The 47,752-nt window shown below is 58.6% G+C and carries 46 protein-coding genes; 15 read left to right on the top strand and 31 right to left on the bottom strand.

Translation table 11 applies throughout. The features are described 5' to 3' along the window. From PROAA_RS05120 to PROAA_RS05130, 3 genes are all read left to right on the top strand, one after another. Positions 1-390: segregation and condensation protein A (locus tag PROAA_RS05120; protein ID WP_186410311.1), on the top strand; the 390-nt coding region annotated here is incomplete at its 5' end. After that, positions 374-982 (top strand): SMC-Scp complex subunit ScpB, encoded by a 609-nt coding sequence (scpB, locus tag PROAA_RS05125; RefSeq protein WP_186410312.1) that lies wholly within the window; start codon positions 374-376, stop codon positions 980-982. The genes PROAA_RS05120 and scpB, both read left to right, overlap by 17 nt. After that, positions 963-1,946, top strand: coding sequence for a pseudouridine synthase (locus tag PROAA_RS05130; RefSeq protein ID WP_186410313.1), 984 nt, complete (start codon positions 963-965; stop codon positions 1,944-1,946). The genes scpB and PROAA_RS05130 overlap by 20 nt, the downstream gene beginning before the upstream one ends. A 20-nt stretch (positions 1,947-1,966) precedes the next feature. Here PROAA_RS05130 and PROAA_RS05135 read toward each other — a convergent pair whose 3' ends face one another. Next, complete coding sequence (locus PROAA_RS05135) at positions 1,967-3,511, bottom strand: toll/interleukin-1 receptor domain-containing protein (RefSeq protein ID WP_186410314.1); 1,545 nt, start codon at positions 3,509-3,511, stop codon at positions 1,967-1,969. A 255-nt stretch (positions 3,512-3,766) separates the two neighbouring features. Here PROAA_RS05135 and PROAA_RS05140 point away from each other — a divergent pair, with 255 nt between their 5' ends. The 5 genes from PROAA_RS05140 (at position 3,767) to PROAA_RS05160 (ending at position 8,809) form a co-directional block, all read left to right on the top strand. Further along, on the top strand, positions 3,767-4,000 hold the full coding sequence (locus PROAA_RS05140; protein ID WP_186410315.1) for an RNA-binding S4 domain-containing protein: 234 nt from the start codon (positions 3,767-3,769) through the stop codon (positions 3,998-4,000). A gap of 66 nt (positions 4,001-4,066) precedes the next feature. Next, positions 4,067-5,146 (top strand): calcium/sodium antiporter, encoded by a 1,080-nt coding sequence (locus PROAA_RS05145; protein ID WP_186410316.1) that lies wholly within the window; start codon positions 4,067-4,069, stop codon positions 5,144-5,146. Between the two features lie 230 nt (positions 5,147-5,376). Further along, positions 5,377-7,974: a bifunctional aconitate hydratase 2/2-methylisocitrate dehydratase gene (locus tag PROAA_RS05150; RefSeq protein ID WP_186410317.1), complete on the top strand. Its 2,598-nt coding sequence runs from the start codon at positions 5,377-5,379 to the stop codon at positions 7,972-7,974. A gap of 340 nt (positions 7,975-8,314) precedes the next feature. Next, positions 8,315-8,521 (top strand): type II toxin-antitoxin system RelE/ParE family toxin, encoded by a 207-nt coding sequence (locus tag PROAA_RS19040; protein WP_281182240.1) that lies wholly within the window; start codon positions 8,315-8,317, stop codon positions 8,519-8,521. 3 nt (positions 8,522-8,524) lie between these two features. Continuing rightward, positions 8,525-8,809 carry a helix-turn-helix domain-containing protein gene (locus PROAA_RS05160; protein WP_186410318.1) on the top strand — a complete coding sequence of 95 codons (285 nt, stop codon included), beginning with the start codon at positions 8,525-8,527 and terminating at the stop codon, positions 8,807-8,809. A 103-nt stretch (positions 8,810-8,912) separates the two neighbouring features. Here the strand turns inward: PROAA_RS05160 and PROAA_RS05165 are convergent, their stop codons facing one another. The 5 genes from PROAA_RS05165 to PROAA_RS19325 form a co-directional block, all read right to left on the bottom strand. Then, positions 8,913-9,704: a caspase family protein gene (locus tag PROAA_RS05165; protein WP_186410319.1), complete on the bottom strand. Its 792-nt coding sequence runs from the start codon at positions 9,702-9,704 to the stop codon at positions 8,913-8,915. 38 nt (positions 9,705-9,742) lie between these two features. Next, positions 9,743-10,798 carry a hypothetical protein gene (locus PROAA_RS05170; RefSeq protein ID WP_186410320.1) on the bottom strand — a complete coding sequence of 352 codons (1,056 nt, stop codon included), beginning with the start codon at positions 10,796-10,798 and terminating at the stop codon, positions 9,743-9,745. 23 nt (positions 10,799-10,821) lie between these two features. After that, the gene (locus PROAA_RS05175) at positions 10,822-12,774 is read right to left on the bottom strand and encodes a bacterial transcriptional activator domain-containing protein (protein ID WP_186410321.1); all 1,953 of its coding nucleotides are present in this window, start codon (positions 12,772-12,774) and stop codon (positions 10,822-10,824) included. A gap of 124 nt (positions 12,775-12,898) precedes the next feature. Next, positions 12,899-13,249, bottom strand: a complete 351-nt coding sequence (locus PROAA_RS05180; RefSeq protein WP_186410322.1) for a hypothetical protein — start codon at positions 13,247-13,249, stop codon at positions 12,899-12,901. Positions 13,250-13,429: 180 nt separating this feature from the next. Further along, on the bottom strand, positions 13,430-13,819 hold the full coding sequence (locus tag PROAA_RS19325) for an oxidoreductase-like domain-containing protein (protein WP_342669209.1): 390 nt from the start codon (positions 13,817-13,819) through the stop codon (positions 13,430-13,432). A 120-nt stretch (positions 13,820-13,939) separates the two neighbouring features. On the opposite strand from PROAA_RS19325, the gene PROAA_RS05190 reads away from it, so the two are divergent. Next, positions 13,940-15,550, top strand: a complete 1,611-nt coding sequence (locus PROAA_RS05190; RefSeq protein ID WP_186410323.1) for a peptide chain release factor 3 — start codon at positions 13,940-13,942, stop codon at positions 15,548-15,550. After that, positions 15,543-15,749 (top strand): hypothetical protein, encoded by a 207-nt coding sequence (locus tag PROAA_RS05195; protein ID WP_245664171.1) that lies wholly within the window; start codon positions 15,543-15,545, stop codon positions 15,747-15,749. The genes PROAA_RS05190 and PROAA_RS05195 overlap by 8 nt, the downstream gene beginning before the upstream one ends. A 184-nt stretch (positions 15,750-15,933) precedes the next feature. On the opposite strand, the gene PROAA_RS05200 is transcribed toward PROAA_RS05195, so the two are convergent. From PROAA_RS05200 to PROAA_RS05230, 7 genes are all read right to left on the bottom strand, one after another. After that, positions 15,934-17,511, bottom strand: coding sequence for an esterase/lipase family protein (locus tag PROAA_RS05200; protein WP_186410324.1), 1,578 nt, complete (start codon positions 17,509-17,511; stop codon positions 15,934-15,936). Positions 17,512-17,535: 24 nt separating this feature from the next. After that, positions 17,536-18,387 (bottom strand): S-formylglutathione hydrolase, encoded by an 852-nt coding sequence (gene fghA / locus PROAA_RS05205; RefSeq protein WP_425393996.1) that lies wholly within the window; start codon positions 18,385-18,387, stop codon positions 17,536-17,538. Then, on the bottom strand, positions 18,387-19,493 hold the full coding sequence (locus tag PROAA_RS05210) for an S-(hydroxymethyl)glutathione dehydrogenase/class III alcohol dehydrogenase (protein ID WP_186410325.1): 1,107 nt from the start codon (positions 19,491-19,493) through the stop codon (positions 18,387-18,389). Before PROAA_RS05210 ends, fghA begins: the two co-directional genes overlap by 1 nt. A gap of 150 nt (positions 19,494-19,643) precedes the next feature. Then, positions 19,644-20,753 (bottom strand): PQQ-dependent sugar dehydrogenase, encoded by a 1,110-nt coding sequence (locus tag PROAA_RS05215; RefSeq protein ID WP_222102110.1) that lies wholly within the window; start codon positions 20,751-20,753, stop codon positions 19,644-19,646. Between the two features lie 45 nt (positions 20,754-20,798). Beyond that, positions 20,799-21,485 carry a haloacid dehalogenase type II gene (locus PROAA_RS05220; protein WP_186410326.1) on the bottom strand — a complete coding sequence of 229 codons (687 nt, stop codon included), beginning with the start codon at positions 21,483-21,485 and terminating at the stop codon, positions 20,799-20,801. A gap of 378 nt (positions 21,486-21,863) precedes the next feature. Beyond that, complete coding sequence (locus tag PROAA_RS18825; protein WP_222102111.1) at positions 21,864-22,427, bottom strand: PEP-CTERM sorting domain-containing protein; 564 nt, start codon at positions 22,425-22,427, stop codon at positions 21,864-21,866. A gap of 287 nt (positions 22,428-22,714) precedes the next feature. Further along, positions 22,715-23,911, bottom strand: coding sequence for a GNAT family N-acetyltransferase (locus PROAA_RS05230; RefSeq protein ID WP_245664172.1), 1,197 nt, complete (start codon positions 23,909-23,911; stop codon positions 22,715-22,717). 139 nt (positions 23,912-24,050) lie between these two features. Here PROAA_RS05230 and PROAA_RS05235 point away from each other — a divergent pair, with 139 nt between their 5' ends. From PROAA_RS05235 to PROAA_RS05245, 3 genes are read left to right on the top strand one after another with little or no spacing between them, the layout of a single operon-like run. Then, positions 24,051-24,710, top strand: a complete 660-nt coding sequence (locus PROAA_RS05235) for a YceH family protein (protein ID WP_186410327.1) — start codon at positions 24,051-24,053, stop codon at positions 24,708-24,710. Next, a complete protein-coding gene (locus tag PROAA_RS05240; protein WP_245664173.1) occupies positions 24,691-25,074 on the top strand; it encodes a 4a-hydroxytetrahydrobiopterin dehydratase in 384 nt (127 codons plus the stop codon). The genes PROAA_RS05235 and PROAA_RS05240 overlap by 20 nt, the downstream gene beginning before the upstream one ends. Before the next feature lie 5 nt (positions 25,075-25,079). Beyond that, a complete protein-coding gene (locus PROAA_RS05245; protein WP_186410328.1) occupies positions 25,080-25,709 on the top strand; it encodes a class I SAM-dependent methyltransferase in 630 nt (209 codons plus the stop codon). 25 nt (positions 25,710-25,734) lie between these two features. Here the strand turns inward: PROAA_RS05245 and PROAA_RS05250 are convergent, their stop codons facing one another. The 9 genes from PROAA_RS05250 to PROAA_RS19045 all read right to left on the bottom strand — a co-directional run bounded on the left by PROAA_RS05250 (position 25,735) and on the right by PROAA_RS19045 (position 37,359). Continuing rightward, entirely contained in the window at positions 25,735-26,223 is a 489-nt protein-coding gene (locus tag PROAA_RS05250; RefSeq protein ID WP_222102113.1) for an oxidoreductase, read from the bottom strand. 569 nt (positions 26,224-26,792) lie between these two features. Beyond that, positions 26,793-27,725 carry a cysteine synthase A gene (gene cysK / locus PROAA_RS05255; RefSeq protein ID WP_186410330.1) on the bottom strand — a complete coding sequence of 311 codons (933 nt, stop codon included), beginning with the start codon at positions 27,723-27,725 and terminating at the stop codon, positions 26,793-26,795. A 164-nt stretch (positions 27,726-27,889) separates the two neighbouring features. Next, complete coding sequence (locus tag PROAA_RS05260) at positions 27,890-28,876, bottom strand: UPF0149 family protein (protein ID WP_186410331.1); 987 nt, start codon at positions 28,874-28,876, stop codon at positions 27,890-27,892. Continuing rightward, on the bottom strand, positions 28,869-29,402 hold the full coding sequence (locus PROAA_RS05265; RefSeq protein WP_186410332.1) for a DUF6398 domain-containing protein: 534 nt from the start codon (positions 29,400-29,402) through the stop codon (positions 28,869-28,871). Before PROAA_RS05265 ends, PROAA_RS05260 begins: the two co-directional genes overlap by 8 nt. Before the next feature lie 11 nt (positions 29,403-29,413). Beyond that, positions 29,414-31,123, bottom strand: coding sequence for a DUF262 domain-containing protein (locus PROAA_RS05270; RefSeq protein WP_186410333.1), 1,710 nt, complete (start codon positions 31,121-31,123; stop codon positions 29,414-29,416). Between the two features lie 13 nt (positions 31,124-31,136). Next, positions 31,137-33,656 carry a DEAD/DEAH box helicase gene (locus PROAA_RS05275; RefSeq protein WP_186410334.1) on the bottom strand — a complete coding sequence of 840 codons (2,520 nt, stop codon included), beginning with the start codon at positions 33,654-33,656 and terminating at the stop codon, positions 31,137-31,139. Then, the gene (gene dinD, locus PROAA_RS05280) at positions 33,653-34,504 is read right to left on the bottom strand and encodes a DNA damage-inducible protein D (protein WP_186410335.1); all 852 of its coding nucleotides are present in this window, start codon (positions 34,502-34,504) and stop codon (positions 33,653-33,655) included. The genes PROAA_RS05275 and dinD overlap by 4 nt, the downstream gene beginning before the upstream one ends. Positions 34,505-34,508: 4 nt before the next feature. Next, complete coding sequence (locus PROAA_RS05285) at positions 34,509-37,019, bottom strand: site-specific DNA-methyltransferase (protein WP_186410336.1); 2,511 nt, start codon at positions 37,017-37,019, stop codon at positions 34,509-34,511. Between the two features lie 55 nt (positions 37,020-37,074). Further along, positions 37,075-37,359 carry a hypothetical protein gene (locus PROAA_RS19045; RefSeq protein WP_186410337.1) on the bottom strand — a complete coding sequence of 95 codons (285 nt, stop codon included), beginning with the start codon at positions 37,357-37,359 and terminating at the stop codon, positions 37,075-37,077. 272 nt (positions 37,360-37,631) lie between these two features. Here PROAA_RS19045 and PROAA_RS05295 point away from each other — a divergent pair, with 272 nt between their 5' ends. Both PROAA_RS05295 and PROAA_RS05300 read left to right on the top strand, forming a co-directional pair. After that, positions 37,632-39,071, top strand: a complete 1,440-nt coding sequence (locus PROAA_RS05295; protein ID WP_186410338.1) for a DUF2868 domain-containing protein — start codon at positions 37,632-37,634, stop codon at positions 39,069-39,071. Continuing rightward, positions 39,055-40,443, top strand: coding sequence for a GTPase/DUF3482 domain-containing protein (locus tag PROAA_RS05300; protein ID WP_186410339.1), 1,389 nt, complete (start codon positions 39,055-39,057; stop codon positions 40,441-40,443). The genes PROAA_RS05295 and PROAA_RS05300 overlap by 17 nt, the downstream gene beginning before the upstream one ends. Positions 40,444-40,467: 24 nt before the next feature. On the opposite strand, the gene PROAA_RS05305 is transcribed toward PROAA_RS05300, so the two are convergent. From PROAA_RS05305 to PROAA_RS05345, 9 genes are all read right to left on the bottom strand, one after another. Continuing rightward, the gene (locus PROAA_RS05305) at positions 40,468-40,989 is read right to left on the bottom strand and encodes a GDYXXLXY domain-containing protein (RefSeq protein ID WP_186410340.1); all 522 of its coding nucleotides are present in this window, start codon (positions 40,987-40,989) and stop codon (positions 40,468-40,470) included. After that, the gene (locus PROAA_RS05310) at positions 40,986-42,023 is read right to left on the bottom strand and encodes a DUF4401 domain-containing protein (RefSeq protein ID WP_186410341.1); all 1,038 of its coding nucleotides are present in this window, start codon (positions 42,021-42,023) and stop codon (positions 40,986-40,988) included. Before PROAA_RS05310 ends, PROAA_RS05305 begins: the two co-directional genes overlap by 4 nt. Continuing rightward, on the bottom strand, positions 42,016-43,029 hold the full coding sequence (locus PROAA_RS05315; RefSeq protein ID WP_186410342.1) for a DUF2157 domain-containing protein: 1,014 nt from the start codon (positions 43,027-43,029) through the stop codon (positions 42,016-42,018). The genes PROAA_RS05310 and PROAA_RS05315 overlap by 8 nt, the downstream gene beginning before the upstream one ends. A 99-nt stretch (positions 43,030-43,128) precedes the next feature. Beyond that, a complete protein-coding gene (locus tag PROAA_RS05320) occupies positions 43,129-43,794 on the bottom strand; it encodes a DsbA family oxidoreductase (RefSeq protein WP_186410343.1) in 666 nt (221 codons plus the stop codon). A gap of 49 nt (positions 43,795-43,843) precedes the next feature. After that, positions 43,844-44,305: a YccF domain-containing protein gene (locus PROAA_RS05325; protein ID WP_186410344.1), complete on the bottom strand. Its 462-nt coding sequence runs from the start codon at positions 44,303-44,305 to the stop codon at positions 43,844-43,846. Position 44,306: 1 nt separating this feature from the next. Next, on the bottom strand, positions 44,307-44,708 hold the full coding sequence (locus tag PROAA_RS05330) for an acyl-CoA thioesterase (RefSeq protein ID WP_245664174.1): 402 nt from the start codon (positions 44,706-44,708) through the stop codon (positions 44,307-44,309). A 196-nt stretch (positions 44,709-44,904) separates the two neighbouring features. Then, entirely contained in the window at positions 44,905-45,120 is a 216-nt protein-coding gene (locus PROAA_RS05335; RefSeq protein ID WP_186410346.1) for a hypothetical protein, read from the bottom strand. A 36-nt stretch (positions 45,121-45,156) separates the two neighbouring features. Next, entirely contained in the window at positions 45,157-46,014 is an 858-nt protein-coding gene (locus PROAA_RS05340; protein WP_186410347.1) for an HDOD domain-containing protein, read from the bottom strand. Between the two features lie 192 nt (positions 46,015-46,206). Beyond that, positions 46,207-47,752, bottom strand: a 1,546-nt coding sequence (locus PROAA_RS05345) for an acyl-CoA dehydrogenase family protein (RefSeq protein WP_186410348.1), incomplete at its 5' end; no start/stop codon positions are given.

Consider the following 47,752-nt stretch of genomic DNA (forward strand, 5'->3'; position numbering starts at 1 on the left):
GACGAAATGCCGCAGGCCGAGCGCGATTTCGACTGGGTACAGGTCTGGGTTGAAAAAACCATTGCGCAACGCCTGCCCGAGGTCAATGCCGATGACTTGAAAAATGCCTGGACCACGATCCTGCGCCAGGCCAAACTGCACACACACCATCTGATCCAGCGCGAGGAGCTCTCGGTTCGCGAACATATGGGGCTGATTCTCCGCCAGTTGCGTGACAGCGGAGGATTTGTCGAATTCATCGCCATGTTCGACCCCTTGTCCGGCGTTCAGGTACTAGTGGTGCACTTTCTGGCGATGCTTGAGCTGGCACGCGAACATCTGCTTGAAATGACGCAGGCCGAGGCCTTTGCGCCGATTTATGTGAGGTTGGCCGATGGACGAGTTGAATAATGCAATAGGTTCGGACTCGATTACCGAACCGGCGCCGCAGAACAATCCCGGCGAGTTGAAACGTGTCCTGGAAGCCGTGTTGCTCGCGGCACAACAGCCCTTGTCTATGGCCGATCTGAGAAAGGTCTTCGTCCCGGAAGTCGGCACGGACACCTTGCGCGTGCTGCTCGACGAGCTACGCCTGGAGTGGGCCGAACGGCCGCTCGAACTCATTCAATTGGCCAGCGGGTGGCGCTTTCGCACGCGTGCCGAATTCTTGCCCTATCTGGAACGGCTCAACCCCGAAAAGCCGCCAAAATACTCACGTGCCGTGCTGGAAACTCTCGCCATCATTGCCTATCGACAGCCGGTTACGCGCGGCGATATTGAGGATATTCGCGGCGTCACGGTGGCTACCCAGATTATCAAGGTGCTCGAAGAGCGCGGCTGGGTCGATGTCGTTGGCCATCGCGATACGCCAGGGCGACCGGCGCTATTGGCGACGACAAAGAAATTCCTCGACGACCTCGGCTTGCGCAGTGTGACCGAGTTGCCCCCGCTCGAGATGATGAATCAAGCGCTGGAACTGGCCGATGCCCAACAAAACCCGTAAGACCCCATTTCGAGCCCCTGCCGATGCCGCGCCTCGTTTGCGCGGCGCGCCCGGCCGTGATCCCGGAAATACCCCCCGGGAAACGGAAGAAAGCGCATCCGCTCCAAAGCCTCGCCGCAAGCCTTTTGTTGCGCCGTCGGACCCGTCGAAGCGTGGACGCCACAAGGAACAGCCCGGAAAACCCGAGCGTCTGCACAAACTGCTCGCGCAAAGCGGAATCGGGTCGCGGCGCGAGATGGAGGAGCTGATTTCCGCCGGACGCATCAATATCAATGGTGAAATCGCGCGAATCGGCCAGTCGGCCAGTCCGGGCGACCGGATCAAGGTCAACGGCAAGCTGGTTCATCTGAAGTTCTCGAACCGCCTGCCACGCGTGATCATCTATCACAAACCGGAAGGCGAGATCGTTTCACGCGATGATCCCGAACACCGGCCGAACGTCTTTACCGCACTGCCCAGGATGTCCGGCGGGCGATGGGTTGCCGTCGGTCGTCTCGATTTCAATACCAGCGGCCTGCTGCTATTTACTACCTCGGGCGATCTGGCCAATCGCCTGATGCACCCGCGCTACAACCTCGTCCGCGAGTACGCCGTGCGCATCCTCGGTGCGTTGTCCGACGAGGCGCGCCAGCGATTGCTCGACGGCATCGAACTGGGCGACGGCCCGGCCCAGTTTGATACCCTCCAGGAAGCGGGTGGCGAAGGCGCCAATCACTGGTATCGCGTTTCGCTTTTCGAAGGCCGGAATCGCGAAGTTCGGCGCATGTTTGAAGCGGTTGGCGTCGTCGTCAGTCGACTGATGCGCGTGCGCTACGGCCCCTTCATCCTGCCGCCGAACCTCAAGCGCGCTCAGGTACTGGAATTGGGCGAGGGCGAAGTCAAGAAGCTGCTGAGCGACTTCGGTATGGACGATCCTGCACCGGGCCGACCCCTGCACAAGCCGCGCGAGCGCTACGCGGGATAACCGGTTGTCCGCAGACGGTGCTACGGTAACCGGTGAGAAACCAGCTCAAACACGTCCTTTTCGCTTTCGCTGTTGTCCGCAGTCGTAACGCGGCGTTCCATCCGCACATAGCGTTTTGCCTGTGGTGCGTACCAAATGAGGTAGTTCACGCGCAACGGCTCGATTGATGCCTCGGCACGCGAGCCAGTTTGATGGCGACTGCTCCAGACCTCCACCTTGAAGGCGTCGAAAGTACCGGCTGGCACTTGCACGGACTCCCTGCCCAGCACCTTGGCCTGTGAGTACCAGTTTCTCCATTGCGGCTCAAGATCGGGCGCGGGCAGGTCGCTGAACGATTTCTGATTCGCGAGATCGAGATAGGCACCCAGATAAGGGCTAAATTCCGGTCCGATGATATTCCATGCGATGAAGTCAGGCCCATTGCCGCGAACTCGACGCACCTCGGTGCGACTGGTCGGCTCGCTGGCCTGCAGTTCGTCGGTAACGACGCCGTCAGCGACCGACTGTGCGACGATTTCAAAGCGTCTTTTCGGGCTGGTGGCCCACTTGCCCGAAGAGCGGTAGGTCCAACGCTCTCCCTTTACCGGCAGTGGTGAAGGAGCAAGGTCCGCCGGGGCGGCGGCCTTTGCAGATTCCTTGTCCGGGCGGGTCGCGATGACTGGTTTGGGCGCACTTGCCGGGCGAACGACAGGTGGGGGCACCGCCGCTGGCGTGACGGGTGTCGGGGTCGGCGCGGGTCGAGCGGTGGGGGTTGGATCGACTTTTGGCGCCGTCACGGGTTTGGTCTCAACGACTGTGGGCGTTGTGGGTGGCGCTGTGGACGGGCTCGTGGCCTGTGTTCCGGATGCAGTTGGGACCGGCGATTTGGCAGCGCTGCTGAAGGGTTGCTTTTCAGTCTTGGCACCTGATTTCTTGTCGCCCGTAGCCATCCACACGCCGATGGCGACGACCGCGGCAGCGGCAATGGCAGCGGGCAGAATCCATGGCCTGGATTTGCCCTGGTTCGCATATCCATTGCTTGCCTTGCCGCGCGGTGCTGCATCAACAGTCACAGCGTCTCCGTCATTCGGTGGCCGCGATGCCGCTGCCGGATCGGCACGCGGCGTCTTGAGGATGTTTTCCAGAGTGCGGATCAGCTCGCCCGTGGAGGCTTCCCATTGTTTGTGATTGATTTCAATGGCTTGGCGTCGGGTGAGCGATCTCAGATCTTCAGGCAGTTCCGTGCTTAGCGGCATGACAGCGCCACCGACCAGCACCGGAACCACGCGTATTCCGCGTTGCAGTGCGGAGCTGGTTTCCAGCCGGATGAAGTCGTTGGGATCGTCCAGCCGGCGTCGGCCAGCGGCGTCGGTACCGGTGGTCCACTCGTCGCCGATAACGGCGATCAATACACGGCATGAGCTCACGGCCTCTTCGATGGCCACCACGAAATCGAGACCGGGCTCAATCTCTTCGACATCCATGAAAACCTGGTTGGGGCCAAAATGGGCAACCAGGCGGTCGTACAAACGACCGGCGTATCCTGCCGAATCGTCGCGCCGATAGCTGATGAAAATACCGTCCATACCGAACTACCTCCTCGCATCACAGGACTGTCGGCAGGCCGCTACAGTCTGCGTGATGGTTTTCAGTCGGGGCCATGATGAAGCAACAGCAGTCGGTGCGCAACCACCGCCAAACGGTTGGCTGGTGTCAAAATCGTCTTCGGGCCTACATATTCCGGGGGGCATCGCGACTCATCCGAAACCGTGGGCACCAAATCTGCGAGAATTGGGACTGCGGCGCCAACTCTGCGCCATTCCCGCTCGTCAAGGATACTCATGCCCATCGCTTTTCTGGTCCGTGGTGACTACATTCAGCTTGACCAGTTGCTCAAGGCAACCGGTCTGTGCCCTTCTGGCGGACATGCGCACGCGGAAATCGGGGCAGGGCAGGTTCTCGTCGATGGGAGCATCGAGGTGCGCAAGCGCGCCAAGCTGCGCGCGGGTCAGCAGGTCCGTTATGGTGGCGAGACCGTTGATCTGATGACAGAAAGTATTCCCGGAGGCGCTTAGGAGTCCGGGTTAGCGAAATGTCCGGGCAGCTCGCAGGGTGTGATCGATCTTTATGGAAGCGTTGAAATGTTTTGGTTTGTGCTCGGGTTGATTGCCCTCGTTTTGGGGGCGGAGCTGCTGGTACGTGGCGCGTCCAAACTTGCGCTATCGATCGGCATCTCGCCGCTAGTGGTCGGCCTTACGGTGGTTGCATTCGGCACCAGCGCACCTGAACTCGCGGTGTCGGTACAATCGGCCTGGTCCGGCCAGGTCGATATTGCGCTCGGCAATGTGGTGGGCAGCAATATGTTCAACATATTGGTCGTCCTTGGCTCCTCCGCCTTGATCGTGCCTCTGGTCGTACATCAGCAGATCATCCGCCAGGAGGTGCCGGTGATGATCGGCGCTTCACTGCTGCTCTGGGCGATGGCCGCCGACGGCGGCATCAGTCGCCTGGATGGCCTGCTGTTGGCATCTCTGGTCGTGGCCTACACGATCCTCGTCATACACCAGAGCCGACGCGAGACGGCCGCCATCAAGGCCGAGTACAAGGAAGCCTTCGAATCAGCACCTACGGGGTGGGATGCGCACTGGGGCGTACAGGTTCTCATGCTGCTTGCCGGATTGGCTCTGCTGGTGCTGGGCGCTCACTGGCTGGTCGATGCAGCGGTAGCCTTCGCCCATTACCTGGGGGTCAGCGAGCTGATCATCGGCCTGACCATCGTCGCCGTCGGTACTTCGCTGCCGGAAGGGGCGACTTCGGTCATGGCGGCCTTGCGTGGTGAGCGTGATATCGCCGTTGGCAACGCAGTGGGGAGCAACATCTTCAATCTGTTGTCGGTGGTGGGCTTCTCCGCCAGCGTGGCGCCCTCCGATCTCGTCGTGGCGCCGGCGATGATCTCATTCGATCTGCCGATCATGGTGGCGGTCGCCGTGGCCTGTCTGCCCGTATTTTTCAACGGTGCCTGCATTTCTCGCGGTGAAGGATTCTTGTTCCTGGCCCTCTATGTGGCTTACACGCTGTATCTGTACTTGCATGCCAGCAGCCATGCAGCACTCGATGGTTACAGTATGGTGATGGGCCTCTTCGTCCTGCCTCTTGTGGCCGTCGCCTTGCTGGTGCTGGCCTGGCGGCACTGGCACCGCCGGCGGGTCGGCAAGGACTGATCAATGCAAAACCCAAAAGATTGACTTCACAGCAGAACGCTTATCTTATATCATATATAAGAGTCGCCATTTGGTGGTCTGCCATTCCCCCAAATAGTTCGCAATTTCGGAGACGACAGCAACCAGAGCGCTGTTGCCGTTTCTGCCTTGAAGTACAATGATCGTCTAATCCTTGCCTTTCGATTTTCATATTTCTGCCCTTAGACCAACCTTTGTGAAAGGACAATCCCATGCTGGAATCCTATCGTGCCCACGTCGCCGAGCGCGCTGCTCTTGGTATCCCGCCCCTCCCGCTGACCGCCAAGCAGACCACCGAGCTTGTTGAATTATTGAAGAACCCTCCGAAGGGTGAAGAAAAGGCACTGGTCGAGCTGATTGCCCACCGCGTTCCCGCCGGTGTCGATGATGCTGCCAAGGTCAAGGCCGAATATCTCGCCAAGGTCGCCAAGGGCGAAGAAAGTTGTACGCTGATTTCGAAGGCCAAGGCGGTCGAACTGCTCGGTACCATGCTCGGCGGCTACAACGTCAAGCCGATGATCGATGTGCTGGGCGACGCCGAAGTCGGCGCCGTTGCGGCCGAAGGACTCAAGAAGACCCTGCTGGTATTCGATTTCTTTCACGACGTGAAGGAGCTCGCCGACAAGGGTAATGCCAACGCCAAGGCTGTAATGCAATCCTGGGCCGACGCCGAGTGGTTTACCTCGCGTCCCGAAGTGCCGGCATCGCAGAAACTGACCGTCTTCAAGGTCACTGGCGAGACCAATACCGATGATCTATCGCCAGCGCCCGATGCCTGGTCGCGACCCGATATTCCACTGCACGCACTGGCCATGCTCAAGAACCCGCGTCCGGGTATCGAAGCGGATGAACCGGGCACCCGTGGCCCGATGAAGCAGCTTGAGACACTCGCCGCCAAGGGCAACCTGATCGCCTATGTCGGCGACGTGGTCGGCACCGGCTCCTCGCGCAAGTCAGCGACCAACTCGGTCCTCTGGTGGACGGGTGAGGACATCCCCTTTGTGCCGAACAAGCGTTTCGGCGGCGTCTGTCTCGGTTCCAAGATCGCGCCGATCTTCTTCAACACCATGGAAGACGCCGGTGCACTGCCCATCGAGTTGAATGTTGACGACATGCACATGGGCGACGAGATCGAGCTGGCGATCAATACGAAGACCACCAAGGTAACCGCACTCAAGAATGGCAAAGTCATCGCCGAAGCGCAGCTCAAGACGCCGGTTATTCTCGACGAAGTGCGCGCCGGTGGGCGCATTCCGCTGATCATTGGACGAGGCCTCACGACCAAGGCACGCGAGGCGCTGGGGCTTCCCGTTTCCACGCTGTTCCGTTTGCCGGAGAACCCGGCCGATCCCGGCAAGGGCTACTCGCTGGCACAGAAGATGGTTGGCCGCGCCTGCGGTTTGCCGGAGGGGAAGGGCGTTCTGCCCGGCACTTATTGCGAGCCGCGCATGGCGACGGTGGGATCGCAAGACACCACCGGCCCGATGACGCGCGACGAGCTCAAGGATCTCGCCTGTCTGGGTTTCTCCGCCGACATGGTGATGCAGTCCTTCTGCCACACGGCGGCGTATCCGAAACTGGTCGACGTGCAGACGCATCGCACGCTGCCAAGCTTCATCAGCACCCGCGGCGGCGTCGCGCTGCGTCCGGGTGACGGCATCATCCACTCCTGGCTGAACCGTCTGCTGCTGCCCGATACCGTCGGCACCGGCGGCGATTCGCACACGCGTTTCCCGATCGGCATCTCGTTCCCGGCCGGCTCCGGTCTGGTCGCCTTTGCCGCCGCCACCGGCGTCATGCCGCTGGACATGCCGGAATCGGTTCTGATCCGTTTCAAAGGCAAGATGCAGGATGGTGTCACGCTGCGCGACCTGGTCAACGCCATTCCCTACTACGCCATCAAGCAGGGCTTGCTGACCGTCGCCAAACAGGGCAAGAAGAACATCTTCTCCGGCCGTATCCTCGAAATCGAAGGCTTGCCGGACCTTAAGGTCGAGCAGGCGTTCGAACTCTCCGATGCCTCCGCCGAACGTTCCGCCGCCGGCTGTACCGTGCATCTCGACAAGGCGCCGATCATCGAATACATGAACTCGAACATCACGCTGATGAAGTGGATGATCGCCAATGGCTACGAAGACAAGCGCACCCTGGGTCGCCGCGTCAAGGCCATGGAAGCTTGGATCGCCGATCCGCAACTGCTCAAGGCCGACGCCGATGCCCAGTATGCCGCCGTGATCGAAATCGATCTGGCCGACGTCAAGGAGCCGATCGTCGCCTGCCCGAACGACCCGGACGATGTGAAGCTGCTCTCCGAAGTCGCCGGCACCAAGATCGACGAAGTCTTCATCGGTTCGTGCATGACCAACATCGGTCACTTCCGCGCCGCGGGCAAGGTGCTCGAAGGCAAGAGCGACATCCCGACGCGCCTGTGGATTGCTCCACCGACCAAGATGGACGCCATGATCCTCAACGAAGAGGGCTATTACGCCATTCTCGGCAAGAGCGGGGCGCGCATGGAAATGCCTGGCTGTTCGCTGTGCATGGGCAACCAGGCACAGATCAAGAAGGGCAGCACGGCGATCTCGACCTCGACGCGCAACTTCCCCAACCGTCTCGGTATCGACACCTTTGTCTACCTCGGCTCCGCCGAACTCGCTGCGATCTGCGCGCTGATGGGCAAGATTCCGACCGTCGCCGAGTACATGAACGGCGTCAAGGCGGTGAACGCCAAGGCCGCCGACGTCTATCGCTACATGAACTTCGACAAGATCGACGAGTTCAGGGAAGTGGCGGAGACTGTAACGGTTTGATCGTCGCTGTAAGCTGAAGCAAAAACGCCCCGGTCGGCTCAGTGGCAACTGAGTGACCGGGGCGTTTTGTCTTTTGGCGGCTCATCTCATTCGCTGTTTCTGTGTTGTCACGCACGCAGCTAAGCTATGCCGGATAGCCTGCAACGAGAGATGCTCAATGCTCGCCCCGTTAGCAACGTAAGAAAATCAAACTACTTTGATAATTTATTAAAGTATCGATATAATCAGTTTTATGAAAACTCTGCGTTTCATCGGCTCCAGTATCGACGATCTGCGCGACTTTCCGTTGGAAGCGCGGCGTGAAGCAGGCTTTGAACTGGACGCCGTGTAGCGCGGTTTGATGCCGTCGGATTTCAAGCCCATGCTCAACGTGGGTGCCGGTGCCTATGAGATTCGCCTGCATGTGCTGGGTGAGTGGCGCGTGATCTATGTCGCCAAGTTCGACAACGCGGTGTATGTGCTGCATGCTTTTCAGAAAAAGACGCAGAAGACCCGCAAGGAAGACATCGAATTGGCGGCTCGACGTTATCGACAGATTGGAGACTGAGTCATGAATAAGGAACCCGTGGTTGAGAGCAGCGGCAATGTTTTTGCTGACCTTGGTTTTTCGCCAGAGGAGGCGACGATTCTGGCGATGCGTGCCGAACTGATGGCACGCATTCGCGAGACCATTTTGGACAAGGGCTGGACGCAGGCCGAAGCAGCCGGGCAACTGGGTGTCGGCCAGTCACGTATTTCCGATCTGGTGCGCGGCAAACGCGATAAGTTTAGTCTCGATATGCTGGTGACACTGGCTACACGGGCCGGACGGCATGTCGAACTGGCATTGAGCTGACCGTTAAGTACTGCGATTCCGGATTCTAACTGGCCTGCAAGTCGATATATACGAAGATCAAAGTGCTGTTCTACTTACTTCTGGCCGGCTCTTCCGGACGAAATCAGGCAAACACCTTGAATCGTCGCGCCGTGGCGGAACCGAGAATCTGCGGGTCCTGCGGCAGCTTGGTCGACGGCAGGTAGGTGCGAATGGCTTTGAACCACGCTTCGTAGTTGGCCGGCTTGTTCTCGTGCAGGGTTTTCAGGGCGTAATAGGTGAAGGCGCCATTGGGTCGCCCTTTGAAGCTGGTGTCCCACGAATACTGTGTGTCGAGGCATCCGGAGAGGAGCAGGTCGCCACCGCTGCGTTTCAGGCCGCCGACCAGATGGGGCGGGCGGGTGCTGGCTTGCGGTAGCTCATTGGCCGGCATCCAGGCTTCCAGCGGCATGAAGCGGGCGCGGGGCTGTCCGGGGTCGAGGTCGTCCTCCCTGCCGCGAGTGACCGAGCCCGAATGGCAACTGTCGGAGAGGAGCAGGATGCGCACCCCGGCCGCCCGGGCATCAAACATCTGGTGGATCTGATCATCCAGCAGCGGACCGACGCTGCCGATGTCCCAGGGGCAGAGCCCCTCGTCGCGGCCATCCGGCTCGTCGCCCGAACTGTCGGGCACCCAGGTACCGTGGCCGGAATAGGTAATCACCAGCGTGTCTCCGTTGACGGCGCTTTTGATCAGACTGCCGATCGCCGCTGTCATGGCGGCATGCGTCGCCTGTCCATCCAGCATCTTTGTGACGGTGTAACCGTGGCTGCCCAGTTCGGCGGCCCAGTCGTTGGCGTCGTTGACGCACCCCGAGAGGTCATTCTGGGTGCCGGGATAGTCGTTGATACCGATACATAGTGCCTTCTTGCTCATGATGTGATCTCCATTGTTGGTGAGAGAAACGTTTGGATTCAACCCAGCACGGCTTTCAGCATCAGTGCCGCGCCGCATTGTTTGCTGACGGCTTCCAGGTCGAAGTGGCCGTCGGCGACGAACTTGCCTTTCTCGAACAGATTGGAAAAGCTCCAGAGGTAGGGAGTGGGTACGCCCCGGCGCCGATAACCCATGCCGTTGTAGCGCTCGAACAGGTGCAGCATGTGCGGCACCGACCAGTCGGTGACCTGATGGTAGCCTTTGTAGATCAGCGCGTCGCGGGCGCTCTGGCTCCAGGTGAAGGGCGGATTGCCGGTCGCCGGCCGGCCTTTGGGCACCTGCACCGTACGCGCGGTCAAGGGGTCACCGTTATGCAGGTGTCCCTTGAAGTTGAAGCCGCACTCCATTCCATGGGTGATGCCGATGAATACCCAGGGAATGTTGAGTTCGGCTCCTACCTGCTGGTAGGTGGGCTGGCCTTGGGTCAAACGCTTGAGATAATAGGCCAGTTCGCCCTTGCGTTCCGGCCGAACCTTGCAGGCGGCGTACCACGCCGCGTATTCGTCCTTCAGGGTGGCAAAATCGGTGGCGTTGGCGGGAGGCTTGAGGCTGGCGGGCAGTGCTACAGCAAGCGCCATTCCCTGCGCCTTTTCCAGTGCCTCTTCCGGAATCATTCCACGTGCTTTCTTGCCGCGGCTTTTTGCTTTGGGCAGGGTACTTACGGGCTTCGGTTCGGCAGAATCGGCTGCGAGCTCATCCGCAGCTGGCGTGGGCACCAGCGCATCCAGGCCGTGCAGGGCGGCGGACAGGCTGGAGAGGTCGTCAAAATGACCTTCAAGCGCGCTCAGGTAGCCGTCGAACGGCCCGCGCTTGACTGCCGCTACGGCGTCGTCCAGTGCGTCGATGCCATCCGCCAGTGCCTTGGCAACGGTGAGCAGGTCGGCCCGGTCCAGCGCCGCAAGCTGCTTGTCGAGGCGCTGAATTATCCTGCTCAGGGCCTTCTTTTCAGTCGTATCGCTGGTACTGGCGCTTCGCCGCCGCAGCGTACCGACTGCGCGACCAAGTTCATACTGAAGTTCCGCGCCTGGATTCATGGCGTATCTCCCTGTCTGAATCGTCAAAGTCCGAACAACTGCCGGGTATCGATGATGCTGACCCGTCCGGCATACCGCCTGACTGTTTCAACCATGTTCTGCGTGCCGCCGGGCCCGGAACCGCCCTCGCCATTCCACAGGCCGACGAAGCGCACCTTGTCGACGCCGTGTGCCAGCGCCGTGTAAAGCTGCCAAAGGTTATTGCGCACATAGGGGTTGCTGTCTTTGGGGGGAGGGCCCAACTCGTCCAGTTGCAGGCGTATCCGGGTAAGGGCATGTTCCTTGACTGCATAATAGCGATCGATCCAGGATTCGCCAGCGAACGCAACGGAAGCCTGCAAAAAGTCCGCTTCATTGAACTGCAGGTGCAGGTGAACCCGGCAACCGCGGCGAAGTGCGGCTTCGGCAAACAGGGTGTCGCCCCCACACGCGCCGCCGCAGATGGCGAGGTCCTGCTCGCCTCCTTCACCCATTCCGAGTTCATCGAGTTTGGCGGCGATGGCCGCCGCCGCTGTGTTTTCCTGCAATGCGGGAAAGCGGGGTTCGGCTCGATCAAGGGTATCGATCATATGCCCGCTGAAAAGGAAAACCCGGCGCGCCTGCCACGGTGCTTCGAGGCTGGCGATTTCCTCATCCAGCACCGCCAGTGCGGTTTCCACGTTTTGTGTGCGGAATTCCAGGTCGCGCAGAATGAGCAGTTGCTGCCGGCTCGTTTCCAGTGCATGCCAGTCCTTGTTGGCGACAGCTACCGCCTCGCGCCAGGCTTTCTCCGCCGCGCCGGGTGGATTGAACAGGATTGTCAGTTCGGCCCAGGCAGCGCGAGTCGCATAGTCGTCCGGCTGGCGTTCCAGGGCGGCCAGGCAGGACCAGATTACGCCGCCTTCAAGGTTGGGCAGGCTGGCCGGATTGGCCAGCACGTATCCGAGGTGGATCTGCAAATGGCGAAGAGTGCAGGCGTTGATACCCGAAATGAAATGCGCTGGATCACTGATGAAGGCGTTCATGCAGGGCTCGATGGCTTGAATGAGCTGCGGCAGCTCGCGGCCTGCCTCCTCGCGCCTGCTTTCCGGGCTGCTGTCGGGCAAGCGCCAGCGTTGTACCCAGTCTTCCGTTTCGAGGCGGCCAAGCAGTCGCCAGTTTTCCGGGCTATTGCCGTGTTGGCGGATGAGGGCGTTGACTACTTCGCGGGCTTCGTCATGGCGTTCGAGGCGGCCGAGAAGAATGGATTTCGCGCGCTGGTTATGCTCGTCGGCGGGGTCGAGCTCGATAGCCGCATCGAACTGATCCAGTGCCAGCTGATATTGATTGAGCTTCATCAACGCCGTGCCGGCTATTCGCCGTGCTTCAAGGCGCAGAGCCCAGGTCGGCGTTTCTTCAGCCAGCACCATGATGTCACCTGGACGGTTGCCTTTGCGCGCGATCTCGATGCCCCGGTGCCAGGACTCGTAGACTTGGCGAAATTCATTGTTGCCGGTCACTAGCAGTTTGCGCCAGGCCGGCTCGCTGAGCCCGTCCAGCAACCGGAAGACCGGGCTGATCGGTCGTTCATTCCGGGACTGCATGGTGGTCAGTGCCATGTTGGTCAGCGACTTGCGATCAGCCTCCAGATGATCCGGGTCGGGTCGTCCCTGCTTGAGGTGATAGTGCAGCTTGCGGTCGGTGTAGATGTCGAAAGGCTGATACGCGCGCTCGCTTTGCACCAGCAGTACGCCGTGTGCCCGCAGCGCATGGCGTACGCCGAGCTCGTACCAGACATTGGGGTTGTCCAGCGTCAGATCAACAACCACCAGATCGGCCAGCAGCAACTCCTGGAACATGTCCGTGCGGATGTCGCCAGCGCGCTCCTCTTCGTCGGCGCGAAACACCTCGAAGCCTGCAGTTTCCAGCGCCGGTTTGAGATACTCGGCGTAGACCGCATCAAAATCGATGTTCTGACTGCGACCGTAAGGCATGGCCACGAAAACGTGTAACGCCATATGGCCTCTCCTGAATGCTTGTCAATCCTTGCCGAACCGTGTCCGGATTGCCGCACTTATCGCGAGGGAACCCGCCAGGCAAATGCGACAAAGCCCGCATCTGCGCAGGCTTTTGTTGTGCTTCCTATTCGTCCTTGGCGAAAGCCTTTTTATCAAGGACCGCTTCGTCGACTCCGGCCCAGCCTGTGACTTTAGCTTGCTTGACAAGATTGAGGGCGGCGTGAGCGGTGGACAGGCGGAATACTTCCACCGCGACCTCCGGCGGAAACCCCTGCCGGTCACTGCGATCCGTAAACATCAGGACGTCGAGATATTGATCAAGGGCAGGTTTGCCCCAGAGATCGGCTATTTTGGCGAGAATGCGCGGGAAACGCTGCTCAATCAGCTTTGGGTAAGCACCAGGGTCGTCCTTCATCTTCTCCAGCAGCTTCGCCCTGATGGCCGGAACATCGTAGACTTCCGATTTGTCGTCCATGTCCACCTCCTGATATGGCCAGAATTCATGCAGATCGTCTTGGCGCTGACCGTTGCCAGTGCTCAATTAGACGATCAGTACCGGTAAGAAGTCTACACCACATCGCCTACTGTACAAAAACATTAGCAATCCGGGAAAAATGGCAGACAAGTTCGGCGCTCGCTGCGGAAACGGGGTCAGTCACTGAGATGCACATGGACGCAAGAGCCCTCTGGCTTGATCCCGCCAGTACTGCAGCGCATCGAAGTACCCCTGCCATACGCAGCCATTACAGCCCCGCCCACAGCAGGTGGTCGGCACAGGTGGCGGTGGGCGCAGACTAAGGCTCCGCGCGCTGAGCAAGGCTTCGATTTCGCTCACTACCGTTTCTGCATCTGCGAGGTCATGCATTGGCAGAGCAAAGGGATCTGGGAGTGCGTGTGTATTGGGCGTCATCGTTTCACGTAGATTCGGCGCAAGGGGATAGCCATAGTTTCGCACGGCCGACGGGTGTCCATCCAGTGGATCGGTAGTCAGTCGGTTTCGAGCCGGGATCATGGTTCGTGAGGGCCGGGATAGAGGTGTGGACATCCAGTACGCGATTCCGGCAATCGCCGAGTCTTGCTATAGTTCGGCCTGCGTGCCGCCAGCAAGGTTGTTTGTCAACTTCAAAGCTGCGGCTTTTTGTTTTTGCTGCAGAGAGAATTGTTGATGAGCAACGCCCCCTTTCCTCCCGAAATATTGCGTGACGTTGCCAAACGGCGCACCTTCGCGATCATTTCCCACCCCGACGCGGGCAAGACGACACTGACTGAAAAGCTGCTGCTGTTTGGTGGCGCGATCCAGTTGGCGGGAACGGTCAAGGGCCGCAAGAGTGCGCGTCATGCGACATCCGACTGGATGGAGGTGGAAAAGCAGCGCGGCATTTCGGTCACCAGTTCGGTGATGCAGTTCGAATATCGGGATCACACCGTCAATCTACTCGACACGCCAGGCCACGAGGACTTTTCGGAAGACACCTACCGCGTGCTGACCGCCGTCGACGCCGCGGTGATGGTAATCGACGCCGCGAAAGGCGTCGAGGCGCAGACGATCAAGCTGCTCAACGTTTGCCGCATGCGCAACACGCCGATCATCACCTTCGTCAACAAGTTCGACCGCGAGGTGCGCGAGCCTTTCGAGCTGCTCGAAGAAATCGAATCGGTGCTTGGCATCGAGTGCGCGCCGATTACCTGGCCGATCGGCATGGGAAAGACCTTCCGCGGCGTGTATCACCTGCTTGAAGACAGTTTACTGCGTTTCGCGCCGGGCGAAGAACGGCGTAGCGAAGCGGAAAAACTCGACGGAATCGGCAATCCGGTGCTCGACGCTCAATTCCCGCAAGAGGTCGGCAAGCTGCGTGAAGACGTCGACCTGATCCAGAGTGCGAGCGGCCCGTTCAATCTGGTCGATTTTCTCGCCGGGCTGCAGTCACCGGTCTTCTTCGGCTCCGGTATCAACAACTTCGGCGTGCAGGAAATCCTGCAGGCACTGCTCGACTGGGCGCCGCCGCCACAGGAGCGCGATGCCGGCATTCGCACCGTGCAGCCGGCTGAACCGCCATTTACCGGTTTTGTGTTCAAAATCCAGGCCAACATGGACCCGAAGCACCGCGACCGCATCGCCTTTTTCCGCGTCTGTTCGGGTCGCTACAGTTCGGGCATGAAGGTGCGGCACGTGCGCATGAACCGCGAGATGAAGCTCGCCAATGCGCTGACCTTCATGGCCAACGAGCGCGTGCTGATGGAGGATGCGGTGGCCGGCGACATCATCGGCATTCACAACCACGGCCAGTTGCATATCGGCGATACGCTTACCGAAGGCGAAACGCTGGCGTTCAAGGGCATTCCCTATTTCTCGCCGGAGCTTTTCCGCGCTGCGCGTCTTCGGGACCCATTAAAAAGCAAACAGTTACAGAAAGGTCTTCAGGAACTAGGTGAAGAAGGTGCAATCCAGGTTTTTGAGAATCTCGCCACCGGCGCACTCCTCCTGGGCGCCGTCGGCACCTTGCAGTTCGAGGTTGTTGCCCAGCGCCTGCAAACCGAATACAAGGTTGACGCCATCTTCGAGGCAGCAGACATTCATACCGCCCGCTGGCTGACATTTCCGGATGAACTCACGCGCCGCAATTTCGAACGCGAGCAGCAGCACCGCATGGCGAAGGACGTCGACGGCAACCTGGTGTATCTGGCCAGCACGCGCTACAACCTCGACGTCACGAGCGAGAAGTGGAGCAAGGTCGGCTTCCACGATTCCCGCGAACACGGGCAGGTGCTTGCCTGAGCCAAGCGATGCTTCTGTGATCACGCCGGAAACCGACGCCTGCTACCTCATTGCGCTATGCAGCGGCGAAGAACGCCGCTGGCGCTATCTCGGTCAGGATGCTCGCGGCGCGACGTGGTGGCGTGACCTTGAAACCGAGCTGGAATTCAGTGAAAGCAGTTTGATGTACGCGTGGACCGTTGTCGAACGCCTTGGGTGACATCGCTCGGCATGGCTTCGTAGTGGCTGGCCGGACTGGTAGTCAGTCAACGAGAAAGGCGAACCACCAAGTCGCCAAGTTCACCAAGAAGCACCAAGTTAACACTGGGATTCTATTGGTGAAACTCTGTTTACTTTGTGTCTTGGTGGTGGGTTTTGTCCTTGTTTCGTGGCATGACTGACCACTAACTCCATGTCCGCGCCTCAAGGCGTAGCGTCCCTTTCACGCCTGGTCGGGTTCGTTGCGCAATCGGGATATCGAAGGCGATACCCTCTTCACCGTCGAGTTCGCGCGTTTCGGCGGAAATGCCCGGCTTGCCCGGATTGTCGTCCTGGAAACCGTACTTGATTCGCCAGCCCCCGAGTGCCGACTTGTCGGGGAAGGCTTCGACCAGGATCAGCTCGCGCATGATGTAGCCGCCCTCGTAGTGCCGTTTCATGAACAGGAGGCCGTCCACCTCGTAGTCGGGTACGAGCACCTTGAGGTCGAAGGCAAAGCTCACCGAGCCCGATGCCTTGACGCTCTTGTTCGGGTCGAGGAAAACGGAAAACAGACGGGGGCTCCTGGTACGATCAGGTGGGCGAACGGTTCCGGCCGCGCCGGGGAACAGCTCTTCATACGTGCGGAAAATCGCGGAATGCTCGCGTACCTCGCGGCGCGTCATTTGCCATTGGCAGCCGCGTATGCTGGCCGCTACCTCGAACTGGTAAGAGGAATGCACGGCCTTGCCGGCCTGCAACTCCTTTTGTACTTCAATCGGCAGGGTAATGTCGTCGATGTCGAGAATGCCGTCCACGCGTAGCGCACCAAACAGGAAGCGGGTGAGGTTCTGAAAACCTTCCTCGGAATTCACGATCCCGTAGTGCCCCGAGTGGCTGCGGTTGACGAAGGCGCGCGGCGAGCTCACATCGTTGCCTTTGGCATCCGGCCCGTGCGTGGTGGCATTCTCGATGCGCACCAGTCCGTCGCTAGCGTCTCCCGCTCCCCAGGCCGAGAGCCCGCCGGCCACCGTGTAATCGCGCGGGTTGGTGCCGACCAGATTGAAGATGCGTTCAGGCGGGAAATTGAATACGACCGAAACGTCGTCGACCGGGGGCACAGCGAGATAAGCGGCCATCCGCTCGCGGTTGAAGTTGTTGGCATCGCCGAAGGACAGCCAGCCCGGCACATTGCGCACGATGCGCATGTCGATGCCGTTGTGCGGCGTCGCGTAGGTGAATAATTTGTCAACCGCATGGCGCGCTTCTTCGCTGCGCAACGCCGTGTTTTGCAGGAAGGCGCGGCAGATCAGTCCGCCCATCGAGTGCGCCACCAGGTGCACGCGAAAATCCTCGGGCGTCATCGCGTTCTTCGGGTTGGCGCAGACCTTGTCGCGCAGGCGCAGGATCAGCGTGCCCAGACCCTTGGCGAAGTGCTCGATGGGTGGCGTCTCGCCGGTGCCGAAGTCCTTGCTGGCTTCATCGTAATAGCGGTAGATGATAATGCTGCGGTACGGGATCACGCAGTCGGGGCGGTCGGCAGTGACCAGATCCTCCCCATCAACGAACACGTCGCCGTATTCATGATCGCTCATCAGGCGGACCAGCGGCGATTCGAAGAAGTAGCGCTTCACATCGCCGGTCCAGGCCATGCGCGCCTTGGTCGAGCCAATGTTGAAGCCCATGTACGGATCGGCAACGGTCTCCTCGATCTCGCCCTGCGTGCCTGCGAAACCGCGTACGTAGATGATCGGATGGTAGGGATGCTGCGCTGAAGTCGGCATGACATTCTCCTTTTGGTGCGGTGCTCAGAGCAGTATCCGGGCGTGGTGTGCCAGATGGTCTGCCATGAAGGTCGAGATGAAATAATACCCATGGTCATACGCCTCGTGGCGACGCAGGGTAAGCGGTTGCCCAACCCTGGCGCAGGCCTGCTCGAACAGATGCGGATGCAGTTGATCGGGTAGAAACCTGTCGGCCAGCCCCTGGTCGATCAGGATGCCTTCGGCGTAGGGTACTTCGGTGCATGTGCTCATCAGAGCGCTGGCATCATGCGCCGACCAGAGCGCGGTGTCGGGGCCAAGGTAGCCGGCAAACGCTTTTTGACCCCAGGGGCATTGCTTTGGAGCGCAGACGGGTGCAAACGCCGAGACTGACTTGAATAGTCCGGGATGTCTGAGCGACAGGGTCAGTGCGCCATGGCCGCCCATCGAGTGGCCGAACACTCCCAGCCGCCGGGCTTTGATCGGTAGCGCTTGCGCAAGCAGCGGAATCAATTCGGCGACGAGGTAGGATTCCATGCGGTAGTGCGTTGACCACGGCGACTCGGTGGCATCCAGATAGAATCCTGCGCCGACGCCGAAGTCCCAGCTCTCGGTTTCGCCCGTGACGCCGGCCCCGCGCGGGCTGGTATCCGGCGCAATCAACGCCAGACCCAGCTCGGCGGCAATGCGTTGCGCACCGGCCTTGATCATGAAGGTTTCCTCGGTGCATGTCAGACCGGCCAGATACATTACGGCCGGCACGCTGTCCTGTGCGGCGCGGGGTGGAAGGTACACCGAAAAGCGCATCGGCAGACCGATCTCGGTCGACTGATGCTGATAGAAGCGCTGTATGCCGCCAAAGCAGGCATGCTCGCTCAACAACTCCAGCATAGCCATCAGTACAACACGACGCCGCGAATGGAATCGCCGCTCTTCATCAGATCAAACCCCTTGTTGATGTCCTCCAGCGGCATGGTATGGGTGATCAGGTCATCGATGTTGATCTTGCCCTCCATGTACCAGTCAACGATTCTGGGGACGTCGGTGCGGCCGCGAGCGCCGCCGAATGCCGTACCTTCCCACTTGCGTCCGGTGACCAGCTGGAAGGGCCGGGTGCTGATCTCCGCGCCAGCCTCGGCGACGCCGATGATGATGCTGCGTCCCCAGCCCTTGTGCGTGCATTCCAGCGCCTGGCGCATTACCTGGGTGTTGCCGATGCATTCGAAGCTGTAGTCGGCACCGCCATCGGTCAGTTGCACGATGGCGTCCACGACGTTTTCGGTGTCCTTGGGGTTGATGAAGTGCGTCATGCCGAACTTGCGCGCGATGGCCTGGCGGGCCGGATTGATGTCGATACCGATGATCTTGTCCGCCCCGACCATCCTTGCGCCCTGAATCACGTTGAGGCCAATGCCGCCCAGGCCAAATACCGCCACGTTGGCACCGGCTTCTACCCTGGCGGTGAACAGCACTGCGCCTATTCCGGTGGTCACGCCGCAACCGATGTAGCAGACCTTGTCGAACGGGGCGTCCTTGCGGATCTTGGCCAGTGAAATTTCCGGGGCGACGGTGTAATTGCTGAAGGTAGAAGTGCCCATATAGTGGAAGATGGGTTTGCCGTCCAGGCTGAAACGGCTGGTGCCGTCGGGCATCAAGCCCTTGCCCTGCGTGCCGCGGATGCTTTGGCACAGGTTCGTTTTGCGGCTGAGACAGAATTTGCACTGGCGGCATTCCGGCGTGTACAAAGGAATGACATGGTCGCCTTTTTGCAGCGTGGTGACGCCTGGCCCCACCTCGACAACGACCCCTGCGCCCTCGTGCCCCAGAATCGCCGGGAAAATGCCTTCCGGGTCGGCACCCGAGAGCGTGTAATAGTCGGTGTGGCAAATGCCCGTGGCCTTGATCTCGACCAGCACTTCGCCGGACTGGGGGCCTTGAAGGTCGACGGTTTCAATGGTCAGCGGGGAGCCCGATTTCCAGGCAATTGCAGCTTTGGTTTTCATGGTGAGGTTAGCGCCAGTAGGGTTTCGGGAAACGATTGACCTCGATTCGAAAAAGAGAGTTCATTCATCCGAGGCTCAACTTTTCCGATCTCGAAATTTCGTTGATGATTGGACTGAACAAACTGCAACGATTCAACGGTCATGCCCGGTTCAGCCGCGATAGGTGATGCGATAAATTGCTCCGGCATAGTCGTCGGAAACCAGCAGCGAGCCATCAGGTAAAACCAGCACGTCGGCGGGCCGACCCCACGTCGTCTCGCCCTGCAGCCAGCCACTGGCGAAAGTTTCGTAGGCCACTGCCTTGCTCCCCTGCAGACGAACCAGCGTCACCCGGTAGCCGCTCTTTTTGGAGCGGTTCCACGAGCCGTGTTCGGCAATGAATATCTGGTTCCGATATTCCGGTGGAAACATCGTTCCCGTATAGAAGCGCATACCCAACGCAGCGACATGCGCGCCCAGTTCTTGCGCCGGGGCGGCAAACCGTGCGCACTGTTGTCCCGCACCGAAGTCCGGGTCGGGCAGGTCGCTGCCGTGGCAATACGGATAACCGAAATCCATTCCCGCGCGTGGCGCATGATTCAGTTCGTCGGGTGGCAGATCGTCACCGAGCATGTCGCGGCCATTGTCTGTAAACCAGAGTTCCTTGCTCTGCGGCTGCCAGTCGAATCCAACGCTGTTACGCACACCCTTGGCATAGACTTCCAGAGCGCTGCCATCCGTATTCATACGCATGATATTCGCGTAGCGCTGCGGATCGGGTTCGCAGATATTGCACGGCGCGCCGATCGGAACGTAGAGTTTTCCGTCTGGTCCGAAAGCAATGAATTTCCAACCGTGGTGTGTTTCCGAAGGCAGCTTGTCCGTGACCACGACGGCAGCAGGCGGATGGTCCAGGCGACGTTCGATACCGTCGTATCGCAGAATGCGGCTTACCGCCGACACATAAAGATTGCCGTCCTTGTATGCTACGCCGACCGGGCGTTGCAGGCCGCTGGCTACTACGGTTACACCCCGCGCTTCGTAGTCCGGGCCGAAGCCAACCGCATACACCTTCCCGGCTTGCATCGATCCGACGAAAAGCGTGCCGCCAGTTGCATCGTGACGCCCCAGCGCCATCTGCCGGGCATTATCTACGCGCGCCCAAAGCTCGATAGTGAAACCCGGCGGCAACTTGATTTTCTCCAGCGGCAGCGCTGCCGCCGTCGAAGTCATCGAAATCAGCGCAAAGCCCAAGCCAATGAGGAAACGGATTATGCGCACGGTGACCGCGTTACGGCTCGAAGCATTACCTGAAAGAGGCTGCTTTCAGTCAATCACGAATTCCGGCAAGACGCCCAGATCGGAAATCTCGGCGTCGGGTTGCGAGGGGATGCGTTCGGGCACCTGCGCGAATCGATTGCACCACAGCACATGCAATCCAAATGCTTTGGCGGAATACGCATCCCAGCCATTCGACGACAGAAAACAGACCTGTTCGGCCTCAACGCCCAGACGTTCGACGGCCAGACGATAGACCGACGGATGCGGTTTGTAGACGCCAACTTCCTCGACGGAAAACACCGCGTCGAACAGTCCTTCCAGACCGGCATTGGAAACGGCGGATTGCAGCATGCGCGGCGTCCCGTTGGACAGAATGGCCAGGCGCATTCCGCCATCCTTGAGTCGGCGCAAGACTTGTGGAACTTCCGGATAGGCGCTCAGGCCGAGATAAAGATCCATCAGCCGATCACGCAACGCCGGGTCGTTGATCTTCAGGGTTTCGAGGGCAAAATCAAGCGCGTCGCCCGTTACCTGCCAGAAATCGGCATGGCGCCCGCCGAGGCCGCGCAACCAGGTGTATTGCAGTTGCTTGCTGCGCCAGATGTCTGAAAGCGCCTGCCAGCGGTCACCCAGGGCATCCTGGGCGCTGCGGGAAGCGCTCGATACATCGAACAAGGTGCCGTAGGCGTCGAAAACACATGCCCGGATGCCGTTCAGCTTGACTGGCTTCATTTGCGTTCTCCCAAGGTGCAAGGCGGTTCAAAGTATAGGAGATTATCACCGGCACCAACAGGGAAGACTACGCGGCACAGGCGCTATCCTTCGCGCCGGAACGGCAGATGATCCGCCCCCTCGTCGCGGTACGACTCGACCACTACGTCCTGGCTGCTAAGCGCGGACAATGATGCGCAGGAATACCCAAACCATGGCCGGTCGGGCGCACCGCAGTGGATTTTCAATCGATAGCGCTGTGCCGCATCTGGAGCACGGCCGATCGCGCTGGTCTGGAGCACCTGCTTCGGGTACGGTGCGCGCCCGACCTCCGCACTGGAACGACCATGCTAAATCGACGCCGGGTGTCCGGCTTACGAGCGCGTCATCAGCAGCGGCTCAATGCGCCTTGTTTCGACGACCCAGGCCAAGACCGGCCAGGCCGAGACCGATCAATAGCAGGGTACCCGGTTCCGGTACTGCTTCCGGGCCCAACTTGAACGTGCCCGTGCCGGATAACCCGTCGTCTCCGCCGGACAATCCGAAGGCAAAGCTCAGGCGCAACCTGCTGCACTCTACAAGCGCGGTGCAGTCAAACAGCCCGGAGGCAGTGAAATCAAACGGACCGGCACCGCTGAGAGGCACAGTTCCACCGATATCGTCGACGATGCTCCAAGTCGTTCCATTGCCCGCTTCCAGCCGCCAGAATTCCGGTGAGATTGCGGATAATAATGGAGATGCCGTAACCCCGTCCCTGCCAGCATCCGTCATCGTGATCGATCCGGTGAAGGAATAGCTGTTGAGGCCGCTGAGCGGCGTAATTGGTGATATAAATGTGAAAGCGAACTGGGTCGGCGTCTCAAAGTCGACCACGCTGACCGCAGCGGAAATAACTCCCGCGTTTACACTCGGCGTCGCTGCCAGAAGCCCTGCCGCCATCATTCCCAGAATCGTCGTCTTCATTGCATCACCCTCTTGGTAAGTATCTTTGGCGGGTTCGCCGAGTGCTCCGGTTCAAATAGCAGGCTTTCCATCAGAACTGCACCCGCAAACGGGGCCAATGAATCCGACCGTAGGCTTGTATCGCTGTTTGAGCAAGCAGATTTCGTGCTAGCAGTCGGTTGTCTGGCTAACGCATTGATTATCAGAACAATTAAATACTTCGCTGAAGTCTGGCTCATCTCCAGTGTAAAAAATTTCGACAAGAGCGGCACATCTTTCCGGGTAGACAATCGATCGCGGGGAGGCTGCTAGCCTTCGCGCCGGAACGGCAGATGATCCGCCGCCTCGTCGCGGTATGACTCGACCATCACGCCCTGGCGCTGCAGATGGTGTCCGATCAGCTCGCGCATTGCCGGGTCGGCGATCCAGTGCGACGAATGCACGACGGTCGGCGTGAAGCCACGGGCAAGCTTGTGCTCGCCGCCGGCGCCGGGCTCGAAACGCCGCAGTCCTTCGCGCAGACAGTAGGCGATTCCCTGGTAGAAACACAGCTCGAAATGCAGGCTGTGATAGTTGCCGCTGCATCCCCAGTAGCGGCCATACAAGGTCTCGTCGCTGCGGAAACAGAGCGACATGGCAACCAAGCGGCCGCGGTCAAAGGCCATGAAGACGACCATGTGCCGGCGCAATGCCAGTGCCAGATCGGCCAGGCACGCCGATGACAACACCGCGATGTTGTTGAACTTCTCGAACGTTGAAGCGTAGAGAGCGTGCAGGGCAGGCCACTCTTCCGGATCGATTTCGTCGCCGTGGCGGACTTCGATGCGCAACCCGCTTTCACTGACGCGCCGGCGTTCGGCCCTGACCTTGCGCCGTTTCTCCGCCGAAAAAGTCGCCAGATAGCCATCGAAGTCGTCGTAAGTGCCGTCGCCTTCGTTCCCCCAGTGGAACTGGACATTGTGGCTGGTCAGCAGCCCTGTGTCTTGCAACGCTGTGTAGTCTTGTTCACCTGGAAACGCCACGTGCCACGACGAGGCGTTGTAGTCCACCGCCAGGGCCATCGCGCCGTCGATCAGCGCCCGACGGATCGCGGATGCTGAGGATGCATCGAGGCTGCCGTCAACCAGCATCCGCGGCCCGCTGGCCGGCGTATGCGGCAGCCCGCTCAGCAGCTTGGGGTAATACGCCCGCCCGAGCTGCTCGTAGGCCGACGCCCACGACCAGTCGTGGATGAAATCGCCGTGCGAATTGAACCTGACGTAGAGCGGCAGCACGCCGACCACGATACCCTGTTCGTCGCTGGCCTCCAGATGGCGGGCCACCCAACCCCACTTGCGTCCCGCCGCGCCGTGCCGTTCGAGGATCTCCAGAAAATCGGCGTTGAGGAAGGGATGGCACGGCGGACAGAGGCGAGCCCATACGTCGCGCGGGATGGCTTCGGCGGAATGGCGGGGGGTTATGGTGAGATCGGACATCGGACAGGCAGAATACTGCGGATCGGCCATCTGTGCCGCATCGCGCGGCCCAAGGCGCAATGTATGACGATAAGCCAGTTAGGTTTGTCTTGTATGACGAGCACGCGCTTGGGAGAATGGAGAATGCGACCATCGACAGAACCGCGAACACGAGAAATGAGAATCCGACATGAGCCACGAACTGCCTTTGCTGACCCCGCTCGAAGCCCGCATCCTTGGGGTGCTGGTCGAAAAGGAAAAGACCACTCCCGATGCCTATCCACTGACCTTGAACAGTCTGACCTCGGGCTGCAACCAGAAAACCTCACGCGATCCGGTGATGAATGTTGGCGAAAGCGAGATACAAGCCGCGCTGGAGGAACTGCGCAGCCGCGTGCTGGTGCTCGAAACCTATGGTGCTTCGGGCCGGGTGTTGCGCTACGCGCAAAACTTCGGCAAATGCTATGGCTTGCCGGCCGCCAGCGTAGCGTTGTTGACCGCCCTGATGTTGCGTGGCGCGCAAACCGTCAGCGAGTTGCGCGCAAATTGCGAGCGGCTGTATCGCTTCAACGATGCCTCCTCCGTTGAAGCGTATCTTGACGAACTTGCGGCACTTGCTAGTGGCGCGCTGGTTACGCGCCTGCCGAAGCAGCCCGGATCGCGCGAACATCGCTGGGCGCATCTGCTCTGCGGGCCGCCAAGCCTGCCCGACCACCAGACTATCGGTAACGATAGCGGCGTGAACAACACTGCCGACCTGGAGGAAAGGGTGAGTCGCCTTGAAATCGAGGTCGGCGAACTTCGAAACCTCATTGGCCGGATTGGTGTCGATGCAACAGGTCAATCCTGATAGGGAAATTACCATGAATACCTCGAACCATGACTTGAAGACAAAACACTGCAAACCCTGCGAAGGCGGTGTTCCGCCACTGGATCGGCAGGAGATTGATCACCTATTGAAGGATTTGGCTGGCTGGATACTGGTTGGAAATGAACTGGTTAAAGCGTTCGACTTCAGTAACTACTACGAAACCATGGCTTTCGTGAATGCAACGGCCTGGGTTTCCCACCAGGAAGATCATCATCCCGACCTGGAGGTCGGCTACAGACAATGCCGTGTCCGCTACTCGACGCATGCCATCGGTGGCTTGTCGGAAAACGACTTCATTTGTGCCGCGAAAATAGACGCCTTGCAAACTTCTCAAGGTGCATGAGGCCCATGGCAGCGCCGCTGGATCTCGAAAAGATCGCCAAGCTGACATTGACGCACTACAACCAGCGTGCCGACGAATTCCGTGAAGGCACGCGTGACCATGATGTGAGTCAGAACGTCAGCGCCTTGTTACGGCATATCGTCGGCGTGCCACCGTTCACGATTCTGGATTTTGGTTGCGGTCCGGGCCGCGACCTCAAAGTGTTCGCCGGACATGGTCACCGGGTCATCGGGCTTGATGGCGCCGAGCGTTTTGTCCAGATGGCGGGTGCCGAAACCGGCTGCGAAGTGTGGCACCAGGATTTTCTGGGGCTGGATCTGCCAGGAAGATTCTTCGATGGCGTATTTGCCAATGCGTCGCTGTTTCATGTGCCAACGCAGGAATTGCCGCGCGTGCTGATTCAACTGCGTGACGCACTCAAAATCGGTGGCGTTCTGTTCGCCTCAAATCCGCATGGTCAGAATGTCGAAGGTTGGAACGGCGGACGCTACGGCGCCTTTCACGACCCGGAACGATGGAGCTTCTTCATGACACGGGCCGGTTTTGTCGAGCTTGAGCACTACTACCGACCTGCCGGTGTGCCGCGTGCACAGCAACCGTGGCTGGCCAGCGTGTGGCGCAGGCTGGCGCCATGACCATCGTCCTTCCACAACAACGTCGCTACGGGGCCAGATCGATATCGTTTTTTACTTGGCCAAGGAAGGGCGCCAGCACCTGGCTTGCCTCGCCACGCAAGATCTTGCGCAGTTCAAGTCGCGCCAATTCTTGAGCAACACCGAGGTCTGCCAGCCGTTTCAATAAGGCATCGAATTTCTCGCGTCGCTTCTCGCCGTTTTCAGAGTAATCACGGCGTTCGGCATAGAGGCCATGTAGGGTCGACCCACAGACGCAATTGCGGAAGAACTCCAGTACGCGGGTGTCATCGTCATCGAAACTCGTCTTGACCCCTTTCTTCGGGCCGATGCCAACCGTGCGCTCGATGAAATCACGCGAGTTCTGATACACATTGCCACAGGTCCGGCATTGCTTGGGAAAGGTGGTTTCCGCCATCTCGCGCAAGCCGCGCAAGAACTCGGGGTCGATCAACTGCGCCGGTTGTTTCGCGGGCTCGGTCGATGCAGGCAATGAAGAGGGGTGATCGTCAGCCATGGCCGGATTGTCCTGCGTTTTTGGCATTGTGCATAGCAGTGTTTAGCCCGATCAACGCTGGAGAATTACTGCCCGTTAAAGCCCCGCAAGGTCGACAGCCCAGAGTGGGCAAATGAGTCAGAAGAAACAGATGAATAAGTTGAGCGCTCCATGGGTGAAATATTCTCAGGCGTTGGATGAGATTTGACCATTTGCCGGCCAGGTATTGACGAAATATAGTCAGTTCCGACCTGCCGGATACCCGTTGTCTCCTATCAGCAACGGCCGTTTGTAAGTACCGGGCGGGTTGGGTACAAGTATGTAATTTTCACGGTTTTTAGGAGAAGGAAAGTGGGAACGGAAATCTCGGTTTGGGGCGCAGGTTTTGCCATCGTGTTCATGGTTGCCTGTTTATCGTCGCCATGCATCGGTTTGCTGGTTGATTGGGTTGCTCGCCATCGGCAACACGCCGCAGGTGCAAAGCACGCCGGGGTTTAGTCCGCTTCTTTTATTGCTCTTCAAGTTCCCCTGCCATCATCCCATCGAGGGCAGGGAAGCATCGTGCACGAACCCCGGCCCTGCTGTCGTCGTTAATCCACCAGACCCGCAAAAAGCGGTGTGCTGAGGTAGCGTTCCCCGAACGAGGGAATGATGACGACGATCAGCTTGCCCGCGTTTTCAGGCCGCTTGGCGACCTCTATGGCCGCCCACAGGGCAGCGCCCGATGAAATTCCGACGAGCAGGCCTTCCTCGCGCGCAGCGCGGCGGGCAAAATCGAATGCATCGTCGCTCTTGACGCGGATCACTTCGTCGTAAATCTTGGTATTGAGAACATTCGGAACGAAGCCAGCGCCGATACCCTGGATCGGGTGCGGTCCCTTGGCGCCGCCCGAGAGTATCGGCGAGGCATCCGGTTCTACAGCAATGGCCTTGAACGAGGGTTTGCGTTCCTTGAGCACCTCGCCGACGCCGGTAATCGTGCCGCCGGTGCCGATGCCGGAAATCAGGATGTCTACCTTGCCCTCCGTATCGCGCCAGATTTCTTCGGCTGTGGTGCGACGATGGACTTCGGGGTTGGCCGGGTTATTGAACTGTTGCAGCAGCAGGTAGCGCGGATCGGCGGCCGCCAGTTCCTCGGCCTTCTTGATCGCACCGCCCATGCCGTCCGGGCCTGGGGTCAGGATCAATTCGGCACCAAAGGCGCGCAGCAGGGCGCGGCGTTCCTTGCTCATGGTTTCCGGCATGGTCAGCACAATCTTGTAGCCGCGTGCGGCAGCGACCATGGCCAGCGCGATGCCGGTATTGCCGCTGGTGGGCTCGACGAGAATGGTGTCCGGCTTGATCTGGCCTGCCTTTTCGGCGGCGGTGATCATCGACTCGCCGATGCGATCCTTGACGCTGTGCGCCGGATTAAAGAACTCAAGCTTGGCGGCAATCGTTGCGCCGGCGCCTTCAGCCAGTCGATTGATACGGACAAGCGGCGTATTGCCGATCAGTTCGGTGACGCTGTTGGCGATGCGCATAGTGGTTCTCCTGTCAGGTTCGTGAGGGGTGCTTGGATTCGGTTGTGGCTCGTACGCGCCGAAGGTCATTTTCCGTCGAGGCCCGAGACGGTAGTGGTAATGATACTCCGGAGATCGCTGCTATCTGAAGTTTAGCCGCGCACCTCCTCTTCATCGCACGATCCTCAATGGAAAGTGTGCGGAGCCTCGTTCGCCCCGCAACACCTTTTGAATTTCTTGCCACTGCCGCAGGGGCACGGATCGTTGCGGCCGATCTTCGGCCCGCCGCGAATCACCTGCCCAACGCTCTGCTGCCCGCCGAAATGAAAATCGTCGTCAACCAATCCGCCCGGCTGACTGGCTCGCCTGTCTTTCCAGAAAGCATGCATTTTCACCAGCGACAATTCGATTTCGTTCATCCACTTCTCGGCATCGCCGGCCCTCTTGGTGATATCGATGCCATCGTCGGTGCCCAAACGCAGGAATGGCGTAAACCAGGTGGGTTGACCAGCGGCCAATAGGCCCCAAGCCTCGTCGCTGAACTGAAAGCCGAGCAGGAAACCCTCGCACCATTCGGCGGCACCCCATTGGTCGCCAGACCAGAAAACCGGTTCGAAGGATGCCGGGGCATCGATGAACGTATGCACCACGGTGTTGTAGTGCCGCATGATGAGCGACATGATCCGATTGGCATGTTCCACACTCTCGAATCCCGCTTCGGACTCGCCGGTTTCTCTATCCCACACCCACGGCAGCCATTCAGACGGCATCACGGTGCGCGGGCCAATGGCAATCGCCGTCAGAAAGCCTTCCAGCGTCGAGACATCCATCGACGTCTCTTCAATGGTTTCGTTGGCAAGAAAGTCGTCCAGCTCGTTGAGCTCGGCCTCCGAAAGCGCCTGGTCCAGTTCTCTCATTCCGCGTTCTTCGGATGACGTTCCGATCAGCGAGTCGATCCCCTCTTCATCAATCGTTTTCAGCGCTTCGTCGAGTGCTTCCCGGTCGCTCGCAAACGAATCATCCCAAACGGTGGAGTTCCCGTGTTCATCAACCACTTCCAGCAGCCAGCCGCCTTCGCCATCTTCATAGATATCGATTTGAACCGTCTTGCCATCCCGGGTGACGGATTGCGCCAGCGGTGACACGCGTGGGGTTGGGTCGAGTTCAGCCATTGCTTGACTCACTCACATCTCGCTCGGCAGGAACAAAAGGAATCAGCCCTTTCTCAAAGGCCATCTGCTGCACTTCGGCGGGCATTTCGCGAATGTCGACCATGAAGCCGTTGACCTGCAACAGCCACACCATCGGGTTGTCAGCGAGACGGCTGGGCAAGGTCCATTCGGGAGACATCGGCCCCATTTTCAGCAGGTCGCGGATTTCCTTCGACTTGTTCTGCCCGGTGCTTTCGGCGATGCCAAAGAACTCGTAGATCACCTTGGGCTTACAGTGCGGTTTTTGTGACGGGTCATCCAGAAAATTGACCCGCCCGACCGCGTGCACCGCCGCTGCCGCCCAGACATTTTCCTTGCCCCTTAACAACGGCGAGGGCCGCTTTCTGGCAAGTGCGCCGACGACATGGTGAATCAGCTGCCGATATTCTTCGTTGAGGTGCTTGGTACAGAATGCATCGACAAGTGCTGCAATGGCGACGTATTTTTCGGTAATGGGTTTGGGGATTTTCTGGGGCAGGTCGGTCATGTTGGCGATCCTCAGTACGAAGCCCGAATACGCTGCAGCAAATCGTTGTGCCGGTTTTCCAGGTCGACCAGTGCGAACGATGTGAGTGTCAGAAGCCGCTGCGAATTGGGCAGGCTCTCGACACGGTCCTCAAAATAGCGTACCCGCTTGTCGGCAAAATCCAGATTGCCCAAAGAGGTGTTCTTGCGTCGAGACAGCAACATCAGGTTACCCAGACGGTGCAGCCATTCCTCGCGCTGTTCTTCGGTAAAACCCTTGACCCACTGGCTGGCCTTGGCCGGTGTTTGCGGCAGGATGTGCTCGACACTGATCTCGTCAGGCAGATTCAGCGGTGCGGCGTGGCTCGCGAGTAGGTATTCCAATCGCAGCAGCACGTACTTGGCGAAACGTCGGCCATAAATGGCACCGTCGAGCAAGCTCATCAGTAGCACTCGATCGAAGTCGAATATTTTGCTCGACAACACGTCGTCCGGGTTGGCAGTAGATTCGATGGCCTTGAGCACATCGTTCATGTTGCTGATGCGCTGGGTCGGCGTGAATTGCACGATCCAATCGGCAGAGAATTTGTTGTCAATACGCTCGATCAAATCGATCAGTTTCTGCGCCTTGAATTTGCGATACCACGCCAGCACCGGTGGAATCCAGTCGGTCGAGGGCAACCCCCGTCGCATCACGTTGATGCGATTACGGTAAGCGTTGCCCAGGCTTGCCGGCAAGCCATCGAACAAAATCGTCTCATTAAACGCATCCTTGTAGGCTTTTACTGCCTCGAACGTAGCTGCGCCAAGTTCGAGTAGCGGTGGCTTGGCACCGTAAATGCGCTCGTCGAACTCCTTGAGCAGGCCTTCGCGGGCTTTGTCCTTTACGTAGATGGTGCGCACCAGCGACAGGAAACGATCAAACTCGTCGCGGCCCATCTCGCCCTCGACTTCTTCCCAATACTCGGCCCATTTGCCGCGATCCTTCTCGCCCGTAATCGCGCCTAGATTTTTTGCCTTGATGATGTCGCTGTTCGACAGCGGAATTCCACGGTCGTTGAGGATGGTGAAAAGACGGAAGGCATCGTCCAGTTCCTCGGTTGCCACGTAGATGAACAGTGCGTTGTTCAGCAAGAAGCTAACGAAGCGGTCGAATTCGCCAGCACTAGAAAAGCGTTCGCCATCGTTGAAACTGCTATGGATGGTCTGCATACCGGCCGCCATATTGGCAAGCGACAGATTCTTGCTGGCGGCAATGCCAGCAAGATCGGGGCTGCGGGAGCCACTATCGTTCTTGACGTAGCGTTCGATGAACTCGCCCACGTTGTCGCGAATGTCATAGACAAGGCGGTTACGGCCAGGGGTGTTTTTCCACCTGTTCTCTTTCTGGTAGAGCATCTCGCGGCAGGCGCCCTTGAGATCTACATCGGCCACCCGGTCCCGGATGCAGGCCAGCGTGAGCATCAGAGTAGTCAAGCGTTGCTGACCATCGAGCAGCTCGTGTTCTTCGAAGCTCACGCCGTCTTCGGTACGCGTTGCTTTGCGAAGCACCATCGAGCCGAGGAAATACTGCCCATCCGGGTTGTGCTCGCTGGCGTAGTTCACATCGTCGATCAACTCCGAAATCTCGTCCTTACCCCAGACGTAAGCACGTTGGTAGTCCGGAATGCGGAACCAGAAGCGCGAAAACACTTCGCGGATAACGACCTTGGCGCTGTCGATCTGACCCTTCTTATTTGTCATTATGTATCCCTGATTACTTGGCCAATTTGGCAAACAAATTATCCAACTGCGAGTTGCTGGTAATCAGCAGCAGTTGCTTGATCGTCGCCTCCTTGTTGATTTCCAGTCGTGCGTAGTGATCACCACCCGCTGGCGATGCCTGTTTGCGAATCAACTGAATGCGTCCAAACAGTGCGCCGTGGCGTTCAGCGAAACGCGCCAGACCGACAGCCTTCTCGAAGTTATCGCCGAGACTCGGATCGTGGGGCTCCAGGATGTCGATAGTGAAGTCATCGTCATCCTGCTGCACGATCACCAAATCCGGGAACATAGGGCGCACGTCGCCGCCCGTCTCGTAGGGAATTTCCAGAGACCACTGCTTGCGATCCACATTGCGCAGCCAGCCGACGACCTCTGGCCTTACCAGTTCATCTTGCAAGACGCCTGCCTCCCACGTGCCAAGGTCGGCACGGAACTGTCCGTCGCTTTCCACGTACAGATGGTGCTGCCAAAAGTCGGCGCTGGCGGTACGGCGAAAATCAATGGATTCGGGTAATCTCCACGGTACCGCGTTCGGCTTGGCAGTGGCGAGGCGCAATTTCTCATAGTTGGCCCGGCGCTGTTCCTTGAGTTTGGCGATAGTCTTCTTGTGAGTGTCGTACAAGGCGTCAAACGTTTTTTCAGAAGCCGACTCCATCGTCGACATAGCCGAATGGTTACGGGCTAAGACGATGGCTTCGACTTTCACATCCAGCGCATCCCGGTCGGCGTGCGTTTGCCAGTAGGTCATGTGCAGGCCGTGGCTCAGCGCCCGGCCGGCTTCCTCGAACAATCGATCAATGTCCACGCCGGAGGCGTCGATGTGATAGTCCGTTTCTGGCTCGGCAACTCTCGTGCCGTTTTTAACTGCGAGAGTCTTCAGGCCGACACGCGTGATGGACTGCGCTACGGCATCAAACTGGCCCGCCGATTTCATGATTTTGATCTGCTCTGCCATCCACTCGACGATTTGATTCTTGGCTTTATCCCAAGCTTCATCATCGATCTCATCCATCGTCAGGTCGCGCGAAATAGCCATGAAGCGCCGCAAATGACTTTGTGCCCGGGCGGCATTGACGCGGTAAGTGACCCGATCATCCAATGCGGCGAAAATCTTCTCTGTACCGATACGGCGACCGAGCACCACCAGATTGCGGCTGGAACCGGTTTCCGATGGTGGTACGTCTTCGACGTTGTGCAGAGACTCGACCACACTGGTGACGGCCTGTGTATCGAAGTAGGGCAGAAACAAATGCACGTCGTTCAAGGCCGCATCGCGCTCGATGCGCCGCGCCAGAGGTGTGCGCACCATCCGGCCGAGCAACTGAGCAATGTAGGTGTGATCTTCGGCTCGACGGAACGACATCATTACTTCTGCCCGCGGGCAATCCCATCCTGTCGACAGGCTGGTTTTGAAGAACACGATACCGATGCTCTTGTCGGCATCGATGCGTGAGGCATCCACCTTGCGCATCCGTCGACCACCCACGTCGATGTCGCCGGTATCGTGCATGGCATGTGCAACTTCACCTTCGCTGAGGCGGCGGCCAATGGCACTCTCGATGACGTTCAAGGCATCGGTGAGGCTGGTTCTTGTCACGGCATTCGCTGTCGCATTGTCCACTTGCACCACCAGCACCGGCCAGATGGGCTGCTCGCCCTCCGCCTCGCAATAGGCCGCCCAAGCTGTCGTCATTTGCCCCCAACGGCGAGCAGCCTCCTCAAGGAGTGCCATCTCGGCGGTGGTCGCCGATTCCGGATGATGAATCAGGATGCGGTCTTTCAGCAGGCCAGATTGCCTGACCTCATCGGGCGGAATGGCCACCTTGTGAACCGTGTGTGGTGCGTGTTCCAGCAAGTCCATGAATCGCCTGGGCGTGGCCGATACACCAATGACCAACGGCATCTTGGTGAGGCCTGCTTCCGGGTGGCCGAGCAAAAACCGCTGCATCAGCGTTTGTGCCTCCTTCTCACCCCTCCCGCCTGCCATACCTCGGTGCGCCTCATCGATCACCACATAAAATCGATCTGGAATCGCCTTGGCCGTATTGGTCAGCGTGCTCCAGATCGAATACTGGCGACCATCACCCACCTTCGTCAAAAGCTTGTCATTGCCCAGCTTCTGCGTGTTGATGAAATACACGCGGCCGCCCTGCAAGCGTTCGGCGTCAAAGGTCGAATCAATCGGAATGAGCTGATTGACCCGATAAATACGATCCGACTGGCTCTCGATCTTGAGCTTGGTCTGCTCGTTGAGTTCGGGCATGTCCGAAACCCACAGGATCACTGCATCCGGCTGTGGTTGCCAGTCCAGCGGCCAGGCCAGTTGGTCGTCAGGCTCGTCGAGAATGGCCTCGAATAGCGCCGTCATCACGATGGTCTTGCCGCTGCCGGTCGGCGCGGAAAAGGCAATGGCCTGTGGGTTGTCACTGCTGGCGAAATTGCGCGCAGCGGCAAGCTTGTCGCGCAGCAGATGAAGCGCATCCTTCTGGAAGTCGAACAGGGTGACTTTCATTTTTTTCTCTTGCCTTCCAGTTTCTTCTGCGCACTCTCGATCTGCTGAATGCTCTTTTCTGGTGTGGGCAGCGCCTCGGGCATGGTGCCGCCCAACTCATCGATAGTTTGGCGTACTTTCTTGCCAACTTCGAAGTGGGTCTGGTTTGCTTTCTGTTTGCCGCGTACCTGGTCGCGGCGCAGTTTCTCTTCCGTTTGTGTGGCGCGGAACAGATTGGCGGCCAGTTCGGTGCTGCCCATGTGGTCGAGAATTTTCTGGCTCTTCTTTAGCCCCTTGATGGCGTGAATGTCTTTCGCGCCCCGCCCGCCGTAGAGACCCTTGTAGCCGTGATCCTGAAAAATGGCATAGTCGAGAGGCGTGTCGACGCCGGCCTCTTTGGCGGCAGCGGCGAGATGCTTGTTGTGCTCGGCAAGTTCGTTGCGGATGGCTAAGCGCTTGTCGTTTTCGGACAGACGGGCAAAGTCCTCGTTATCGCGCAATTCCTGGCGGCGGGTCTGCAGGGCGAAGTAGCTCTGGCCGTTGGCGATGACCGGCTTGGACGGATCACCGTTCTGGACGATCAGGTAACACGCGTAGCGGGAGAGGCGAAAATCCTCGACCTGCCGCTTCGCTCCGGAGCCGATGTCGACCATTGTGAGGACATCCTCAATATGGTTCTCCACCGCCTGAGCGCTGTTACGACAAGCTTCCTTGGCCCGTTCGACGACCGGCAGAAAGTGCCGGTACTGCGAATAGTCCAGCACGGTAGCCAACTGTCGAGCCAGCCAGAATTCGTTGCCTTCGGCATCGAACAGGCGAATGCTCTCGAAGGTTTCGTGGTGCTGCTCAACAACGCGTTTTTCGGTCATGCGCTTATGTCCGTGGTTTATTGATCATGAAGTTAACGAGGTAATCGCGGTAGAGTTGTACGACCTGCAGATCGGGATTGGCCCGTCTCATCGTTTCGCGAACCTCGGCTGCCATCGCCCTGAACGACTCGTCGGCATCGGTGACGATAAAGACATGCGACATGCCAGTGCGACCCTTGATGGCCTTCATCAACCGGGCCAAACGGGATTCATCGAGTAACACGACGAAATTGCTATCCTCCGGAACAAACACCACAGGTTCGGATTCGCCCTTATTTGCCAGCAAATGCAACTCCGGACGCGGCCCGACCGCACCCGCCTTGAGCCACAGCAGGGGAAGAATTTCCCGGAAAGCGCGCTTCAGCGTCACGCGATCCTTGTCGAGAAAATCCAGCTTGAAATACGCCAGATTGGCCGGGAAGCCCGCGCTCATCGGGCGCTTTTCTTCCTCCGGCACCAGGGTGGGGCCGAGCAGATCGTTGATCTGCACCTTCAAACCGTCGAACACCCGCCTGGTTGGCGTGACGATGTAGAAGTCAGTGATGTGCTCCTGTTCCTCCAGTGCCGCCAACCACTCCCCTGCGGCAGCCGGGTCAAACAGGATGCTGGCCTTGTGTTCTTCGGAAATGATGAATGGGCACGGGTCTTTCACCAGCGTCTGCGGCAGGCCATCGATCAGTGCGACTACCTGCTTCTTCTTCGTGGACGTGTCGAGCACGGCGGGATCGACAAAACCGATTTGGGTGAAACTGCGAGCCTTTTCCCGCTCGACCGTCTTGCCGGTGAGATACTCGCCTGTCAGCGCCGATCCATCATCGCGCCGACCGAGGAGGGTGAATTTGGAGCGCGGCCAGGTCACAGAGCGGCAAATTCCTTGCGCTTCCCATTCGGCGTCGCCGGGTTGCAAGCTGCGGGCGCGCAGGGCTTCCGCATCTTCGGAGGAAACCTCGTTGTTGGTCACCAGAATGCACCGACGCTGCCCGCCGTCGGTCGCGTTGAGCAGGTTGACGGCATTGAGTGTGGTGCCACTGCCGGCAAAGAAATCGACGATCAGAGCTTTTGGACGGTCGCGCACCACGGTGGCAACCGCATCGCGGGTGGCGTAGAGGGATTTCGGGAAGGAGAATTTGCCCCCTTCCCCGAGGATGCCACGCAACAAACTCGAACCGTAGTTGCCGGCATCATGGGTTGCGCGGTGCCAAACTGTTTTGATTGAGCGCTGCTGTGCCTCCGTATAGCGCACGGCCACTTCGCCGGTGATGTCATCGCGGTCGACGATTTCGATCACGCCTGCTTCAATCTGTTTCTGCGCTTTTTCTCCAAGGTAGAGGACAGTCCATGTGCCGCGGGCTTCGTCGAAGCCGCCCAATTTTACGTAGCCCTTGGCCAGCAACAGTCGCAAGGTGGGCGGGCTGACACGCCAGTTGCCGAATGCGCCGTCAGTGCGCAGCGGCCATGCTGTCTGACGATTGCTGATGCTTGTCAGGTCAGGTTGTTGGTCCAACGGCAACGGGGCACCAATAGAGACGATTCTTCGCTGCGCAGGATCAACGGTGATGGGGAAGAATAAACCCGGACGGTCTTCCCGGCGCGAGTTGGTGCCTCCTCGCAACAACCACTCCCAGCGCGGCGTCTGAAAGCGCTTGGCTTCGCCGCGGTCGGGAGATAGCAAATCATCGTCGTGGGCTGCCAGTGTGACGCCGGGGTTGAAGCAATACAGCGCATATTCTTCCGCCCGCGACAAGCGGCCCTGCGCAACGCCTTTCTGGTTGATGACGATGGTCACCAATTGTCGCCACGCTTCCGGAAATTCCCGCTCCAACAACATCCCGAGGTGATGCACCTCATGCTCGTCAATTGTGACGATCAGTACGCCGGTATCGGGTTTGAGCAGCGTTTTGGCGAGCTTCAACCGCTTTGCCATGAAGGCCAGCCACTTGCTGTGCCGCCAGCCATCGTTACCATCTACGTAGTCGTTGTTGTACTTCCAGTCGCGTGCGCCGGTGTTGTAGGGCGGGTCGATGTAGATGCAATCCACTTTGCCGGCATACAGGTAGTCCAGCAGTTGCAGCGCGTGGTAGTTGTCGGCCTCGATCAGCGTATGCCACGGCGTGTCGGCCGGTCCGTTGGCCACCGCATCGACCGGCACCAGGGACGGGAAGATCGGTTCCCCGAATTCTCGTACAACCAGCACCTCTTCCACTGCGAAGCTCACGGGCTCCGCTGCGGATCGGGTCGGCTCTGATGGATGGGCGTCATCTTTCGGTTTGACACAGGTGACGACACCGTCCTTCACGCTCTTTACTTGCCAGACTTCCTTCAACGCCCCCTGGCGGCGGCAGACCAGATCGCCCTTGCGCGGCCTGGCCTGATGGAGCGGCAGTAGTTCCGGCAAGTGGTCTTCAAATACCAGTCCGAATTTCTTGCTCTGCAAGGCTTGCCCCCACTCTGTCGCCAGTCGCTCGCGCAGACGTGGATCACCGATTTGGCTGATCAGATCATGAATGGCTGACAACGGGTTCTCCCTGTTCTTTTCTGGTGATGGGTTCAGTGTTCAATGGCCATCCCATTCATGTCGCGATTTCCGGCGTGATCAGTCGCACATCGGCAAAATAGGCACTGTAGCGGCGCGTATCGCGGGTCAGCAGCGGATAGCGCGACACAGCGGCATGCGCACCGATGGAGAAGTCGGCGAGCACGTTGTCCTTGCTGCCACCCTGTCGGCAGTAACGCACCAACGCCTTGCCGGCCAAAAACAGGGCAGGGCGCGGCACCTCGATTAGGGCCAGATCCAGTGCATCGCGAATCTGCTTGGGGATAGTGACCTGACCCTTGCTGGTAAGTGTCGTCGACATGGGCCGGTTCCTCTTGTATTACGAACTCGTCGATTGTAATGCCCGAAGTAATGCTATGCAATCTGCACAAACACTCGCCACAGGCGGGTATCAGGCTGTGTATTTCCCGTGTGAATTCGCTTCGGTTCGGCGCGCGTTGTCGCGACTCGCTTACAATTCCAACAATCGCAACCACATCAACGGTGTTTCAGATCTGCAATGCCGCCTGTTCGTTGTCATCACACGTTTTACCAGCAACGGATAAGCGCTGTTCGCCGGAACAAGATACGAGAATGACATCTTCCAAACTTTCTCATTTTGAAAAGCTATGGCTCGCTGAATCCTTGCGTCAGTTGGAGGCCGACGCCTGGCTGGACGACAAAGCAATTCTGTTGCGCCTGGCGACGGAAAATGCCGACGAGGAGTACGGCACCGAGGCGTTGATTCTTGAGCGGACCCAGCTCCTGGCTGACAAGCACACGACCGTTACCGCGATGGCAACTGAGATTCACGGAGTCAAGTCGGGTGCCAGCGTTTTGGCCACTGTGTTCGGTATCGTTGCCGTACTGGGTGGGATCGCGACGGCTTCCGTAGTTCTCGGCAACCCCAACGTCAATGTGATTCTGGCGTGGTTTGCGCTTCTCGGCCCTCACTTCATCAGCCTGATCGCTTGGGCGGCTGGCCTCTTCCTTGGCATGCATTCCGCACGATTCTCTCTTGGTAGCCTGTGGAGCGCTGCAACTCGGCGGTTTTCAAAAGGCGGGCACACGCCGCTGATTTTCCAGGCAATGACCGACATGTGCGCGAGAACCAGACTTCTGTACTGGACCTATTCTCTGATCAGCCACGCACTGTGGAGTCTGTTTTTCATTGGGGCAATTCTTGGTCTCTCCTATCTTCTGATGATACGGGAGTACAACTTTCGCTGGGAAACGACGATCCTGCCTTCCGAATTCTTTGCCGGTTTCGTGGCTTTCTTCGGCTGGTTGCCGAAACTGATCGGTTTTCAGATACCGGAACCGGATATCGTTATCAGCCTTCCTGTCGGAGAAACGTCCCGCAGGGCATGGTCGGTCTGGTTGCTGTGCGGTGTCGTTTTCTACGGCTTCATCCCTCGCGTCGTTCTTGCGATAGACAGCGTACGACGTTTGAACAGAAGCAGGCGCGGCCTCACGCTCGACCTCGAACTGCCGTACTACGTCAAGCTCAGGCAGCGCCTTGACGCTTTGCTTCGCCCCCCTTCTGTAATTACCGATCCGGATTTGGGCGTCCCTGATCTGGGGTTACAAAGGGGGCACGTTTCTTCCGCGGACATAATCGACAAGGATGACGGCTCTTCGTCGCCTTTCCTGTTCGCCCTTGAGCTTCATGATGATGTGGTTTGGCCGCCATCTCATCTTCCAGACAGGATTGCGGTAGCCGGGAATATTTCCACCCTGGATAGCCGTGATGCTCTACTGAACAGGATCGCAAGAATCAAACCGTGCCGGGTCGTCGCTGCCTGCGAAGCCAGAGCTACTCCGGATCGAGGTACGCTTTATCTGTTGAACGATGTATCCAATGTCGCGGAAGCGGTGGGCGTGCTTCTCCTGAATCAGACCTCGGCACGTGCAGACCGGGCGCGTTACTGGCGCGAGGAGCTTGCAGCAGTCGGCATCAAGGCTGAATTGATCTTTTCGGAGCTCTCTGATTCGTTGGTTTGGCTGAAGGGATGCGATGATGAAGTCAAGTAGCAGACCCATTTCGGTCGCCGTTGTCGGACATACCAATGCGGGAAAAACGTCGCTTCTCAGAACGCTCAGCAGAGACAAGAACTTCGGAAGTGTCTCGGGGCAACGTGGAAACACCAAGCACGTAGAAACTACAAGCGTATCGATTGACGGACGCCCGGTTCTGCAGCTTTTCGATACGCCTGGATTCGAGGACTCGATCGCACTTCAAGAGTATTTAAGACAATTTGAGAATCTCGATAGCCGACGTTCCTCGCTCACTGCTTTTCTGGGTAGCCCGGAAGCCAAAGGCAGGTTTATTCAGGAGGCAAAGATCCTGGGGGCGCTGCTTGGCGAAATCGATGCAGCGTTCTATGTCATTGACACCACCGAGACGCCGCATACCAAATTCAGGTCCGAGCTGGATATTCTCGCTTCCTGCGCGATTCCCGTCATGCCGGTGCTCAATTTCACCGGCCATCCGGACAGCCGGCTTGGTGAGTGGAAGAATGTTCTCGCCGATCGGGGATTGCACGTTCAGGTTACCTTCGACGTCATTGCCCCTCTTGCCGGCAGCGAACGGCTCCTGTATGAGCAGCTCGCATCGCTGCTCGGGGCTCACAAGACGAAATTGCATAATCTGGTTATCGCGCTGGAGAATGAATCAAAGGCTCGTTCCCATGCAAGCCTTCGATCGATCAGTGACTTGCTCGTCGATGTTGCCGCGTACAGAACCCAGGTTATTGAAAATCACGACGATGAAATCGTGCGAAAAGTATCCGAGTTGCAGTCCACTATTCGTCAGCGAGAACAGCGGTGCGCCGACGCATTGTTGTCGATCTATCGCTTTGACCGGAAGGATCTTGAAGTTCGAGACTTGCCTTTGTTAAGCAAACGTATCGAGGATGATCTGTTTAACCCGGAAGTGCTAAAACAAACCGCTCAACGTCTTGGTACGGGGGCAGCAATTGGTGCATTGGTCGGCCTCGTCGCAGACATTGGCGTTGCCGGAATTTCGCTGGGTGCCGGCGCCGTCATCGGTGGGGCCGTTGGCGGCATGGTCGTCAGCTCCTGGAAAAAATCATCGCGCTGGATCAAAGGAAAGATCAACGGATATGTTGACCTGACGGTGGATGATGCGACCTTGCTGGTTTTGCTGGGAAGGCAGTTGCAGTTGCTGACCTCGTTGCAAGGTCGAACGCACGCGGCGAACGAAATGTTGGTACTTGACGGCAATCCAGCGCTAACCAAGGCGCTGGAACCGGTCATCAAGAAGACGATTACTGCCCGTGCTCACCCTGACTGGTCACGGCTCTCGGATGGTTTCACGGACGAGAGTGATCGCGTCGAAGTCATGGAGACAATTGCCGACAGCATTCGAGAGCTGTTTGTTTAGGCTGGTGGCAATCTGCGCCAGATTTCAGTAGCGGTTCTCGCCGAGCTGTTTCAAATTGCCATCCAGCATTGCCGTCAGGCGTGGTTCACCGTTGCTGCCCACACGAAACTCTCCAAATCGCGCATCGGCAAATCGGGCTGCGTCACCTTCCTGAAAAAAGAAGGCATTTGTGGCAATCATCGGGCGATGATTGCGTATGCGGTAACGGATGGCAATTTCGTCGGCGGTCGGCGGCTCCGTATTCGATTGCTTTGGGAGTGGCTGCAATGGTTCGGGCTGAACTCGCAGCAGCGTTGCCACACCGCGTGTGTCAAGGCGAACCACGGCATACCCATCCTCGTGCGCCAGTTTGCGCCGTAGCTCGTTGCCGAGTGCGTAGTTGAGCGACATGAAATCTCCCTGCATCAGCGAGCGAGGATCTATCGGCGCCAGTTCCAGCAACACGACTCGCCCATCGGCAAGGATGCGCTCGTTCGACCAGATGCTCCATCCGGCACCGACCAATACAAAGAAGAGACCAAACCATATCCCTGTCGTCCGTTTCATGCGGGTTTCTCCTGCTTGCGGATCAATGCCCTTACAGTGAGCAACAGAATTCCCCCAAGAAACATCAGACTGGCTTTGTGCAAAAGGATCAGCTGCAGGTCGTAGTAAAAGCGGCCAACGCCGAATACCAGCATGGCGCCGCCCAGCCACATCAGCCAGCGATGTCCGCGCGCAAAGCCGAATACCAGGGTCAGTGCTCCCATGCCGACAGCCGGCGCCTGCCAGGTCATACCCAATGCAATGGCCAGCAGGACGGCGGCAAACATGTTGCGGACGCTTTTCAGTTGCGGGCGGGCAATTATCAGCACAAACGCGATATTCACTGCGCTGCACAATACCGCGTCGAAATGGAAGGCTTTGTGCAGGCCGAAAAGATTGTGCGAGAAATAGCCACTCAGCGCGTAGGCAAAGCACAGCAAAGTCAGGGCACAGGCCAGGGCATAAACGGATTCGCCGAAACGATGCGCCTGCCAGCGCGTTTCGTGATACCAGAGCAGGCAAACTGCGAACCAGTAAATGCCTACCCAGTAGCGCACAAGTTCCCATGAGATGGACATGTCTACTGCCATCACCAAGGCCGCAGAACCGACCAGTGCGGCAACGAGCCGGTGCGGCATCCATGCCACCCATAACAGCATGACGGCTTCGTAGAGGGCGATCATGAAGAATGAAGTGCTGCCTTCCCCCCTGCCGAACATGGTTGCGCCAACAATCAGGGCACCGTGCCCAGCCATACTGGCAACCAGCAGGAACTGGCGCAGAACCGTGCTCCCGGTATCTACGACACGTCCCATCAACAACCCGGTCAATGCGGTCACGATCAGCCCGATGACGATCCAGTTCGACGCGCCTTTGACCAGTGGCACGGCCCCCATGCCGAGAAACAGCAGCATGAAAACGGCAGCGAGCCAGCCGCCGATTACTTGCAGCGCGAGAATCCAGTGCGAACCACCGGCCTCGAACGAGGGGGGTGGCAAGGACTCGCCGCGCAGGTAGCCGTCAGCCCGTAATTCATTCAGCACGGGTTCAAGCATCGCCTACACCCCTGGCTTTCGCCCATTTGCTTGATGTATGCCTCAGCCAGATAGCGGCGGCAGCGGTCATCGCGGCCACAACCGCACCGATGACAAAGAAGGAAGTCACGTCGAGATACTTCTTTCCGAACATGCCTGAGATCAAACCGGCGGTAAGAACGGCGATGCAGGAAAGTGCGGACGCGACGAGCGGAACGATGTCCTTGCGGCGTGTGCGGTAATACCAGACCGTCAGGAAGAGCCATGGCAGGTATGCGATAGGCGCATAGTGCATCAGTTGCCAACCAGTTCGTTTGACGAGGAACCACCAGCTCACGCCGAGTCCGGTTGCTGCTACTGCGGCCAGAAATACGATGAAACGCGGCGCATATCTCGCCCGCATCCAGGCGATGCGCGGCCAGTAGAATTCCCAGAGGAATAGCGCCAATGCATTGAGCAACAGCGGCCCCCAGAATATCGCGTCGGAATAAATCAGAACCATCCAGATATCGAAACGCCCGACCAGAAACAGGGCCAGCGAGGTGTTAAGCAGAACCAGCCAGAACAACCAGACCCAGGGCGCACGTGCGATTACCACCCAGGGCAGGGCGAGCAACGCCCAGCCCGCGAAAAGCAATTCGCTATCGGCACCGGTCTGGTAGATTTGTCCGATTACGGCCAGCAGCACCCCGGTCAGTACGACTCCCGCGCCAAGCCAGGCTTTTCCAACCGCACGCTCAATGCCGGTATACGCCATCATGCTTGACGAAATCACCAGCGGTAGCACTACAAGCGATATCTTCGTGAAGCGGTGAAGTTCATTCCAGTTGAAGGCAAAGAAAAACACCACACTGGCCAGTAGCAGCAAGATACCTGCCCAGAGAAGCAGGCGATCTGCAAAGCGTTTCCAGTTGGCCGCATCCGGAAACACGCCAATACGGTGCAGGGCGAAATCCAGCCCTTTCGCCGTCAATTGGCCGTTGCGTGCGAGGGACTCAAGATAGCGTCTGGCAGTGAGCGGCGTCATGAGGTCAGCAGGGCTGGAAAATGGTCATCTTATTATGTATTGCGTAGCTGACAAATAGCCCGGTTGTCTTGCGCAAGACATTGCCGGTCAAGACATTGATCAAGACGAAGGGGCCTCCATTGCCTGCAGAATGGCCGCGGCCAGCACCGCACTGGATTGTGCTCCCGGTACGGCCAGACGATCCTGAATGACAAAGAGTGGCACCCCGCTTATTCCCTGTCCGCTGATACCGTCAAAAAGCGATCTGACCTGATCAACGTCCATGGTACTTTCGAGGTATTCGGTCACGTCGTCCATCCGATCGCCGCATTCAGCAGCGATTTCTGCCAGCGTCGCGATGTCGCCGATATCTTCACCGCGCTGAAAGTGTGCGACGAACAGTCGCTCGACCAAGGCTTCAATTTCGGCCGGCTGACGCCCGGTTGACTGGGCGCGGTAGATCAAGCGGTGTGCACGCAGCGTATTTGGTCGAATCGAAATCCTTTCGAAATCGAACTCGACACCGGTATCACGTCCGGCTTCTGTCACGACCTTCTGCAAACTGGACACCTGCTCTTTCCCGCCAAATTTGGCTTCGAGGAAAGCACGGTAGGGCTCGCCCTCGGGCGGTGTATCGGGGTTGAGGAAGAACGGTAGCCAGTTGAGCCGGAAGCGGGTTTCCGGAAATTTCTCGCGCACGAGTGCGACGGCGCCAGTCATGCGGTGCTTGCCGATGAAACACCAGGGGCAAACCAAATCGGAAACGATGTCAATGGATACGTTCATTGCGACAAGCACGAAGTTTCAAGGGGTAACACGCGTGCTCCGATGGCACTCAATTGCTCTGCCTGAGCCGGGCAAGTTCCGACTGTGCGCTTTCTCCTCGCATTGCAGCCGCAACTTCCTTGTTGACAATTGTCTTGCCGATGGGTGCTAGAGCGATAGCCGCCAGCTTGAGGTGCTGGATGCCAAAGGGGATGCCGATGATGGTTACGAAGCATGCGGCGGCAGAAATCACGTGCCCAATGGCCAGCCACACCCCGGCCAGCAAGAACCAGACGATATTGCCGAAGAGGCCGAGGACACCCGTGCCAATGTCACTTTGTCCTGATAGTTCTTCCCTGCTCACTGCTTCCTTGCCGAACGGCAGGAAGGCGAACTGCCCGATGACGAAGCAGGCTTTGCCCCACGGAATTCCAATGATCGAGACGAAAGCCAGCAGCCCTGCGAGCCACCAGCCCAAGCCCATCAACAGGCCGCCCAGGATGAGCCACAGGATATTGCCGATCGTACTCATTTCAACTCCCGATTTCGGACAATCGTGTCCGCAATTCTTCCGGAATTGGCACTGATTTTCCACTGGCCACATCTGTCCAGACAATCTTGGCATCACCGGTTGCGTACAGCGCATCCTCGCCCTGCATGCGAATCTCATAGCTCGACATGAAGCTGCTGCGGCCGGGAGGGCCAAAGAACATACTGACCTCTACGGTACCCGGATAGGTCAGCGGGATCAGGAAGGTGCAACTGGCGTTGATGATGACCGGAGCCGTGCCTTTCGGAACGATTGAGTACCCGAGGCTTTCCAGATATTCAACGCGAGCCTGCTCCATGTACCGGAAGTAGATCGTGTTGTTCACGTGATGATAGGCATCCATATCGCCCCAGCGAATTGGAGAGAGGCTCTTGATAACAAGCATCCTCGGTTTCTGGTGTTTTTCCACGTGAATCCTCTGATTGGCTGACGGCATGGGGGTGCTGAAGGATGGCCGTCCGGAGTCATTGCTTCATGATTCAGGATTCGGCTCGCCAGACCGGCGCGAACTGTGCGCCAGATACGCCTCTTTCGCCGAAAGCGGTCGCGGCCCGGGCGGCCTGGCTACCCCACCTGCGCGTTTAATTCTTGTACGCTTCTTCGGATCTCTTGACGCTCTCTTCCGACGCCTTGGTTGCCGCATTCAGATTGGCCTTGAACGTCTCCATCTGCTCCTTGCCCTGCTTGGCTTCATCTGCTTTGAGTTTTCCTACTGTTGCGACCGTACTGGCGCTTTCAATACCACAGCCGGAAAGCAATACCAGCGTTGAGACGACAAAAACCAAGTCTGTTCGCATGTGTTTACCCTCAAAACAGGCCTTCGCCCTGACGGATCAGGATTCCAGCGCAATAACGATCGAGTAAATTTCATCGCCGGAAGCTGCAATTACTTCGGCCACCGTACTCTGGTCAAGACCAAGGGTGGCCGCACTGTCGGCCATGGGAGTCACGCGGGCGTCGAGTTCATCGAATGGATCCGGGCGCGGCGAGACGGCACCCGCGATAAAGAGGAGGTCACTGAGCGAGGCAGGAGGCATCGACCCACTGAATTGCTTCGAGGCAAGTACGGCATCCACAATGGATGCAGGCAGCTTCAGCTCGTTGAGGACGATTTCCGTAGCATGCCCGGCCAGATCATTGATGGTTTCAGCCAGTACAACGGTATCTTCAAGCAGCGCAGGAAAATCGGCAACGCGCGAGAGCAGATAGAAACGTCCCAGATCATGGACGATGCCGGCAAACATGACTTCGTCGGCGTTGAGTTTGGTGAGTTTTCGGGCCAGAACGTAAGACAACGCGGCCACATGCACACTGCGTTCCCACAATCGGTTGGACAGATCGCGGCAGCCACTGTGGCGCTGCGACTGACGCAGCTGATCCATGATCAGCACCATCGCCAGTCCCTTGATCGGATCCATGCCGACGCGCATCACCGCATGTCTGACGTCGCGCACCGTCTGATTGGTCGGATTCAGGGCAACGGAATTGGCGAGTCGAATCACCTTTGCGGACAGCAGAGGCTCTGCGACGACAATCTTTGCCAGCGCGGCCATGCCGAGGTCTGGGTTTTCCACTGCCTTCAGAACCCGCCGACTGGCATCCAGGCTGGTCGGGAAGCTGAGTTCGCCTATGTTTGCGGTACCGACCGCCTGGCGGAGAGATTCGGCGGCTTCATGTATCGTTTGACTCACGCTGCGCTCCTTGTCAATTTCAGCAACCCACCGCATTCTAAACTCTTGCTGAGCGTTTTTGAGCAATCAAAGAGGATTTCCTCCGACAAACCCGGCGAGGTGCCCTGAAGGGGAACTGTAGAGTATGGCGAAATCGCCAGAGTTTCTCAGCATTCTCCAAACCTCTGCGTTCAATGCGGGGAAAGTGCTCCCTCAGAACTGGTCCTCCGCCAGTGCCATCACGCCAGCCGCGCCCTCGGTGACCGAATCTGCCAAACCGTCGGCCCGCGTCAGCAAGTGGTCGGCGAAGAAACGGGCAGTGACGACTTTGACCTGGTAAAACGGATCGCTGTTGCCCGCGTCAATCCTTGATTGTGCGATGAGCGCTGCGCGCGCCATCTGCCACCCTCCGGCGACGATTCCGAAGAGCATGAGAAAGGGGACAGCGCCCGCTGAAGTCGCATGCACGTCGGAAGCATGGGTGGCGACAATCCACTCCCCGGCCTTGCCTAGAGCATTGACGCCGGCAGCCAAACGGCGGCGAATTGCGACAAGGTGCTCGTTACCCTGAGTGGCCAGCTCGGCATCCAGTGCGCGCATCATGCCGATGACGGTTTTGAGCGCTTCGCCGCCGTCGCGAGCGATTTTTCGACCGATCAAATCGTTGGCCTGAATACCCGTCGTGCCTTCGTAAATCGAGGAAATTCGGGCATCACGCAGATGCTGTGCAGCGCCAGTTTCCTCAATGAAGCCCATCCCGCCGTGCACCTGTATCCCGGTTGACGCGACTTCGATTCCTATTTCGGTGCTCCAACCCTTGACCACCGGCGTCATCAGGTCCACGAAAGCCTGATTCTGCTTGCGTACATCGGCTTCCGGATGGTGATGAGCCTTGTCTTGTGCCCCCGCCACGACGTAGGCCAGCGCGCGGCTTGCTTCAGCCTGTGCTTTCATGCTCATGAGCATGCGGCGTACGTCAGGATGCGCAATGATCGGGACTTTGGCGCCATTCCGCACACCGATGTCCGTACCCTGAATGCGATCCTTGGCGTAATCGCGCGCACGTTGATAGGCGCGTTCACATGCGGACACGCCCTCCATGCCGACACCGAAACGTGCGGCGTTCATCATGATGAACATATACTCAAGCCCGCGGTTTTCCTCACCCACCAGAAAACCGATGGCCCCGCCTTTGTCGCCAAAGGCCATCACGCCTGTCGGGCTGGCGTGGATTCCGAGCTTGTGTTCGATGGACACGCAGCGCACGTCATTGCGTTCGCCCGGGCGGCCATCTGCGTCAACCATGAACTTTGGTACGAGGAAGAGGGAAATGCCCTTGACGCCCTCGGGTGCCGTCGGGGTTCGTGCCAGCGCCAGGTGGATGATGTTGTCCGCCATATCGTGCTCACCGTAGGTGATAAATATCTTCTGGCCGAAGATCCTGAAATTGCCATCCGCTTGTGGCACTGCGCGCGAACATATGGCCGCGAGGTCGGATCCGGCGCCCGGCTCGGTGATGTTCATCGTACCCGTCCACTCGCCGCTGACCATTTTTTCGAGGTACGTCTGCTTGAGTTCATCCGACCCGGAAAGCACCAGCGCTTCGATGGCACTGCTGGTCAGCATCGGACAAAGCGAAAATGCGTGGTTGGCCGATTTCCACATCTCGGACACGGGTGCTGCAACGAGCTTGGGCAGGCCTTGTCCTCCCCATTCCGGCTCGCAGTTGAGCGCTGTCCAGCCGCTTTCGGCAAACAAC

Source organism: Candidatus Propionivibrio aalborgensis, from assembly GCF_900089945.1.
Classification (GTDB): domain Bacteria; phylum Pseudomonadota; class Gammaproteobacteria; order Burkholderiales; family Rhodocyclaceae; genus Propionivibrio; species Propionivibrio aalborgensis.

Excerpts from the sequence above, each read along its gene's own strand:
- scpB (WP_186410312.1), top strand. The coding sequence starts at position 374 with ATGGACGAGTTGAATAATGCAATAGGTTCGGACTCGATTACCGAACCG.
- PROAA_RS05130 (WP_186410313.1), top strand. The coding sequence starts at position 963 with ATGCCCAACAAAACCCGTAAGACCCCATTTCGAGCCCCTGCCGATGCC.
- PROAA_RS05135 (WP_186410314.1), bottom strand. The coding sequence starts at position 3,511 with ATGGACGGTATTTTCATCAGCTATCGGCGCGACGATTCGGCAGGATAC.
- PROAA_RS05140 (WP_186410315.1), top strand. The coding sequence starts at position 3,767 with ATGCCCATCGCTTTTCTGGTCCGTGGTGACTACATTCAGCTTGACCAG.
- PROAA_RS05145 (WP_186410316.1), top strand. The coding sequence starts at position 4,067 with ATGTTTTGGTTTGTGCTCGGGTTGATTGCCCTCGTTTTGGGGGCGGAG.
- PROAA_RS05150 (WP_186410317.1), top strand. The coding sequence starts at position 5,377 with ATGCTGGAATCCTATCGTGCCCACGTCGCCGAGCGCGCTGCTCTTGGT.
- PROAA_RS19040 (WP_281182240.1), top strand. The coding sequence starts at position 8,315 with ATGCCGTCGGATTTCAAGCCCATGCTCAACGTGGGTGCCGGTGCCTAT.
- PROAA_RS05160 (WP_186410318.1), top strand. The coding sequence starts at position 8,525 with ATGAATAAGGAACCCGTGGTTGAGAGCAGCGGCAATGTTTTTGCTGAC.
- PROAA_RS05165 (WP_186410319.1), bottom strand. The coding sequence starts at position 9,704 with ATGAGCAAGAAGGCACTATGTATCGGTATCAACGACTATCCCGGCACC.
- PROAA_RS05170 (WP_186410320.1), bottom strand. The coding sequence starts at position 10,798 with ATGAATCCAGGCGCGGAACTTCAGTATGAACTTGGTCGCGCAGTCGGT.
- PROAA_RS05175 (WP_186410321.1), bottom strand. The coding sequence starts at position 12,774 with ATGGCGTTACACGTTTTCGTGGCCATGCCTTACGGTCGCAGTCAGAAC.
- PROAA_RS05180 (WP_186410322.1), bottom strand. The coding sequence starts at position 13,249 with ATGGACGACAAATCGGAAGTCTACGATGTTCCGGCCATCAGGGCGAAG.
- PROAA_RS19325 (WP_342669209.1), bottom strand. The coding sequence starts at position 13,819 with ATGTCCACACCTCTATCCCGGCCCTCACGAACCATGATCCCGGCTCGA.
- PROAA_RS05190 (WP_186410323.1), top strand. The coding sequence starts at position 13,940 with ATGAGCAACGCCCCCTTTCCTCCCGAAATATTGCGTGACGTTGCCAAA.
- PROAA_RS05200 (WP_186410324.1), bottom strand. The coding sequence starts at position 17,511 with ATGCCGACTTCAGCGCAGCATCCCTACCATCCGATCATCTACGTACGC.
- fghA (WP_425393996.1), bottom strand. The coding sequence starts at position 18,387 with ATGGCTATGCTGGAGTTGTTGAGCGAGCATGCCTGCTTTGGCGGCATA.
- PROAA_RS05210 (WP_186410325.1), bottom strand. The coding sequence starts at position 19,493 with ATGAAAACCAAAGCTGCAATTGCCTGGAAATCGGGCTCCCCGCTGACC.
- PROAA_RS05220 (WP_186410326.1), bottom strand. The coding sequence starts at position 21,485 with ATGAAGCCAGTCAAGCTGAACGGCATCCGGGCATGTGTTTTCGACGCC.
- PROAA_RS18825 (WP_222102111.1), bottom strand. The coding sequence starts at position 22,427 with ATGAAGACGACGATTCTGGGAATGATGGCGGCAGGGCTTCTGGCAGCG.
- PROAA_RS05230 (WP_245664172.1), bottom strand. The coding sequence starts at position 23,911 with ATGGCCGATCCGCAGTATTCTGCCTGTCCGATGTCCGATCTCACCATA.
- PROAA_RS05235 (WP_186410327.1), top strand. The coding sequence starts at position 24,051 with ATGAGCCACGAACTGCCTTTGCTGACCCCGCTCGAAGCCCGCATCCTT.
- PROAA_RS05240 (WP_245664173.1), top strand. The coding sequence starts at position 24,691 with ATGCAACAGGTCAATCCTGATAGGGAAATTACCATGAATACCTCGAAC.
- PROAA_RS05245 (WP_186410328.1), top strand. The coding sequence starts at position 25,080 with ATGGCAGCGCCGCTGGATCTCGAAAAGATCGCCAAGCTGACATTGACG.
- PROAA_RS05250 (WP_222102113.1), bottom strand. The coding sequence starts at position 26,223 with ATGGCTGACGATCACCCCTCTTCATTGCCTGCATCGACCGAGCCCGCG.
- cysK (WP_186410330.1), bottom strand. The coding sequence starts at position 27,725 with ATGCGCATCGCCAACAGCGTCACCGAACTGATCGGCAATACGCCGCTT.
- PROAA_RS05260 (WP_186410331.1), bottom strand. The coding sequence starts at position 28,876 with ATGGCTGAACTCGACCCAACCCCACGCGTGTCACCGCTGGCGCAATCC.
- PROAA_RS05265 (WP_186410332.1), bottom strand. The coding sequence starts at position 29,402 with ATGACCGACCTGCCCCAGAAAATCCCCAAACCCATTACCGAAAAATAC.
- PROAA_RS05270 (WP_186410333.1), bottom strand. The coding sequence starts at position 31,123 with ATGACAAATAAGAAGGGTCAGATCGACAGCGCCAAGGTCGTTATCCGC.
- PROAA_RS05275 (WP_186410334.1), bottom strand. The coding sequence starts at position 33,656 with ATGAAAGTCACCCTGTTCGACTTCCAGAAGGATGCGCTTCATCTGCTG.
- dinD (WP_186410335.1), bottom strand. The coding sequence starts at position 34,504 with ATGACCGAAAAACGCGTTGTTGAGCAGCACCACGAAACCTTCGAGAGC.
- PROAA_RS19045 (WP_186410337.1), bottom strand. The coding sequence starts at position 37,359 with ATGTCGACGACACTTACCAGCAAGGGTCAGGTCACTATCCCCAAGCAG.
- PROAA_RS05295 (WP_186410338.1), top strand. The coding sequence starts at position 37,632 with ATGACATCTTCCAAACTTTCTCATTTTGAAAAGCTATGGCTCGCTGAA.
- PROAA_RS05300 (WP_186410339.1), top strand. The coding sequence starts at position 39,055 with ATGATGAAGTCAAGTAGCAGACCCATTTCGGTCGCCGTTGTCGGACAT.
- PROAA_RS05305 (WP_186410340.1), bottom strand. The coding sequence starts at position 40,989 with ATGAAACGGACGACAGGGATATGGTTTGGTCTCTTCTTTGTATTGGTC.
- PROAA_RS05310 (WP_186410341.1), bottom strand. The coding sequence starts at position 42,023 with ATGCTTGAACCCGTGCTGAATGAATTACGGGCTGACGGCTACCTGCGC.
- PROAA_RS05315 (WP_186410342.1), bottom strand. The coding sequence starts at position 43,029 with ATGACGCCGCTCACTGCCAGACGCTATCTTGAGTCCCTCGCACGCAAC.
- PROAA_RS05320 (WP_186410343.1), bottom strand. The coding sequence starts at position 43,794 with ATGAACGTATCCATTGACATCGTTTCCGATTTGGTTTGCCCCTGGTGT.
- PROAA_RS05325 (WP_186410344.1), bottom strand. The coding sequence starts at position 44,305 with ATGAGTACGATCGGCAATATCCTGTGGCTCATCCTGGGCGGCCTGTTG.
- PROAA_RS05330 (WP_245664174.1), bottom strand. The coding sequence starts at position 44,708 with ATGCTTGTTATCAAGAGCCTCTCTCCAATTCGCTGGGGCGATATGGAT.
- PROAA_RS05335 (WP_186410346.1), bottom strand. The coding sequence starts at position 45,120 with ATGCGAACAGACTTGGTTTTTGTCGTCTCAACGCTGGTATTGCTTTCC.